The sequence below is a fragment of the Butyricicoccus faecihominis genome (assembly GCF_014648015.1).
Classification (GTDB): Bacteria; Bacillota; Clostridia; order Oscillospirales; family Butyricicoccaceae; genus Agathobaculum; species Agathobaculum butyriciproducens.
Map to the genome: position 1 here is coordinate 56264 of NZ_BMQH01000011.1, position 51022 is coordinate 107285.

The 51022-nt window shown below is 53.2% G+C and carries 47 protein-coding genes, 3 tRNA genes and 2 pseudogenes (1 of these 52 only partly in view); 12 read left to right on the forward strand and 40 right to left on the reverse strand.

Going from position 1 to position 51022, the window contains the following annotated elements; all coding sequences use genetic code 11:
• The 4 genes in view from folD to yfmF are tightly spaced (at most 27 nt apart) and all read right to left on the reverse strand, a layout consistent with a single transcriptional unit that may run on beyond the window.
• Positions 1-92, reverse strand: partial view of a bifunctional methylenetetrahydrofolate dehydrogenase/methenyltetrahydrofolate cyclohydrolase FolD gene (gene folD / locus IEY11_RS11480; protein WP_188886595.1) — the start only. It extends 763 nt beyond the left edge of the window; only the first 92 of its 855 coding nucleotides appear in the window; the start codon lies at positions 90-92; its stop codon lies beyond the left edge, outside the window.
• Positions 93-119: 27 nt separating this feature from the next.
• Positions 120-953 (reverse strand): prolipoprotein diacylglyceryl transferase, encoded by an 834-nt coding sequence (gene lgt, locus IEY11_RS11485; protein WP_188886596.1) that lies wholly within the window; start codon positions 951-953, stop codon positions 120-122.
• Between the two features lie 20 nt (positions 954-973).
• Positions 974-2236 (reverse strand): EF-P 5-aminopentanol modification-associated protein YfmH, encoded by a 1263-nt coding sequence (gene yfmH / locus IEY11_RS11490; protein ID WP_188886597.1) that lies wholly within the window; start codon positions 2234-2236, stop codon positions 974-976.
• Positions 2233-3516, reverse strand: a complete 1284-nt coding sequence (gene yfmF, locus IEY11_RS11495; protein WP_188886598.1) for an EF-P 5-aminopentanol modification-associated protein YfmF — start codon at positions 3514-3516, stop codon at positions 2233-2235. Before yfmF ends, yfmH begins: the two co-directional genes overlap by 4 nt.
• 80 nt (positions 3517-3596) lie before the next feature.
• Here yfmF and IEY11_RS11500 point away from each other — a divergent pair, with 80 nt between their 5' ends.
• Positions 3597-3749 (forward strand): hypothetical protein, encoded by a 153-nt coding sequence (locus IEY11_RS11500; RefSeq protein ID WP_188886599.1) that lies wholly within the window; start codon positions 3597-3599, stop codon positions 3747-3749.
• A gap of 873 nt (positions 3750-4622) precedes the next feature.
• Here IEY11_RS11500 and IEY11_RS11505 read toward each other — a convergent pair.
• The 13 genes from IEY11_RS11505 to IEY11_RS11565 form a co-directional block, all read right to left on the reverse strand.
• Positions 4623-4698, reverse strand: a tRNA-Val gene (locus IEY11_RS11505).
• A 3-nt stretch (positions 4699-4701) separates the two neighbouring features.
• Positions 4702-4776: transfer RNA gene (locus IEY11_RS11510), tRNA-Glu, on the reverse strand.
• A 9-nt stretch (positions 4777-4785) separates the two neighbouring features.
• A tRNA-Met gene (locus IEY11_RS11515) sits at positions 4786-4862 on the reverse strand.
• Between the two features lie 121 nt (positions 4863-4983).
• Entirely contained in the window at positions 4984-5760 is a 777-nt protein-coding gene (locus IEY11_RS11520; RefSeq protein ID WP_118729660.1) for a transglutaminase domain-containing protein, read from the reverse strand.
• A gap of 95 nt (positions 5761-5855) precedes the next feature.
• Positions 5856-6638, reverse strand: a complete 783-nt coding sequence (locus tag IEY11_RS11525; protein ID WP_188886600.1) for a hypothetical protein — start codon at positions 6636-6638, stop codon at positions 5856-5858.
• 25 nt (positions 6639-6663) lie between these two features.
• The gene (locus tag IEY11_RS11530) at positions 6664-7389 is read right to left on the reverse strand and encodes a 16S rRNA (uracil(1498)-N(3))-methyltransferase (RefSeq protein ID WP_118285948.1); all 726 of its coding nucleotides are present in this window, start codon (positions 7387-7389) and stop codon (positions 6664-6666) included.
• 78 nt (positions 7390-7467) lie between these two features.
• Positions 7468-8430 carry a 50S ribosomal protein L11 methyltransferase gene (prmA, locus tag IEY11_RS11535; protein ID WP_188886601.1) on the reverse strand — a complete coding sequence of 321 codons (963 nt, stop codon included), beginning with the start codon at positions 8428-8430 and terminating at the stop codon, positions 7468-7470.
• 304 nt (positions 8431-8734) lie between these two features.
• Entirely contained in the window at positions 8735-9766 is a 1032-nt protein-coding gene (locus IEY11_RS11540) for a hypothetical protein (protein ID WP_188886602.1), read from the reverse strand.
• 54 nt (positions 9767-9820) lie between these two features.
• Positions 9821-11305, reverse strand: a complete 1485-nt coding sequence (locus IEY11_RS11545) for a S41 family peptidase (protein ID WP_188886603.1) — start codon at positions 11303-11305, stop codon at positions 9821-9823.
• 291 nt (positions 11306-11596) lie between these two features.
• A complete protein-coding gene (gene argS / locus IEY11_RS11550) occupies positions 11597-13294 on the reverse strand; it encodes an arginine--tRNA ligase (protein WP_188886604.1) in 1698 nt (565 codons plus the stop codon).
• Between the two features lie 39 nt (positions 13295-13333).
• Positions 13334-13777 (reverse strand): DUF1934 domain-containing protein, encoded by a 444-nt coding sequence (locus tag IEY11_RS11555; protein WP_118361062.1) that lies wholly within the window; start codon positions 13775-13777, stop codon positions 13334-13336.
• 13 nt (positions 13778-13790) lie between these two features.
• A complete protein-coding gene (gene murI / locus IEY11_RS11560) occupies positions 13791-14588 on the reverse strand; it encodes a glutamate racemase (RefSeq protein ID WP_118361064.1) in 798 nt (265 codons plus the stop codon).
• A complete protein-coding gene (locus tag IEY11_RS11565; protein ID WP_188886605.1) occupies positions 14581-15651 on the reverse strand; it encodes a D-alanine--D-alanine ligase family protein in 1071 nt (356 codons plus the stop codon). Before IEY11_RS11565 ends, murI begins: the two co-directional genes overlap by 8 nt.
• Before the next feature lie 217 nt (positions 15652-15868).
• On the opposite strand from IEY11_RS11565, the gene IEY11_RS11570 reads away from it, so the two are divergent.
• The 5 genes from IEY11_RS11570 to IEY11_RS11590 are packed head-to-tail and all read left to right on the forward strand — an operon-like array spanning position 15869 to position 18490.
• On the forward strand, positions 15869-16186 hold the full coding sequence (locus IEY11_RS11570) for a PadR family transcriptional regulator (RefSeq protein WP_110435989.1): 318 nt from the start codon (positions 15869-15871) through the stop codon (positions 16184-16186).
• Entirely contained in the window at positions 16183-16842 is a 660-nt protein-coding gene (locus IEY11_RS11575) for a DUF1700 domain-containing protein (RefSeq protein WP_188886606.1), read from the forward strand. The genes IEY11_RS11570 and IEY11_RS11575 overlap by 4 nt, the downstream gene beginning before the upstream one ends.
• Positions 16839-17744 (forward strand): DUF4097 family beta strand repeat-containing protein, encoded by a 906-nt coding sequence (locus IEY11_RS11580; RefSeq protein ID WP_188886607.1) that lies wholly within the window; start codon positions 16839-16841, stop codon positions 17742-17744. The genes IEY11_RS11575 and IEY11_RS11580 overlap by 4 nt, the downstream gene beginning before the upstream one ends.
• Positions 17745-17790: 46 nt before the next feature.
• A complete protein-coding gene (locus IEY11_RS11585) occupies positions 17791-18000 on the forward strand; it encodes a PspC domain-containing protein (RefSeq protein ID WP_110435986.1) in 210 nt (69 codons plus the stop codon).
• Between the two features lie 40 nt (positions 18001-18040).
• Positions 18041-18490, forward strand: a complete 450-nt coding sequence (locus IEY11_RS11590; RefSeq protein WP_188886608.1) for a hypothetical protein — start codon at positions 18041-18043, stop codon at positions 18488-18490.
• Between the two features lie 92 nt (positions 18491-18582).
• On the opposite strand, the gene trmD is transcribed toward IEY11_RS11590, so the two are convergent.
• The 8 genes from trmD to IEY11_RS11630 all read right to left on the reverse strand — a co-directional run bounded on the left by trmD (position 18583) and on the right by IEY11_RS11630 (position 27321).
• Entirely contained in the window at positions 18583-19317 is a 735-nt protein-coding gene (trmD, locus tag IEY11_RS11595) for a tRNA (guanosine(37)-N1)-methyltransferase TrmD (protein WP_188886609.1), read from the reverse strand.
• Positions 19314-19820 (reverse strand): ribosome maturation factor RimM, encoded by a 507-nt coding sequence (gene rimM, locus IEY11_RS11600; RefSeq protein ID WP_116705292.1) that lies wholly within the window; start codon positions 19818-19820, stop codon positions 19314-19316. Before rimM ends, trmD begins: the two co-directional genes overlap by 4 nt.
• Positions 19821-20543: 723 nt before the next feature.
• A complete protein-coding gene (locus IEY11_RS11605) occupies positions 20544-20774 on the reverse strand; it encodes a KH domain-containing protein (RefSeq protein WP_110435982.1) in 231 nt (76 codons plus the stop codon).
• 14 nt (positions 20775-20788) lie between these two features.
• On the reverse strand, positions 20789-21031 hold the full coding sequence (gene rpsP / locus IEY11_RS11610; RefSeq protein ID WP_110435981.1) for a 30S ribosomal protein S16: 243 nt from the start codon (positions 21029-21031) through the stop codon (positions 20789-20791).
• A gap of 64 nt (positions 21032-21095) precedes the next feature.
• Positions 21096-22454 (reverse strand): signal recognition particle protein, encoded by a 1359-nt coding sequence (gene ffh / locus IEY11_RS11615; protein ID WP_110435980.1) that lies wholly within the window; start codon positions 22452-22454, stop codon positions 21096-21098.
• 1 nt (position 22455) lies between these two features.
• Positions 22456-22827 (reverse strand): YlxM family DNA-binding protein, encoded by a 372-nt coding sequence (ylxM, locus tag IEY11_RS11620; protein WP_110435979.1) that lies wholly within the window; start codon positions 22825-22827, stop codon positions 22456-22458.
• A gap of 180 nt (positions 22828-23007) precedes the next feature.
• The gene (locus IEY11_RS11625; RefSeq protein ID WP_188886610.1) at positions 23008-26001 is read right to left on the reverse strand and encodes an EAL domain-containing protein; all 2994 of its coding nucleotides are present in this window, start codon (positions 25999-26001) and stop codon (positions 23008-23010) included.
• Between the two features lie 42 nt (positions 26002-26043).
• Positions 26044-27321 carry an extracellular solute-binding protein gene (locus IEY11_RS11630; protein WP_243184001.1) on the reverse strand — a complete coding sequence of 426 codons (1278 nt, stop codon included), beginning with the start codon at positions 27319-27321 and terminating at the stop codon, positions 26044-26046.
• A 515-nt stretch (positions 27322-27836) separates the two neighbouring features.
• On the opposite strand from IEY11_RS11630, the gene IEY11_RS11635 reads away from it, so the two are divergent.
• Positions 27837-28367 carry a DUF5662 family protein gene (locus IEY11_RS11635; RefSeq protein WP_110435976.1) on the forward strand — a complete coding sequence of 177 codons (531 nt, stop codon included), beginning with the start codon at positions 27837-27839 and terminating at the stop codon, positions 28365-28367.
• Between the two features lie 281 nt (positions 28368-28648).
• On the opposite strand, the gene IEY11_RS11640 is transcribed toward IEY11_RS11635, so the two are convergent.
• From IEY11_RS11640 to IEY11_RS11670, 7 genes are all read right to left on the reverse strand, one after another.
• Positions 28649-29662 (reverse strand): sugar ABC transporter substrate-binding protein, encoded by a 1014-nt coding sequence (locus tag IEY11_RS11640; RefSeq protein ID WP_188886611.1) that lies wholly within the window; start codon positions 29660-29662, stop codon positions 28649-28651.
• A gap of 85 nt (positions 29663-29747) precedes the next feature.
• Positions 29748-30692 (reverse strand): sugar phosphate isomerase/epimerase family protein, encoded by a 945-nt coding sequence (locus IEY11_RS11645; protein ID WP_188886612.1) that lies wholly within the window; start codon positions 30690-30692, stop codon positions 29748-29750.
• Positions 30693-30789: 97 nt separating this feature from the next.
• The gene (locus tag IEY11_RS11650) at positions 30790-31797 is read right to left on the reverse strand and encodes a Gfo/Idh/MocA family protein (RefSeq protein ID WP_118761740.1); all 1008 of its coding nucleotides are present in this window, start codon (positions 31795-31797) and stop codon (positions 30790-30792) included.
• Between the two features lie 218 nt (positions 31798-32015).
• Positions 32016-33050: a LacI family DNA-binding transcriptional regulator gene (locus tag IEY11_RS11655; RefSeq protein ID WP_118361088.1), complete on the reverse strand. Its 1035-nt coding sequence runs from the start codon at positions 33048-33050 to the stop codon at positions 32016-32018.
• 502 nt (positions 33051-33552) lie between these two features.
• Positions 33553-34926 carry a YARHG domain-containing protein gene (locus IEY11_RS11660; protein WP_118729701.1) on the reverse strand — a complete coding sequence of 458 codons (1374 nt, stop codon included), beginning with the start codon at positions 34924-34926 and terminating at the stop codon, positions 33553-33555.
• Between the two features lie 3 nt (positions 34927-34929).
• The gene (locus IEY11_RS15255; protein ID WP_188886613.1) at positions 34930-35289 is read right to left on the reverse strand and encodes a DUF2085 domain-containing protein; all 360 of its coding nucleotides are present in this window, start codon (positions 35287-35289) and stop codon (positions 34930-34932) included.
• Positions 35270-35959, reverse strand: coding sequence for a hypothetical protein (locus tag IEY11_RS11670; protein ID WP_110435973.1), 690 nt, complete (start codon positions 35957-35959; stop codon positions 35270-35272). The genes IEY11_RS15255 and IEY11_RS11670 overlap by 20 nt, the downstream gene beginning before the upstream one ends.
• A 146-nt stretch (positions 35960-36105) precedes the next feature.
• Here IEY11_RS11670 and IEY11_RS11675 point away from each other — a divergent pair, with 146 nt between their 5' ends.
• Together IEY11_RS11675 and cas9 are read left to right on the forward strand one after the other, a co-directional pair.
• On the forward strand, positions 36106-36471 hold the full coding sequence (locus IEY11_RS11675; RefSeq protein ID WP_110435972.1) for a helix-turn-helix domain-containing protein: 366 nt from the start codon (positions 36106-36108) through the stop codon (positions 36469-36471).
• Positions 36472-36777: 306 nt separating this feature from the next.
• Positions 36778-38700 carry a type II CRISPR RNA-guided endonuclease Cas9 gene (gene cas9 / locus IEY11_RS14940; protein ID WP_243184002.1) on the forward strand — a complete coding sequence of 641 codons (1923 nt, stop codon included), beginning with the start codon at positions 36778-36780 and terminating at the stop codon, positions 38698-38700.
• On the opposite strand, the pseudogene IEY11_RS15085 reads toward cas9, so the two are convergent.
• From IEY11_RS15085 to IEY11_RS11705, 6 genes and pseudogenes are all read right to left on the reverse strand, one after another.
• Positions 38700-39164, reverse strand: a pseudogene (locus tag IEY11_RS15085) (N-terminal phage integrase SAM-like domain-containing protein); the annotation flags it as partial. The gene cas9 and the pseudogene IEY11_RS15085 sit on opposite strands and share 1 nt — an antisense overlap.
• Positions 39165-39869: 705 nt before the next feature.
• A complete protein-coding gene (locus IEY11_RS11685; RefSeq protein ID WP_110435970.1) occupies positions 39870-40880 on the reverse strand; it encodes a succinylglutamate desuccinylase/aspartoacylase family protein in 1011 nt (336 codons plus the stop codon).
• Positions 40881-40901: 21 nt separating this feature from the next.
• Positions 40902-42572, reverse strand: a complete 1671-nt coding sequence (locus IEY11_RS11690; protein ID WP_116705284.1) for a M28 family peptidase — start codon at positions 42570-42572, stop codon at positions 40902-40904.
• Between the two features lie 3 nt (positions 42573-42575).
• Positions 42576-43772: an amidohydrolase gene (locus tag IEY11_RS11695; protein WP_158574692.1), complete on the reverse strand. Its 1197-nt coding sequence runs from the start codon at positions 43770-43772 to the stop codon at positions 42576-42578.
• Positions 43773-43853: 81 nt separating this feature from the next.
• Entirely contained in the window at positions 43854-45257 is a 1404-nt protein-coding gene (locus tag IEY11_RS11700; protein ID WP_116705282.1) for a YfcC family protein, read from the reverse strand.
• Positions 45258-45644: 387 nt separating this feature from the next.
• Positions 45645-46706 (reverse strand): annotated as a pseudogene (locus tag IEY11_RS11705) (DinB/UmuC family translesion DNA polymerase); the annotation flags it as partial.
• A gap of 83 nt (positions 46707-46789) precedes the next feature.
• On the opposite strand from IEY11_RS11705, the gene IEY11_RS11710 reads away from it, so the two are divergent.
• Entirely contained in the window at positions 46790-48469 is a 1680-nt protein-coding gene (locus IEY11_RS11710) for a hypothetical protein (protein WP_188886615.1), read from the forward strand.
• 50 nt (positions 48470-48519) lie between these two features.
• Here the strand turns inward: IEY11_RS11710 and IEY11_RS11715 are convergent, their stop codons facing one another.
• Both IEY11_RS11715 and IEY11_RS11720 read right to left on the reverse strand, forming a co-directional pair.
• Positions 48520-49326, reverse strand: a complete 807-nt coding sequence (locus IEY11_RS11715; RefSeq protein ID WP_194461872.1) for a site-specific integrase — start codon at positions 49324-49326, stop codon at positions 48520-48522.
• Positions 49283-49732: an N-terminal phage integrase SAM-like domain-containing protein gene (locus IEY11_RS11720; protein ID WP_188886617.1), complete on the reverse strand. Its 450-nt coding sequence runs from the start codon at positions 49730-49732 to the stop codon at positions 49283-49285. Before IEY11_RS11720 ends, IEY11_RS11715 begins: the two co-directional genes overlap by 44 nt.
• A 97-nt stretch (positions 49733-49829) precedes the next feature.
• Between IEY11_RS11720 and IEY11_RS11725 the strand changes: the two genes are divergently transcribed.
• Positions 49830-50273 carry a helix-turn-helix transcriptional regulator gene (locus tag IEY11_RS11725; RefSeq protein ID WP_118761730.1) on the forward strand — a complete coding sequence of 148 codons (444 nt, stop codon included), beginning with the start codon at positions 49830-49832 and terminating at the stop codon, positions 50271-50273.
• Between the two features lie 23 nt (positions 50274-50296).
• A complete protein-coding gene (locus IEY11_RS11730) occupies positions 50297-50971 on the forward strand; it encodes a hypothetical protein (RefSeq protein WP_188886618.1) in 675 nt (224 codons plus the stop codon).
• Positions 50972-51022: the final 51 nt, after the last annotated feature.

Genomic DNA, 51022 nt, shown 5'->3' on the forward strand with positions numbered 1-51022 from the left:
ACACCCTGCTTTTTCAGCGCCTCGGTCTCTGCCAGAATGCTGCCGCGCACCTTCGCGGACAGTGCCTTGCCGTCCATTCTTACTGCACTCATATTGTCGTTCTCCTTTATCGTGAAATGTTATTCGCCTTTTTTCTCGTCCACCTTGTCCTGCTCCGGCGCGTAGAATGCCTTCTCGACCTTGATGCGGTTATACTGCCGTACCAGAACAACAATCGCCGCAATGCAGCTTATGCCGGCCAGCAGCTGCGATACGCGCACCGGGCCGAGATACAGGCTGTCCGTCCGCAGGCCCTCGATCCACGCACGGCCCAGACCGTACCACGCTACATACAGCAGCGCCATTTCGCCCTTAAACTTGCGCTTCTTCGAATAGAAATGCAGCACAAGGAAACCGACAAAGTTCCACAGCGACTCATACAGGAAGGTCGGATGCACCGGAGAAGCACCGTCAATGCTCATGCCCCACGGCAGAGAGGTTGCACCGCCATGTGCCTCACCGTTGACAAAGTTGCCCCATCTTCCGATGCACTGACCGATCAGCAGACCGAACGCCGCCAGATCACATAGACTGGCAAACGACAGTTTCTTAATTCTACTGTACACCGCCAGTACAATCACAACACCGATGACCGCACCGTAAATCGCAATGCCGCCCTTCCAGATGGCGATGATCTCATTCGGATGCTGGCTGTAATAGCCCCATTCAAATGCCACATAGTAAATACGGGCGCAGATGATGCCGACCGGCACACCGATGATCAGGCAGTCCATCAGATTGTCCGACGTAACGCCGAACTCCTTCGTCCGCCGATTGATATATAGCGCTGCCAGCACAAAGCCCAGACAGATAATGATGCCATACCAGTAAATATCCTTGCCGAACAGATTGACGGCGACACGGTTGATGTTAAAATCCAGTCCGAGCGCCGGAAATGAAATTGCGTGTTCCATGATCTTTCTTCTTTCTATCGTTACTTCGGCTCTACCACCGACATGGTCGAGCGGTTCGGCTGTGCCCAACGGTGGAACATTTCCTGCACATCCTCCGCATGGATGGTGTCAAACAGCCCGGCAAAATCCAGATAATGCTCGCCCGCAAAAACAGAAGCGATCTCCTGCCGTGCATACAGATCGGGCACATCCAGCATACGCAAACGCATGCCGTACAGCGCGTTCTTCATGCGGCGGAACAGCTTCGGCTCGATGCCCTCCTGCGCCAGCCGTGCAGTCTCCCGCTCAAGTGCTTCGCGCACAGCCGCCGGATCTCGGCTCTCGCCGCCGAGGATCGCGTATGCGCCATCCGGAATGAGCGAATAATCCACATCAAAATCGCGTCCGAGCAGCCGCTTCTCGTACAGCTTTGCATATAGCGGAGAGGTATCGCCGCACAGAATACGCACCGCCAGATCACCGATCAGACTGCGGCGCAGGCGGCTTTCGCCTGCCGGAACCGGCTCGTCCTTAAAGCCGACCATGCACTGCGGCAGCGACACCTGCATTTTGCGCGTCACAACCGGCTGATGGACTTCCGCGCGGCGCTCGCCGTAATGACGCTGACCGATCTCGGGTGCGTCCTTCGGTGAAATCTCCTCTGCCATGCGGCATACCTGCTCGAAGTCCGCTGTGCCGCACACCACGAGCGCCATGTTCTTCGGACTGTAAAACGCACGGTGACAGGTGTACAGCAACTCCGGTGTAATATGCGAAATGCTCTCCTCGCTGCCCGGAATGGACACGCGCACCGGATGATTGCGGTACAGACCCTCATACGCGCCAACGAACACCTCCCAATTGGGTGTGTCCTCTACCATGCGGATCTCCTGATTGATAATGCCGCGTTCCTTCTCCACGTTTTCATCCGTGAAGTACGGCGTGAACACGAATTTAAGCAGAATCTTCAGATTCTCCTCAAACCGGTCGGTGCAGGAAAAGTGATACGCCGTCATGGTGTGGCTTGTGAAGGCGTTCGGACTTGCACCGGTGCGGGCGAATTTCTGCAGTGCATTGCCGTCCTCATCCTCGAACATCTTGTGCTCAAGGAAGTGCGCAACGCCCGCCGGTGTGTCATACCGCTTGCCCTCAAAGGTGAACGATGCGTCCACCGAACCGAAATCGGTCGCCAGAATGGCGAAGGTCTTGCTGAAGCCCTCCTTGGGCAGATAGCAGATGCGCAGACCGTTTGCCAGCGTGCGGGTCTGCATACTCTCGTGCAGAGCGGAATCATTCTTTGTCATTTTGCCGCTCCCTTCATAAAGAATACCGTGTCAAGCGCTGTGCTCTGTGCCGCGGCAATGACCTGCTCGCGCGTGATGTCGGCTACCTGCTCGATGCGCGCCTCGGGCGATACGAGCGTGCCTGCGGCCGCCTGTCCCATCCAGTAGCGCTCGAGTGTAAGCGGATCGTCGAGCATAGTGCGCCAGCCGTTGACCAGCGTTTTGCGTGCGCTTTCGAGTTCTGCGTCCGTAATTTCGCCTGCACGGCACAAATCCAGCTGGTGCAGGATTTCATCGCGTGCGACCTCGAAATTTCTGTTCTCAATGCCGGAGCCCACGATCATCAGTCCCTTAGATGCCACAAACTGTGCGCTTGCATAGTAGCACAGCGACTCTTTCTCTCGCACGTTGAGGAACAGCTTCGCGCTTGTCGAGCCGCCGTAGATGGTCTGGAACATCCAGTACGCCGCCGGTTCTCCGCCGGTCAGTGATGCACCGCCGGTACGGAAGCCGAGCGACAGCTTGCCCTGGGTTACCTCGGCATCCTCAACGACCTCACGAACATCACCGACAGGCCGCGCCTGCACGACCGTGTGCGGCTGATACAGCGTGCCCTCGCGCGGCTGGGCCAGCGGCGTTGCCATGAAGTGCGCTTCCACCTCATCCGGCATCATCGTACCGCAGTAGAACAGCTCCACCTGCGCCTCACTCAGCGCACGGCGATAGGCCGCGTACAACGTTTCCGGCGTAATGCGCTCCGCCTGCTCGATCGTACCGAGCGCGGACTTTCCGTAGTCCTCGTTTTCGCACATGATCTCGTTCAGCCGGCGCGGCGCCCACGAACGCGGATCGTTTTTAAGTGCGGCAATGCGGTCGATTAGATTGCCGCGCTCGCCCTCTACATAAGCGGCGCAGAACAGGCCGTCCTGCAGATACGGGTTGTACAGCAGATCACACAGCAGACCGATCACACCGGCGGTCAGACCGTCGGCTCCCGGTGCATAAGCCTCATCAATACAGTCGGACAGAAAGCCGATGCACAGGTTCTCGCCCTCCTTGCGCACTGCAGCTTCAATACGCGCACCGTACAGCTCGTCAAGCGCGGTGCCGAACGCCTGCATGTCGTTCAGCCTGGCCGTGCCGCGGCGCAAAACCTGCGGCAGACACGCGCGCAGCGCGGCATCCTCGCCGCCGAGCGGCAGCACCAGCATCGCACGCAGCACTGCCCGCTTAAACTTCGGTGTGGTCACGCAGGTGAGATTGATTCCCGCACCCAGCGTTTTTCGGGTCACTTGTTGCATAATTTCCCTCGATTCCGGAAAAGTTTGTCTAACGGGTTCTATTATACCGTATATGCAGGAGTAACGCAAACGTAGTTTATGTGAAGTTGCGGTGGTTTAACCGCAACGCAGGCTATTCCGGCACCGACCCGCTGGGATGTACGAACCGCGCAGGCGGTCCGCCCTATTCGGGCGGCATTTCTCAGCACTGGCTGAGCGGGGTACTCGAACTGCGCAAGCGTGTTCGTCCCTAACGGACGGAGAGTTTTTCGCTGAACCTCAGCGGGGGATTCGCCGTCTGCGGACGGCGGGAACGTGCCGCGCCCCGCGGCGGGGGCAAAAAGGAAGGGACACCTACGGTTTCCCTTCCTCTTTGAACTCCTGCCTTTCCCTTGCTTCCTAATCTGGCGCAGATTTCCTATATGTGACCGCTTCGAAAATAGGGAACGGCAGAGGATTTTTTCTACCGTAGGGGAGCACAGTGTGCTCCCATGCCGAAACCTATACGCAGTGCCGGATATCGTTCTGCTACACATGTGGGTTAGTTTACGCAGGCGCGGCATAGCAGTGCCGCGCAATTCGTGAGCACGTTATTATAGACAGCACCTGCGAAGATAAATCGACCAAACGCCTAAATTCGCAGGTGCCTTCCGTTACAACACGCAAAAAAATTGCGCGGCACTGTCATGCCGCGCCTGCGCAGATGAAACCGTCTGTGTAGCAGTACACTGTCTGTGAACCGCGAAAAGGTGGAGAAAGACACGCAACGGTAACCCGACTGCCGTTCCCTATTTCGCAGCGGTCACAGGTCGGCAATCTGCGCCAAACCCTCCCAAAAGGAAGTGGGAGTTAAGAGGGTAGAAACCTTGGTGTCTACCCTCTTGCCCCGCCGCGGGGCGCGGCGAATCCCTGCGCTCCGCAGAGCGCAACTCCTCGCTTGATTTCAAGCGAAAAACCTCCCGCCCGGAAAGGGTGAACCGCCTGCGCGGTTCAGGTCCCCCGGTCTACCCGTGCTGAAAAAACTGCCGCCCGGACAGAACGTAGCGCTGCGCGCCTCGTATGCCCCGGAAAGCCGGCGGTTTCTAAAGACAAAAAGAAAAACCACTCACTTTCGTGAGTGGTTTTCGTGGTGGAAGTTAACGGGCTCGAACCGCTGACCCTCTGCTTGTAAGGCAGATGCTCTCCCAGCTGAGCTAAACTTCCAAGTGGTGACCCGTGGGGGAATCGAACCCCCGTTACCGCCGTGAAAGGGCGGTGTCTTGACCGCTTGACCAACGGGCCAAGGGAAAATGGTAGCGGTAATTGGACTTGAACCAATGACCTTCCGGGTATGAACCGGACGCTCTAGCCAACTAAGCTATACCGCCATATCCTTTTCCGTTGTTATCGCCCGCTCGCTGACGACTTGTTTAGTATAGTCCATAATCGAGTAAATGTCAACACCTTTTTTCAAATTTTTTTGAAAAAGTTTTGGAACCGATTTTTCCGCTATTTCCCGCCCTGTTCCAGACTGTCCAGAAGCTGCTCGTAGAACGCCTCATTCCAGGTATGCGTCTGCGCCAGTTCTTCTCCGGTGAGCATAAAATACTGATCGGATACATATTCGCCTCTGTCCGGAATCGGGTCGTCAAACGTGCAGTCGATGTAATATGTTGTGCCGCCCAACCGCACAGCATTCCAGCCGTGGTTCATTTCCTCGGATGCGACATAGATGACCTGAATGCCTGCCGCCTTGCACAGCATCTCATACGCGCGGCCGTAACCGGCACACACAGCCTTATGATCGAGCAGCGCGCCATCTGCCGCGAAAGCGGGTGCCGAGCCGTCCGGAGCGTCCTCCTCTGCCGTATCCACATCGTACTCACACTGACGGATGAGGGTATCGTGCAGCGCACGCAACTTCTCCTCTGCAGTCATGGTCTGCGAAACCGAGCCTGCCGCCAGAACCCTGGCGTACTCCCACGCCTGCTCCTGCCGCGCCTGCCGAGAAACCTCGGCGTTCAGCTCGATGGTCTTGTTCGGCCGTGTTACCGCGTGCAGCGCGAATGCGTATGGATACTGCGCCTCCAGTGCTCGGTACACCTCGTCCGCGTCCACGTTGTCCTCGCGGAAGGCAACGCCGTTTCCGCCGTTCTCCGCGTCCTGCCGGAGCAGATCTGCCGCCTGATAGACATTATCCACCGGCTTCGCCTGCAGATACGGCAGCCAGAATACACCGCCGCCAAGCAGAGCCATGGTCAGCAGAAAGCCGAAAAACCGTCTCATATGTCCCCTCCTTCGGGTATGACAAAGCGGGCGGCTGCGCCGCCCGCTGTCTAACCGTCAAAACGCGCCGCGCTTCGACAGGAAAAATGCAATTATCACATCAGCTTCACGGTATAGTATACCGCAGTGATGAACAGATATGCCGCTGCCGCACCCAGTGCGATCATGACATGGCTTGCCGCAAGTACAACGACTGCCGTCAGCGCTACCATCACGATCGGCGTAATGGTGAGCATCAGGTACGCGTTCTTGCTGAACTGGGTGTCGATCTTGCGGCCGCGGAAGGTGAACTTGCCCTTCTTGCGGCGCAGAGAAGCCGTAACAGCGATCTGGATCAGCGCCAGCACCGCGGTACCTGCTGCCGCCACGGTGGACATCCATGTATGGTTAGCCGAAACCAGCGCGCGGTGAATCACCAGCATTGCCGCAACACCCACACCGGTATCTACTGCAATCAGGAAAAATTCCGGCGCATAAGAATGATACACCAGATAATACACTGCCAGAACCGGCAGAACAACATACATCGCCTTGATCGGCATGGTGCCGTAGTAGTTGATCGCGGTCAGGAACACGATGGCAACGATGCTTGCAATCAGCATATTGCGTCCGCACACGATGCGGCGCACGCTGCTGCGCTTGCCTGCATGCTCCTGTCCCAGCATGATGATGCCGGCTACCGCGCCGACAATGCCCACACCGAGCAGCACCCGCGTTACCAGCACGCCGGTCTTCCAGGTGTTGCTGTAGCCCAGCAGGCGCTCGAGAATCATCAGTACCAGCACGCCGAGCAGGCACACACTGAATACTGCGAGCACCTTGTTGGTGGTATACTCTTCCTGAGAAATTGGCTTTTTACCCACATTGTTTTTTGCCAATGTTTAACACTCCCTTTATTTCTTCTCACATGTTGCCGCCGGCATAGAGCACGGCCGCAAGCGCCGCAATCGGCGCAGTCTCACACCGCAGGATGCGTGTACCGAGCGAAACGCTCTGCAGTCCCGCGTCCACGGCTGCCCTTGCTTCAGCCGGATCGAAGCCGCCCTCCGGCCCGACCATCAGCGAAACCGTGTCCCTGACACCGCCTGCAAGCGCATCGTGCAGACCGGTCCGCCTCTCGTTTTCGTAGAAAAACAGTGCCGTTTCGCTTTCCGCCGCCTGCGCGATCGCCTGAGCGACCGGTACAACGGCTGCCACCTCCGGCAGACGTCCTCTGCCGCACTGCTTTGCTGCCTCGGCAGCAATCTTACGCCAGCGTTCCACCTTCTTTTCGGTCTTATCCGGTCGGGAAACGCAATTCTTGGACAGATACGGCACGATACGGCTGACGCCGAGCTCTACCGCCTTCTGCACGATAAATTCCATTTTGTCGCCCTTGGGCAGCGCCATAAACAGCGTGATAGACTGCTTCGGCTCGGTATCCGCCGCGTGGCAGCTTACGACCCGGCAGGTCACGGCTTCCTTCTCCACGGTTTCCACCGTGCAGTCAAAATCCATTCCGGCACCGTCACACAAGGTAACACCTTCGCCGACACGCAGACGCAGAACACGTCCCGCGTGATGCGCGTTTTCTCCGGTAAGGGTCAGCACGCCGTCCTGCGGCTGCTGATCGACAAAAAATCGAGGCATAATAATCAAATAACCTTTCCTATTTTAGCAAAAAAACAGCCGTTTGGCAAGTGAACATTCCGTGAATCCTGAAACAAATCACTTTTTCGCAGCAAAAGCGCTCCAGTCATCGCTCTTCTCGTGCGAAAGGATCGTAAATCCGCTCTTTTCCAGCGCCGCGCGCACCTCCTCGGCACGCTCGTTGAGGATGCCGGAGCAGATCAGCGTGCCGCCCTTGACCAGCTTATCCGCAAACATGGGCGACATGCCGATGATGACATCAGCCACGATATTCGCCACGATCACGTCGTAGCCGCCGCCGATGTCCTCGGCGAGCTTCGGATCGCGCAGCGCGTCGCCGCACAGACCTCTGCCGATCTCGACATGGTTTTTTTCCGCATTTTCGTGTGCAGTTTTCAGACAGTTCTCGTCGATATCGACGATGGTCTGCACATCCGCGCCGAGCATAGCCGCCGCAATGGCCAGAATACCCGAGCCAGTGCCCATATCGAGCAGCTTGTCGCCCGGCTTTACCGCATTCTCGAGCGCCATCATGCACAGCTGGGTCGTGTCGTGGCTGCCGGTGCCGAAGGACGACGCCGGGTCGATTTCAAGAATACGGCGGCCCTGCGGGTCCTCAACCGTCTCCCACGAGGGTTTGATCATAAAGCTGCGTCCCACCGGGAACGGCTTGAAATACTGCTTCCATCCCCACTCCCAGTCCTCCTGACGGGTCAGCGCGGTTTCGGTACACAGTCGGCCCCAGGCGTGCTCTTCATCGCGCGCCTTGAGGTTCTCCAGCGCGGCACGGATATCCGCGTACTGCTTTGCACCCTCGTCGCTGTCCGGCAGATAGATTTTGAGACAGGTCTCCTGTGCACGCTTCTCGCACACGAGATCCTCGTCTACATAGTCCCAGTATATTTCGGTGTCCTTGAGAAATTCTTCAAAATCCGCCGCATCCTCGAGCACATAGCCTTCTACGCCGTTGTCCTCAAGCAGTGCCTCGACCGGACCGATGCCCTCGGTCGTCGTGTAGATCGTAACTTCTCTCCAGTCCATAGGTTCCACCCTGCCTTTCCTATCCAGATAACCGCGCTCCGCGCGGTATTCAATAACAATTTGCTTGCATAATTGCAACTACAAGACCGGTTTTCGTCCAGAAAACCGAGTCTTTGGTCCCGCCCGCAGGCGACTGCCGCTCTGCGGCAGCATTCAATCCGCGGCGCATTGCGCCGCAACAAAACCCGCGACATGTGCGTGGGTTTTGTTTCCCCGCCCCAGTGCCCCTGGGGCACGTCATTCGGGTATCGAAAGGCGGTTTCTCCGGAACCGTCTTTCGTATATAGGGGACTTTTGAAGTCCCCTATAAGCGGATCATGCCGTATTTCGTCTCGAAATACGAAATGACCGCGTCTTCCTGCTCCCATGTGCCGTCATACAGTGCAAGTCCCGGAAAAACCCGCAGACCCTGCTCCAGCAGGTCGGCAGATTCCGCGCACAGGCACAGCGGACGCGAGATCATATAGCGGGATTCCTCCAGTGTGATAACATCCTCTTCGGTTTCGAGCAGCAGCTTGAACGCACCCGAATCATCCTCGGCTTCGATGAGATCCTCATCCAGATGCGGACCGCACTCGATCTCGTCCGAAATGTCGATGGTCGGAGCGATAAAATGCGCGTGCTTGCCATCCGGCGCACAGATAAAATCATCGTGATCGCGCGGCAGCGTTTTGCACGCCACCTGATTGCCGCGCAGCGCTGCGACAAATGCTTCCGTAATGTCGGGCATAATGACCTCGGTGTTGTACAGTGTGGTTTGAGACAGCCAGTCCGCGTGCATGCACACGCCGAGCGACAGCCGCGCATACGGCGCTGCGATTTCGAGCGCCTGCGTCAGCGATTCGGGATCGTGTGCGCTGATCAGCACAGTCGTAACGCCAATGCGCTGCAGCACACCGATAGCCGCCCGCACATCCGTGCCGTCTGGCAGATGGCCTTCATCGTCCTCCACCTGCAGCTCCGCAATTACCGTTCGGCCGCACAGATCGCCCAGAGCCAGCACAGCGGCACGCAGTGCCGGAAACGTCGGCGCGCCATGCAGATAATAGAACGCCGCATCATCGTGCAGCAGAGGACGGAAGACCTCCTTGCACTGCTCAATGTAGTGCATGGTGATCGGGCGTTCGCAGTGCTCCGCATCGGGTTCGGGCGGGCACTCGAGCGCCAGGCCGACCGGCAGCGGCGCCAGTTCTTCAGCCCATGCATCGCACAGTTCAGCATTCGGTGCAAGCGCGCCTGCAAACTGCTCGGGCGCGGTATGATACAGCGAAATTGCCGCCGGATCGTTCAGCAAAAGCTGCGGTTTATGCTCGGATTGACATAAAGGAATATCCAAGGTTGTTCTTCCTCCTAAGAAGATGAAAAATATTCATATTTCAGTTGATAAAGTTTACTTTTTCGTCCAGCTGCCGTCACTCTTAGCGGTATACTGCTGCGGTTTTGCCGCCGCCAGCCTGCACATTTCAAGTGCGCTCTGCAGCTGATCGTCCACCAGATAGGTCTGGCCGTTCAGCGCAGTAACCGCTTCATCCAGTGCGCTCAGCATTTCCGGAGACGCATACAGCGCCGCAGGCAGATCGTAAGCCGCCCGGAAGGACGCTACCGCGTCCGCTACGTCGCCGTCATACCTGCCGGTTGCTTCGGTGAGCAGTCCCAGCAGCGACAGGCGCTCGGTCATGGCGTAAACCACGTCCGAGCTGTCGCCAAAACGCAGGGTTGTGCTCGTATCGAGCGGTTTGAGATCCTTGGTATTGACCGTAACCTTGCGGTTTTCCAGCTGGATATCCGGCGTCAGGCCGACACCTTCCCAGCAGCCCTGCTTGGGCAGCTCGAGCTCCAGCGTGGTGATGACCAGCTTGTCGCCGTTTACCAGATCAATGTGGAACTGCCCCTGTCCCTTACCGTAGGTCTTGCTGCCGATGAGCGTCGCCGAGCCGGTGTCCTGCAGGCTGCCTGCCAGCAGCTCCGCCGCGGAAGCCGTGCCGCCGTCCACCAGAACAACAATCTTGCCCAGCGGCAGCGCGTTGCCGGTCGAATAGGTCTGCTCCAGGCCGCCCATATCGTCGCGGTAGCGCACGCCGGCAAGCTCTGCATCCTTGACCGGTGTCATAGCATTCGCCATTTTGAGCGCCGCGTCGATCAGGCCGCCGCCGTTACCGCGCAGGTCGAGAATGACCGCACGGGTGTTCTTGGACGGCAGGCTGTCCCAAATCTCCGAAAACGCCGACCAGTCGTTCTGCGAGCCGATGGCGCTGACCTTGATGTACTCCACACCGTCCGCCATGGTCTTGTTGGAAACGTACACGCGGTTGACCTGACGGCGCTCACAGGTAACGGTAATGTCCCGTCCGTAGCGGCGCACGGTCAGCTTGACCGACGTGCCTTCCTCGCCGCGCAGCTTAGATGCTACATCGGCATTTTTCAGCTTGGTTGCGTCCTCACCGTTGATTTTCACGATAAGATCGCCAATCTGCAGACCGGCTTCCTCCGCCGCTGAATAGCGCATGACCTCAGCGATCTGTACGCCGTTTTCTGTCTCCTGCAGGCCGACACCGATGCCGACAAAGCCCTCAAGCGTCGAAAAGCCCTGCGAATACTCCTCGCTCGACAGATACATGGAATGCGTATCGAGCAGCGAGAGAATGTCGTTGAGCACGTCATACATCTCATCCGGATGCTTTTCCAAATATTTATTGATATAGTTCTGCAGAACGTACGGATCATGCTCTGCCTTGAGGCCGAAAGCATCAATGAGCGCCCAAACGCCGTCAAACCACGTTTCGCTCTGTCCGTCCTGCGTGATCGCACCGGCGGAGGCGGTCATCATTGCCGCCGTCATCGCCAGTGCCGCTAATCTTTTGGCTAATTTTTTCATGTGGTTCTCCTCCGCGCTCAGCGCGGCAAAAAATCCGTTTTGCTTGCAAAACGTAACCGCATGGCAGGTTTTTTACCGAAAAACCGAGCCATTGGTCCCGTCCGCAGACGGCCGCTGTTACACGGCGGCTTTCAATCAGCGGCGCATGCGCCGCAACAAAACCCGCGACATGTGCGTGGGTTTTGTTACCCCGACCCAGCGCTCTTGGAGCGCGTCATTCGGGTATCGAAGTATGGTTTCTCCGGAACCATACTTCGTATATAGGGGACTTTTGAAGTCCCCTATACGTTGTCACATGGACTCCGGTGCGTCTACGCCGATGAGCTTCAGCACGTTCTCAATGGTCTGCTTTGCTGCCAGGCACAGGGTCAGACGCGCATCACGGACAGCCGGCTCGGCATCCTTGATGCGGCAGGCGTTGTAGAAGTGATGGAACTGCTGCGCCAGTGCAACGGCGTACTTGTTGAGGCGCGACGGATCGCGGCTGACAGCGGACTGCACGATCTCCTCGGGCAGCAGAGCAACCTGCTTGATGAGCTGACGCTCATCTGCGCCGGTCAGCACGGACAGGTCGGTCTTGCCGGTATCCGGCAGCGCGATGCCGCTCTCCTGTGCGTTCCTCAGCACGGAGCAGATACGCGCGTGCGCGTACTGCACATAGTACAGCGGGTTATCGGAATCCTGCTTGATCGCAAGGTCAAGGTCGAACTCCATCTGGGTTTCCGCTGCGCGGCTGTTGAAGAAGAAACGCGCTGCATCTACCGGAATCTCGTCGAGCAGGTCGGTCAGGGTCAAGCTCTTGCCGGTACGCTTGGACATGCGGACAACCTCGCCGCCCTGCATCATGCGGACAAGCTGCATGAGCACGATCTCCAGACGGTGCGAGCCGTCCAGACCGAGTGCATCCAGAGCGCACTGCAGACGCTTTACATGGCCGTGATGGTCAGCGCCCCAGATGTTGATAACACGGTCAAAGCCGCGCTTCTCGAACTTGTTGCGATGGTAAGCGATATCGGCCGCAAAGTAGGTATAGAAACCGTTTGCACGGCGCAGAACGTCGTCCTTGTCGCAGCCGAAGTCGGTCGAACGGAGCCACAGTGCGCCGTCCTCAGTCTCGTAAGTTGCGCCCTTGGCGGTCAGCATGTCGATGGTCTCCTTAACGTAGCCGCTCTCGTGCAGAGTGGACTCACGGAACCATACGTCGTAGTTGATCTTGTAACGCTTGAGGTCGCGCTCCATGCGGGCAATGTTGGTCGGCAGACCGTAACCCTCGATAACGGCGAAGCGCTCCTCCGGGGTCTTTTCGAGCAGGCTGTCGCCGTACTGCTCTACCAGATCATGCGCCAGCGCCTTAATGTCGTCGCCCTGATACCAGGAAGCGTCGAACTCAATCGCATCCTCGCCCTTGATCTCCTGGATATAGCGACCCTCGACCGAGTGCGCGAACTTATCTACCTGATTGCCTGCATCGTTGATGTAGAACTCACGGGTAACGTCGTTGCCGGACCAGTCCAGAACCGAGGACAGGCAGTCGCCCAGAACACCGCCGCGCGCGTTGCCCATGTGCATCGGGCCGGTCGGGTTGGCGGAAACGAACTCTACCATGACCTTTTCCGGCTTTTTGCTCTCGGTACGGCCGTAATTCTCGCCCATGGCGAATACGCCGCGGACAGCCTGCTCGTACCAGCTCTGATTCAGCGTGAAGTTCATAAAGCCCGGGCCTGCAATGGTCACGGTGTCAAAGCAGCTGCCCTCGAGGTCGAGGTTTGCCACGATGCTCTCCGCAATCTTGCGCGGCGCCATGTGCAGCGGCTTTGCACACTGCATAGCAAAGGTGGATGCCCAGTCGCCGTTGGAAGAATCCTTCGGGGTCTCTACTGCAACCGGAGGAATGGTGCCCTCAGGCAGCTCGCCTGCGGCTACAGCCTTGCGGTACGCCGCTTCTACAACGCGGGTTGCTTCGGCGCGTGCGATTTCGTATGCGTTCATGTGTACACTCCTATATCTAAATCTCTTATTTTTACTTTATTAAACGACCTGAATGTTCGGTTTGGTCGATACCGTCATCTCAAAGTGGTGTTCTCCCATGAGAGAGTTGTCCACCTCGACCGTGTAGTCGATGATAAGGTGTCCGCCGTTCTCGCCGATGGTGTTATGCACCCGCGAGGTGTGGGTGGCGATAGCCATTTCACTGCCGACCGGCGTCTGATACAGACCGACATGGCGCTCGTCCTCGGCGAACAGCATGTGCGAGGGAAACGTACCCGTGCGGATGAGGGCAACCGTTTTGCCGTCCAGCTTGACGGTGGTCTTGGTGCCTTCGAGTCCGGTCAGTTCACTTTCCTCGTATGCGATGTAATATTTTCCGCCGCGCTCGTACAGCGTGGCAGCGGTTTGCAGGTCGATGTTCTCCTCGTCACAGCCCGCAAACTGCTGCTGAGAGGAAATCGTCAGCCAAACGTCCTTCTTCATATTTCTATGCTCCTTAATAGCGGGAAATATCCACAAGCTCCGCACCGACATCGACCTTTTCCTGCAGGAACAGCTCGGCGAGCTGGTCAAAGCCCTGCGGATCGTCCGAAACGAAATACTGCGTTGTACCCGTACCCTCGTTCGGGTCAAACTGCGTGGAAGCGAGGTTTGCCGCCTCGGCGCCCGAGTCAATGAGCGTCACATCCGGACCCATAAAGTCGCCGATGACCTCCTCGAGCAGCGGATAGTGCGTGCAGCCGAGAATCAGCGTATCCACACCTGCGTCCTTCAGCGGCGTGAGATATTCCTTCACCACAGTTTCGATGACCACATCGCCGCGGTGCACGCGGCCGTTCTCGACCAGCGGCACGAACAGCGGACACGCCTGCGTGAACAGGTCGAGCGTGCCGTCCTTTTTGTGCAGATACTTCTCGTATGCACCCGAACGGATGGTGGCCGCCGTGCCGATCACGCCGACTCTGCCGGTCTGCGTCATGGTCATGGCGCGGCGGCAGGCAGGCTCGACCGTGCCGATGATTGGGATGTCGTTCTCCTCGGAAAGCAGGTCAAGCGCGATTGCGGACACGGTGTTGCAGGCAATGATGATGGATTTCAGGTCATACTGGCGCAGAAACGCCACATCCTGCCGGGCATACTTGGTGATGATATCGCGGCCGCGCGTACCGTACGGCACACGGCCGGTATCGCCGAAATAGATGATATTTTCCTGCGGCATCAGGGCGTGCAGACGGCGCACGGCGGTCAGACCGCCCAAGCCGGAGTCAAATACGCCGATCGCACGCTTATCCATGATGCTCCTCCAGTGCCAGAGAGATCAGGCGGTCGAGCAGTTCGGCATAGCCAATGCCCTCGTAATCAAACAGCTTGGGGTACATGCTGATCGAGGTAAAGCCCGGAATCGCATTCAGCTCGTTGAAAACGACCTCGCCGCTGTCGTGGGTGACAAAGAAGTCTACGCGCGACAGGCCGCGGCAGCCGAGTGCGGTGTAAACGCGGACAGCGTCCCGACGGACGGTCGCAATCTGCTCCTCGGTGATATGTGCCGGAATGTACAGACGCGAGCTTTCGTCCTTGTACTTGGCGTCAAAGGTGTAGAACTCCTGCGTCGGAGCGATCTCGCCGACCGTGGAGGCCTGCGGTTCGAGGTTGCCGAGCACCGCGCACTCGACCTCGTGACCGTCGATGAACTCCTCGACGAGCACCTTGGTATCCAGCTTAAATGCTTCGGTCAGGCCCTCGGCCAGTTCGAGCAGATTGTTCGCCTTGGCAACGCCCACGGACGAGCCCTGCGAGCACGGTTTGACGAATACCGGGAACGCGCCCAGCGTTTCCGCAGCCGCGGCGATTACTGCCTCGGCATTGCGCTCAAAGTCATATCTCAGCGCCAGATAGTAGCGTGCCTGACGGACGCCCGTACCCTCAACGACCTTTTTCGTCAGGGCCTTGTCCATCGTGTTCGCGCTTGCGGCTACGCCGCAGCCGACGTACGGAATGCCGGCCAGCTCGAGCAGACCCTGCATCGTGCCGTCCTCGCCGCCGACGCCGTGCAGCACCGGGAATACGCAGTCCAGACGGACAATCTCGATCTCTCCCTCACGGAGCAGCACCATGCCGTGCATGCCGCGGTCGGGTGCGAGAACGACCTTTACCTTGCCGGTCATGCGCTCCCACGCACCGCTCTCTACACGGTCCGGATCACAGTTCGGGCAGTAGAGCCACTCGCCGCTGCGGGTGATGCCGACCGGATAGATTTCATATTTATCTTTATTCAGGTTTCGCAAAATAGAAGCGGCAGACAGGCACGAGATGTCGTGCTCACTCGAAATACCGCCGAATAATACAGCCAGTTTCATTTATCAGATTCGCCCTTTCGTTCGTTTCCTCTGCCCATACTTATACAGATACCATTATACGCTATCTTTCCGGCGAATACAATGCGAAAACAGTGTTTTTCCTGCACTGATCCCACAAAATTTACAATTCCTTCATAGTTATTTTTGATATACCTGTTGACGGACTATATTATATCTCATATAATATTATTAGAAACACAGGAGAGGAGGATTCCATATGTCCTATCCCATCTCGTCCTCCCTGCTGGACGGCATCGTGCTTGCCGTAGTCGAGCGAGAAAGCACCTACGGCTACCGTATTACGCAGGACGTGCAAAAGGTACTGGATATTTCCGAATCTACGCTGTATCCGGTACTTCGGCGGCTGATGAAGGACGGCTGCCTGACCACCTACGATCAGGCCTATGCGGGCCGCAACCGCCGCTACTACCAGATCACCGAGCACGGCAGAGCCGCTCTGCGGCAGCACCGCATCGACTGGCAGAACTACCGCAGCGGGATCGACACGATCTTTTTTGGAGGGGTGAACGAATGAACAGAGCAGATTACATGGCAGCGCTGCGGCGTGCGCTCTCGGTTTTGCCGGAGGAGGAACGCGCGAACGCTCTGCGCTATTACGAAGAATATTTTGACGACGCAGGCCCGGAAAACGAGACAAAGGCCATTGAGGAACTCGGCGAGCCGGCAAAGGTTGCGGCGCAGATTCTTGCGGACTACCGCGAACTGACCGCTGTACCGCATGCACAGCCGATAAAAGAGAAGCGCCGCTGGCGCGGTATCAGTCCGCTGCTGCTGATTGTGCTGGTGCTGCTCGCCATCCCGATCGGATTGCCGCTCGTGTTTGGCGCAGGTGCCACCGTGCTTGGCGTGCTTCTGGCGATCGTTGTGACCGTGCTCGCGGTGATTTTCGCTGTACTGCTCATTCTGTACGGCATTCCGCTTGCGCTGATTTGTGGCGGAGCCGTGATTGCCCTGCTGTCCTGCACACTGTGGGCGACACCGGCGAACGCGCTCGTCACACTCGGCAACGGACTGGCTGCCTTTGCCGCCGGTATCCTGCTCGGACTGCTGTCCATCAAGCTGAGCATTCTGTTTGTGCCGCCGGTGTTCCGCGCCTTTGTCGCCGTGCTGCGTGCGCCGTTTAACTGGATTCGCAACAGATGCCGCCGTACAGGAGGTGGAAATGTATGAAAAAGCTCATTATTGCCTGCGCTGCCGTGCTGGTGCTCGGTCTGGGACTGACAACGGTCGGTCATGTGCTCGGCGGACAGTTTTACAGCGTGTACTACGATGGTGCGCTGCATCCGTTCAGCGATGCCGCACAAAATTTTTCCGATAAATTTGTGAACATCAGCGACCACATTGTCACCGCCGATGAAGATGATGACAGCGATTTTGACACCGACTGGGTGCAGGATTACCTCGACACCCGTAAGGCGTCCATGAAGGACTATAACCTGCCCATGCAGGCGCTCGACCACATCACCGATATCGAGCTGACGCTCAAAGGCAGTAACTTTTCGCTTGCGTCCGGCGGCGATTTTTCTCTAACCGATGGCGTTACCGTTACGGAAAGCACGTTCCGCAACGGTAAATGGACGGCGGAGCTTTGGGCGAATGACGATGAAGTCAGCATTATCCTGCCGAATTCCGTGCAGCGCTGGAATGATATCAAGATTTCCTGCCGTCAATCCGCCAGCCTGTCCATTCCTGACGTGCTCCGTGCGGATGACCTTACGCTTTCCACCGAAAACGGCACGCTGACCGCAAAGGAGTTGTCTGCGGAAGATATCGAGCTTTACACCAACAACGGCACACTTTCCGCGCTGCTGCCGGAAGCTGCAGACCGGTATCATGTGCAGGCGCGCACTAACGGCGGTCCGGTCAGCCTGAACGGTGCGGTTCTGGTGCAGCTCGATGAAGCCGGAAACGGCACCGCGCAGTACGACAACAGCTATGATCCCGAAACCAATAGCTACCGCGTGGATCGTCCGTACACAGCAGAGTTTACGGTATCCGGCGCCGGCAGGATCAGCGTTCTCACGCAGGTCACGCCGACCGGCGCAGACACCGCCAACCGAACTGTAACTTGACGAAATCCACAAAACAACGTATGATAAAAGAAAAGGAGACTTTACGATGAATGGCAAGAAATTGTATCGCAGTGAATCCAACCGCATGCTGTGCGGTGTCTGTGCCGGCATCGCGGAATATTTTGATCTCGACCCGACTTTGATCCGTCTGGCATGGGCGCTTGTATGCTTCCTCGGCGGTTCGGGTATCCTGGCGTATATTATCGCCGCGATCATCATTCCGTCCGAGAGCACGCGCAATAACAATATGATGTGACCCATCGCCGTTTCTCCGGAAAAGAGAGGAAGTGCTCGCTATGAGCGAAAACCAGCAGCCGCTGGACGAAGAACAGGCGGTTCCCGATGTGCAGGAGCAGGAAACCCTGCCTGCCGCAGCCGAAGATACCCTGCCCGCTGCGCAGGACGAAAATGCACCCGCCATCCTCGATGCGGAACCCGAAGAGGAAGAAGAAGATATTGATCCTGCCGATGTGAAGATCTTCGGCATGAAGCGCCATGTGTTCCAGCTGACCTGTCTGGGCGCCGCTGTCGGCTATATCCTGTGCGGACTGGTCGGTATTCTCGGTGAGAAGATGCAGGGTACCGGTCTGGGCGATATTCTGGCGAAATCCCCGAGCACAACCGTCTGGGCGGTCGTTGTGGCCGCTGTCGGCTATTTTATCGGCTCGCGTCTGGAGAAAAAGCGCGAAGCTGCTCTTGCGGACGAACAGGCCGCACTCGAGCAGCCCAATGATACAAACGCATAATTTTCCTTTTGGAGCTGTCCGGAAAGAGAGTCTGTGTAAGCAGGCTCTCTTTTCGCGTTTGCGCAACAAAAAAGAACCCCGAAGGGTTCTTTTTACCGCTCATCGCTGTGAATTTTATCGAGAATCTTTTTATCCCGCTTATCCTGCGGCTGAAACTGCGCAAACAGGTCAGGCCGATCCTTTTTCGTGCGGCGCAGGCTCATTTCGCGTCTCCATGCTTCGATGTTTGCATGGTGGCCAGAGAGCAGCACCTCCGGTACTTCCCTGCCGCGCCAGTTTTCCGGGCGGGTGTACTGCGGATGCTCGAGCAGACCGTCCCAGTGGCTTTCCGCCGTGAACGCTTCCTCGTCCGGCAGAACGCCCGGCACCATACGGCATACCGCGTCCGCGACAGCCATCGCGGGGATCTCGCCGCCGGTCAGCACAAAGTCACCGATGGAGATCTCCTCGTCCACGCACTCGTCGATAAACCGCTGGTCAATGCCCTCATAATGGCCGCAGACCAGAATAAAGTGCTCCTTTGCGAGCAGCTCACGCGCTTTCTGCTGATTAAACGGCTGTCCCTGTGCAGAGAGGAACACCGTGTGCACATGCTCGCCGGCACTCAGCGCCTGATGGCACAGATACAGCGGCTCAGCCAGCATGACCTGTCCGCGTCCACCGCCGTAGGGCGCGTCATCCGCCTTGTGGTGCTTGTCGAGCGCATAATCGCGGATGTTGGTTGCCTTGACCTCGACAACACCCTTGTCCTGGGCGCGTCCGATAATGCTTTCGCGCATAACCGCGTTGATCATCTCCGGAAACAGCGTCATAATGTCGATTTTCATTCGATCAGACCCTCGATGCTCTCAACATAGATCACGCCGGCTTCCATGTCGATCTCCTTGAGGAACGGCTTGATGGCCGGAATGTAGATTAGACGTCCGTCCTCACCGGCGATTTCGTACATATCGTGCGCCGGATTACTGGTCAGTACGTCACGGATGCGGCCGATTACACGGTCAACGCGCAGATCGAACACCTTGAAGCCCAGAATATCCTGAATGAACACGAGATCCTCGGGCAGCTCTACGTCCTCGCGGTCGAGGTGGAGCACCTTGTTGCGCATCGCCTCGGCAGCCTCGACCGTGTCAATGCCCTTGATGTGCATAAGCACAACATTCTTGTGAACCTGCGCCTTTTCGACGGTCACAGGCGTTTTTTCGTCCAGATAGAGCGTGTCAAAGTCACACAGCACCTCAGGGCTGTCGCACCAGCTCTGCACCTTCAGGTCGCCGCGCACGCCGTGCGTGCCGACGATCTTGCCGGCCTCTAAAAATTTCTTCGGCATATTCGTTCTTTCCTCCTGCCTGTGAGCGTTTTTATTCCTGCGATGTTTGATTGATGGTGATTCGTTTATCTGTCGGGGATTTCGCCGTCTGCGGACGGGTCGCGCAATTCTTTAGCCCGTTACTACGCACGGCACCTGCGAATTTAGACATTCACCACATTTAACTGCGTAGGTGCCTTCCAACACAACACGTTAAGAATTTGTGCGGCACTGTTATGCCGCACTCAGCGGGGAGCAGACCGCCTGTGTAGCAGTCCGGTATCTGGCACTGCGAAACGGTTGAGAAAGACACGGAAGAAAAATCCTTTGCCGTTCCTTTGCGAGTCTCAGCTCTGCAAATTTCGCCGTGCCCTCTAAGGGAAAGGCAGGAGTTCAAAGAGGAAGGAAAACCGTAGGTTGTCCTTCCTTTTTGCCCCGCCGCGGGCGCGGCAAACTCCCGCGCTCCACAGAGCGCAACTCCCCGCTGAATCTCAGTGAAAAACACCCGCCCGTTAGGGACGAATACGCTTACGCAGTTCGTGCCCCCCGTTGAGTCAGTGCCGAAAAGGGTGCCTCCCAGACAGAGCGTATTGCTGACGCAACTCGTGTGCCCCGCATAATCGGTGCCCGATAAAAACAAAAAATCGCCGCGCTGCGGCGATTTTCGGAAAAAGCCAGCGCCTGACGGCACCGGCTCTTCATTCAAGTTGAAGTGATTAACACTTCGGCGCGATCCGCGCAGGCTCAGTCGAGAATATCAACTGTGACGCGCTTGTTCTCGCGATTGCCTGCCGCTTTCATGAGTGTGCGGATTTCCTTTGCGATGCGGCCGTGGCGACCGATAACGCGACCCATATCTCCCGGTGCTACACGCAGCGAGTAGGTGATGTTATCGCCGTCGATCTCCTCAGTAATGGCAATCGCAGCCGGATCGGAAACCAGATTTTCGACTATATAAGTCAGTAACTCTTTCATTTCGACGACCTCACTCAATTCAGCACACCGGCCTTCTTCAGAATACCGCGAACGGTATCGGTCGGCTGAGCGCCGTTCTTGATCCACTCCTGAGCGCGGTCAGCGTTTACGTTGACAACAGCCGGCTCTGCCAGCGGATTGTAAGTGCCGATCTCCTCGATGAAACGACCGTCACGCGGGTAACGGGAATCAGCGACAACGATGCGGTAGAACGGAGTCTTCTTAGCGCCCATGCGACGCAGTCTGATCTTTACCATTGAAATTTCACCTCCTGTTATAGAAATTTATCTATTGTAAATTTACTTTACAAACGAATAGCGATTAAAACGGCAGCTTGAAGTTGCCCAGTCCCGGGAAGCCGCGGCGCTTTTTGCCCTTGCTGCGTGCCATGCTGGTAAGCTGCTTGGTCATCTTCTGCATGGCCTCAAACTGCTTGAGCAGCTTGTTGACCTGCTCGACCGACAGTCCGCAGCCGTTTGCAATGCGCTTCTTGCGGGAGTAGTTGATGATGGAGGGATTATCTCTCTCCTTCGGGGTCATAGACTGGATGATGGCTTCGGTATGCGCCATCTGCTTTTCGTCGATCTTTGCACCGGCGAGGGCTTTTGCGTCCACACCCGGCAGCATGCCGAGCATTTCCTCCATCGAGCCCATGTTTTTCATTTTCTGCAGCTGATCGTAAAAATCGGTCAGCGTCAGCTTGCCGGCCATCATCTTCTTGGCGGTTTCGGCTGCCTGCTTCTGATCAAAGGACTCCTGCGCCTTTTCAATCAGCGTCAGCACATCGCCCATGCCGAGGATGCGGCTTGCCATACGGTCCGGGTGGAACGGCTCGATATCGCCGAGCTTCTCGCCCGTGCCGATGAACTTGATCGGCTTGCCGGTAACGGCCTTGACCGAAAGCGCTGCACCGCCGCGTGCGTCGCCGTCCATCTTGCTCATGAGCACACCGTCGATGCCGAGAGCCTCGTCAAAGGTCTGTGCGACCGTTACGGCGTCCTGACCGGTCATTGCGTCCACCACGAGGATGATCTCGGTGGGCTTAACCGTTGCTTTGATGTTCTTCAGCTCGTCCATCAGCTTTTCGTCGATGTGCAGGCGGCCTGCGGTATCGAGGAAAACCAGATCATAGCCGTTCTTGCGGGCAAAGTCGATGCCGTGCTTTGCGATCTCGACCGGATCGCCCTGACCTTCGTCAAAAACGGGGATGTTAAGCTGCTTGCCAACTACCTTTAACTGTTCGATAGCCGCCGGACGGTAAACGTCACAGGCTACGAGCAGCGGTCGGCGCTGCTGCTGCTTGCGGAGCAGAGCGGCCAGCTTTGCGCAGTTGGTGGTTTTGCCGGCGCCCTGCAGACCGGCCATCATCACGATGGTGGGCGGGTTCGGCGATATGGTCAAACGAGTGGTCTGGCCGCCCAAGAGCGAAACCAGCTCCTCATTTACGATCTTGATGACCTGCTGGGTCGGAGACAGGCTTTCGAGGATCTCCGCGTCCGTTGCCTTTTCGGTAACAGTCTTGATGAAGTCCTTTGCGACCTTGAAGTTGACGTCCGCCTCGAGCAGTGCCATGCGGATTTCCTTCATTGCGTCCTTGATATCGGACTCGGTCAGCCTTCCCTTGCTGCGCAGGTGCTTAAAAGCAGATGAAATTTTTTCGGTAAGCCCTTCAAATGCCATGTTAAGCCTCCTGCCTGAGCTGTTCGAGCAGTGCCGTCATGCGGGAAACGATCTCATCCGCCTCGGCACTGTGCAGTTGTGCGGCGTTCAATTCATGCAGCTGCTCAACCTCGTGCTGAAGTTCCTCTGCGCACCGCTCGGTGTCGCCGTATCGGGCCACCAGACCGAGCTTGTCCTCCATCTCATGAAGGGCGTGCTCCGCTCGCTTGATGCTGTCGCGCACACCCTGACGGGTGATGCCGGCGTGCTCGGCGATCTCGGAAAGCGAAAGATCTTCATTGTAATACAGATCAAACAACTCGCGCTGCTTCTCGGTGAGGGTTTCTCCGTAGAAGTCAAACAGCAGGCTCATTTCAAGCGGTGTTGCCTTCATGGTGATCCTCCCTCCGAAGTGTAAAGTGTTTTGCCTTTACATCGAACGTGTTTATTCTATCCTATATCGGCTCTTTTGTCAAGAGGAAACTTTTCATATTGTAAAGATTTTTCGTTCCGGTTGAACCATCGAGAATTGCGGATGGAAACCGCAGCTTCTCCCGCTTTGCAAGCGACCCGCTCACCGATTCATCCACCGAATCACGCTCAGCGCCTGCGGCGCAATCTCACTCGGAGACGCCGCCGGCTTCGCCAGAAAATATCCCTGCAGCAGATCAACGCCCAACTCAATAACCTTGCGCAGCTCGGCTTCGGTCTCGATGCCCTCGGCAACGATCTTCATGCCGCGTCCGTGTGCGTATTCCACAATATCCTTGACCAGCTGCTGCTTATCCGCATCGGTGTCGATATCGCAGATGATGTTGATATCCACCTTGATATAGTCCGGAGACAGCTCGAGCAGACTGTTGCTGTTGCTGTAACCGCTGCCCCAGTCATCCAGCGCGAACGCGCCCTGATCGCCCAGTGCCCTGCGCTTGCGCTCCAGCGCCTCGCGGTCGATCTCCTCTTCCTCGGTGATCTCGATGACCAGATTATTCAGCAGCTCGGCAAACTGCGCCTTGAATTCCGCAACATCCTCATCCGTCAGGCTGCTGCTGGCAATCGAGTTGAGAAACAGCTTGGTGTTCCTATGCAGTCGCCCCCTGTTCTGCATCATCACAAACGTGGATGCCGCCTTGAAGGCGGTCAGCCGCTCAACCTCGTACAGCTTGTCCATCTCGCGCGCCAGCTTCATCACGGTCAGCGGCGAACTCAGGAGCGGCATTTTCACACGCAGCAGCGCCTCATACGCCTCTACCCTGCCGGTATGCGCTGAGAAGATCGGCTGAAAATGGTAGCCTGCACTGCTCTCACGCAGCATCTGCAGGAATTCCCTGCGCAGCTGTGCTGCGTAGACCTCCTGATTATAGGCACCGATATCAAATTCACCCATTTCGCCCTTGGACTCATGCTTCACCTGATACATGGCAAAATCCGCATACTTTTTGAGCGTAGCCAGATCCCTGCCGTTCTCCGGATACCACGCGATACCGCCGGAAATGCTGATGCGCATGGTGTCGCCGTTCGGCAGAAGCGCCGTGCGCTCCTTCATTGCATCGGAAAGCCTGTTCAGCACCTGACGGATTTCGTCTCGTTCATCGTAACCATAGAACAGCACAATGAATTCATCTCCCGACATACGGGCGCAAATCGTGTTTGGTGGCAGCGTCTGTGAAAAGCACTGACCCGCCAGATTGATATATCGGTCACCCCAGTCATGGCCGAACGTGTCGTTGATCTGCTTGAGGTTATCCATATCCATCATCAGCAGCGCAGCATGCCCCAGCTTTTCCGGCATACGGAACAGTTTTTTCGCCCGTGCATCAAAGGCACGGCGGTTATACAGACCGGTCAGAACATCGTAATCGCGCTCATGCTCGATGCGGCGGCGCTCAAGTGTTGTCGCAGTCACATCCTCGACCAGACCGACCTGCACCTCATCCTCACCAGTGATGCGCAGCATGACAAACCGCTCACTGCCGTCCTTTTGCGGAATGGTGAACACACAGCCGCCGTCCTGCAGACTGAAGCTCTCATTCTGCAGCACCAGCTCCTCCATCAGCATCTCAAACCGCTCCCGCGTCACATCATTCGGGTTGGCGTCCTGCATGCCGAGCATGGAGAAAAAGTTGTCGGTCACGAATACTTTATCGCTGTCCTCACGGATTTCATAGCCGCCGAGTTCAATACTTGCCATGTCCATAATACGCAGGAATTTCGTGGAGGTATCCAGAATATCCTGACTGAGCTGGGTGATTGCGGTGGAAAAGCCGTCTATCTCGCGGATGCCGGTGCGCGAGAGCTTTGGGATTTCCGTTCTCTTATCCTGTATAGCGGCTACCTCGTCGGACAGCTGCCGGATCGGATGCGCCAGTCCGCGGCTGACCAGATAGCTGCATACCAGACCAACACCCAGCGTCAGCACGACTGCCACCAGCAGCAGACTCTGCATATCGTTGGATATTTTATACAGCGTGCTGTTGGGCACAATGCCGAGCAGCAGCCAGTGCTCATTCGAAAATGGTGCGTTGCGGTCGTACAGCGTCAGCGGTTCCGCACAGGCGAAGTATTTTGTCTTATTGACGACAATGGTGCCGGCAGCACTGCTGTCCTGCATGACAATGCTCTGCGCGCTTTTCAGCGAACGATCCTGCGTAGAAAACGTCACCGGCTGCAGCGGAATGCTGCCGACCGGCTTTTCATCAGTCATTACGGCGAGCAGGTATGCGCCGGTGCCGTCATTCTGCAGCTCGGTCAGCGGCAGCTGCTCCTCCAGATAGCTGCACAGCAGCTCCACGCCGACAACGCCGTACACCGTGCCGTCCGGCAGGATGAGCGGCTGCGCGTATGCGATTGCTTCCCGCTTGTCTCCCGGCAGAACATACGGCGAGGTCGTCCAGCGGCCGTACTGCGCCATCAGCAGCTTGCCGCCGTCCTGATAGGCGGTCATGAACGGCTGATACACAAAATCATCAAGCTCTTCATAGTCCAGCGCGGGCTGCCAGCAGGAGTCCGTCGTAATACGCATGGACTTCACGATTCCTGCCGGTGCAAACGACAGCATCAGATCCTCGTTGCGCTCGGAAGCCGCCGCATTCGGGTCCAGATCGCGCAGATAAATGCCCGGCAGACGCCCATTGGTCTTGCGGGCATCCAGATCGCATGTATTGAGCACCACGAATACGCCCGTCACCGACGAGCTGCGCAGCTGCGTCACCAAATCATCCGCAATCGCTTCAAGCAGCGGCTCGCTCGAAGCGCTGCTCTGTCCCAGCGTATCCTTTGAGATTTGACCGGAGGTCAGCAGCGCTTCGGTCTTCTCGTTGATCCGATTCGGCATATCGCCGAGATTCTGCGCCTGCACGAGAAAATCCTCCAGATATCTGCTGCGGTTCTCAACCTGTTTGGCTAAAATATCCTCCGCATTCCGGTCCAGCTGCTGCGGCACGCGGCTTACCGCGATGGAGCCGATCAGCAGTGTGACCTCGACCGCCAGAATGACCAGTACCGATATAAATATAGTGGAAAAGACCGATCTTTCCCGTTTTTCTGTTGGCTTACTGCGAGCCTTCATACCGCACCGCCTGTTCAAACCTGATCTCTCGAGCTGTTTCTCTTATCCTTCGTGTGCCTGAAGCTGCGCCAGCGTATCCCGATACCAGCTGTCAAAATATGCATCTGTCAGAAATTCCGCCTCGGCCTGCTCCGCGCTCTGCCCGGCTGCAATGCGCTGCTCCACCGTGTCGCGGTCTGCCACAGCAAGATCACTCATCGCGTATTCCAGCACCTTGCGCGCGTTCTTGCTGCCCTCGAAGGCACGGGTGGTGTACAGCTTATTCTCGTTTACCGTCTTGACCGCCATCTGCAGAACGGACTTGACCTCGGGTGTCATAGCAACCTCGCTGTCAGCCAGCATTTCTTCTTTATTCGCTTCCCGGGTGACCGGCAGATAACCCGAGCTGATCGAGAACTGAATGTTGTTCTCCGGTGCAGTGAAATACTTGAGGAAGATTACGCTCGCCTTGATCTCCGCCTCATCGCCCTTGGTGACAACCATGCCCGCACCCTGCTGCACCGAAACCGGTTCACAACCCGCAAAATGCGGATTCGGCAGCACTTTCAGCTCGATCGAATGGCTGTCGTCATCACTGGTCATTACGCTGTCCGGAAAGAAGGTCGCGCTCGAGCTGGAGCCGACATAGGACAGGATCGTACCGGTTTTGATGTCATCGCTGCGGAAATGGCCGTTTGCCTCAAAATAGCCCTTGATAAACGGCACATAGTAGTTGTCCCACAGCTTACGGATAACATTTTTATCAAAATCAAGCGTCATTTTGCCGTTCTGCACGTCAAAAATCGTGCAGCCAAGCTCCTTTGCACCGATGAGCAGATAGTTTGCCATCGCATCTCTGCCAAACAGAGCACGGCCGTCATCCGGCGCTTCGGTCTGCGCGTCCGTCCAGTTATAGTATTTCTCGGCTGCTGCGGTCAATCCCTCAACCGTCGCAAGATCGTCATAGGTCGTGCCGGTCGCCTGCGAAAACGCCTGCCAGTCGGTATCGTTCAGATAGAGCACCTCGGTGGCCTTTGCGGTCGGGAAAATCTTGATGCTGCCATCACCGTCAAAGTCGCCCTCGGTGAGATAGCCTTCGATGTACTCGCTTTTTTCGCTTTCGGTCAGGTAGTCGTTCAGATCCACGACCATGCCCTGCTGATCGAGCGCATACGCGGTATCCGCATAGCCGGAGAAGATATTCGGCAGCTCTTCCGCACCGACCTTGCCTTCCGCGGCGTTCAGCACGTTAGTCTCCAGATCATTTACACTGCCCTGACTGGCGCTTTCCACCGTGATCCCCTGCGCTTTGCCGACCGTATCGTTGAAATTCTGCACCATCCGGTTGAATGCTTCGAGCTGCTACCGTTATAGTAGTTCCAGATTGTGATCGTCACCGGCTCCTTTTCCGCACCGCAGCCGCCGCATGTCAGCGCCAGCATGACCGCAGCCGCCGTTCCGGCGATCAACCGCTTGTATGCCTTCATAGTTTCCTCTTTTTCTCCTGATAGTATGTAAACAAATTCATCCGATTCTATATATTTTCCCATATACACGGAATTTTCTTTTTCCATTCATATAAATAGTGCAGCAAAAGCAGAGTACGCCGCGCGTAGAGAGCGCGGAAATTTTACGCGGGCATGCTGCCGCATGGCAAATGAAATTGATAATGGTATTTGTGTGCTGTATGCATGCACCCGCTGCAGTATCTGTCTGAACTGCTATAGTTTATCACAATGCGCAAAAAACGTAAAGCGCGAGTTCCCTGTGACACACATTGCACCTTGTTTTTTGCTTTTCTTTTTCCGCACAGCATGGTAGAATACTATCAGTCCGAAAAAAGGAGGGCGCATGCCATGAAATGGCTTTCACATCTGCGCACGGTGCAGCACCATCGTTTTCTGGTTCTCCGGCACTGCTGGCGCGTTGGATTATACTGGCAGGGACTGACGCACGATTTGAGCAAGTTCAGTCCGGTGGAGTTTTCCGCCGGTGCAAAATATTATCAGGGCAACCGCAGCCCGAACGAGATCGAACGCCGCGAAAAGGGCTACAGCGCAGCATGGCTGCATCATAAGGGCCGGAATAAGCATCATCTGGAGTACTGGATCGACTACGCCGCCGACGGCTCCGGTATGTGCGGCATGAAAATGCCCATTCAATATGTAATAGAGATGTTCTGCGACCGCGTAGCCGCCAGCAAGACCTATCGCGGTGCTGCCTACCGCGACAGCGATCCGTATGATTACTATGCGCACTCGGTCGATCACTATATCATCCACCCGGATACCGCCGCCGCACTGGAATCCCTGCTGCGTATTCTGCGCGACGAGGGCGAGGAAAGAGCGTTTGCGGCTGCACGAAAACTGCTTAAAACGGGATATTGAGCAAAAAGGAATCAGCCGGCCGGCTGATTCCTTTTTTATAATATGATGTGCGGCCGCAAAAGTATCCACAGGCTGTGGATACTTTTTGTTGATGTCCGCTTTGCAAGCAAAGAACCGAAACAGCGCACAGAACCTTCGTTCCGTGCGCTGTGTGTTTCAGCATTATCTTCCTTGGGCAATACCGCCGTCCCGAGGCGGTACGATTGGGAACGTTGGAGCGTCAGACCCGACCGTTTTTCCAAAGGAAAAAGAGATTTAACAGCGTGCAGCCGGTCTGCGAATTACTCCCACAGACCCTTAGCCTTCATGTCGTCGATGTACTCATCGCAGTTGGTGGAGTCAACGACCTTGGAGCCGGAGTCGATGAAGGAGTCAACCTGCTCGCCTTCCAGTGCCTTTACCGCAGCTTCCACTGCCTTATAGCCCATGTCGTAGCCGAGCTGGGCGATATCCATGCCGAGCGTACCGTCCTTGATGGCGGAGATAGCGGAGGTATTGCCGTCAAAGCCGCAGACGATGGTGTCAGCATACTTGACGTTGCCGGAGTCCTTGATGATCTTAACAACGCTCATTGCCATGTCATCGTTGGAGGAAAGAACAATATCAATGCCGTCCGGATACATCTGCATAACGGATTCCATTGCGGTTGCAGCCTTCTCAGCCAGACCGTCACAGTACTGCACCTCAATGACCTCGCCGCCGGCTTCCTCAACGCCTTCCTTGTAGCCGGCCAGACGTGCTTCGTGCGTCTCGTCGCCCTGTACGCCGGTAACGATAAGGACAGTCGGCTTGTCAACACCGTTCGCCTTGGCGGCTTCTACGGCTGCCGTGCCGCCGCTCTTGGCAGCGTCCTTGTTGCCGGTGCCGACAAACGCGAGCTTCTTGTCCGAGGTAAAGTCGGTATCGAGTGCGATTACAACTTTATCGGTGTTCGCAACCAGCGTGGAAGCAGAATTCGACTGCAGCGGAGCCAGTACCAGCGCGTCAATGCTCGGGTTGCCGAGCGAGGTCTCGATCATGTTGACCTGCTCATCGTAGGACGTTGCCGATGTCGGAGACTGGATATCTACGTTTACGTTGTCGTGCTCATCGGCGTATGCCTTTGCACCTGCCATAACCTTGTTGAAGTGGCCGTCGGTCAGCTTTACGATAACCGAGATGTTGTAAGCGTCGCTGCTGCCGCTGTCTGCGGAAGAACCGCCGTTGCCGCTCGCAGAGGTGCCGCCGCCGCAGCCCGCCAGCATACCTGCACACAGTGCGCTTGCCAGAGTCATCGCTAACAGTCTCTTTTTCATGATAATTATCCTTTCTTTCCTCTCGTTTTTCTCTTCAGGGGTCTCTCTTTTTTATTTTTATTCAATAGCGCCGAAGCGTTATTTTTTACAGATCGCAGGGCATTGCTTCCTTGAGTACGGTGGTGGACTTTTTCAGTCCGGTCAGTGCCGGCATGGTCAGATCCTCCATCTCCTGGCTGATCGGGCCGTCATAGCCCTCCATGCTCAGGCAGGACAGGAATTCCTTCCACCAGCTGACATCATGGCCGTGACCGAGTGCAACATAGTTCCATGTGCGCTTTGCAAACTGGTCGATGGTCTTGGTGTCGAGTACGCCGTCCGGACCGATATAGTTGCGTTCGATGCGGACGTCCTTGGCGTGTACATGGTAAATGCGGTCCGCGCCCAGCTTGTGTACTGCGGCGACCGGATCGCCGCCCATCCACATCAGATGGCTCGGATCGAGGTTCATGCCGACCATCGGGCCGACTGCGTCACGCAGACGAATGAGCGTTTCCGGATTGTAGACCATCTGGCAGCCGTGGTTCTCCAGTGCGATCTTCTCAATGCCGTTGGCCTTTGCCAACTCGACCGTCTTTTTCCAGTAGGGGATTAGTACCTCTTCCCACTGCCAGTTGAGAATCTTGGTGGTGATCGGCGGCCAGCTCGTTACGATCCAGTTCGGGGTGTGATCCTCCGCCGAACCGCCCGGGCAGCCGCTCATCATAACGATTTTTTTGACGCCGAGCAGACCTGCCAGCTTAAAGGTCTTTTCGACTACCTCCTGATGCAGCTTGCCCTCCTCGTTCGGTGCAAGCTGGTTGCCCGAGCAGTTGAGCACCTCAAGTACCAGTCCGCGCTTTGCGATAGCGTCCATAAAGCTTTTGCGGGCTTGCTCGCTCTCAAGCATGGCATCAAGGTCAATATGCGGCGCTTTGGACCAGTTGCCGCAGGCGATTTCGATGGACTCGTAGCCAAGCTTCGCAACGGTATCAAGCATTTCTTCAAACGGCATGTAGCCGAGACAGTCGGTATTTAAGCAGAATCTCATTTTGCATATCCTTTCAGAGTGTTCTTCGCTCGTGCCGCGGGTATCCGATGCACCGCGGCACGCGAAAGAGAAGTAGAAAATAAAAAGAGAAGATAAGTTATTTCTTATAGAAGTCCGGCATTGCGTCATACTTGATTTCAACAACGGACTGGGTGTCACGCGCCTTGGAAGCGGCCTTTGCAGTTACCTGTGCGGTATAGCCGTCCCACGCGGACGGACCGTCTACGCGGCCTTCCTTGCAGGCGTTGATCCAAGACTGGAATTCGATATTGTACGCTTCCGGGAAGCGCTCGGACCAGTCGTGGCAGATGGGCGTTACGCGGGAATCATTGGTACGGATCATTGCGTTTGCCGGTTCCGGCAGATTCAGACAGCCTTCCTCGCAGACGACCTCGCAGCGGACGTCATAGCCGTAGCGGCAGTTTACGAAGGATTCTACATCAATGCGCACGCCGGATTCGGTGGTCAGATACATGATCTGCGGGTCGCGCAGCTCGCCTTCCGCGTTGCGGGTGGTCTTGGGGAATACGACCTCGGCAGTCTTGTAGTTTTCACCGAGCAGCCAGCGCAGAACGTCGATTTCGTGGATCATGGAGTTCTCAACCGGCATAGAAGTGGTAAAACCCGGTGCGTCATAGTTGCGGTGTACGCAGTGCAGCATGAGCGGCAGGCCGTACTTGCCGGAATCGATAGCTTTCTTGAGCTGATTGTAGCCCGGGTCATAGCGGCGCATGAAGCCGACCTGAACCAGCTGCTTGCCGGCGGCCATCTCAGCCTCTACGATGCGCTTGCAGGCATCCGCCTCGGGTGCCAGCGGCTTTTCGCAGAATACATACTTGCCGGCCTTGATTGCCGCCATGACGTACTGCTCGTGAAACGGATCGAGCGTGGTAACAACAACGGCGTCGATTTCGTCCGAAGCGATCATCTCCTCGCCGCTCTCCCAAGCCTTGATGGCGTACTTCTCGGCAACCGACTTGCAGAAATCAACATTTGCGTCCGCGCAGCCGACTACCTTTGCACCCTGCAGGGTGTTGTTGATACGCTCAATGTGCGTGCGGCCGATTGCGCCCGTGCCTACCAGACCGATTTTCAGTTCTTCCATGATATTTCCTCCTCAAGTATGTAATTTCTTCTCATTTATGCAATTTTTTCTTTACGAGGACGTACTCGTAATTCTCTATAAAAAATATCTGCTGTTATTTAGCAAATATCTTTTGACGGGATTTTATGTTTTTATCGCTGTATCAGCCGATTTTTCGATTTACGAGTACGTACTCGTAAATCTCTACAAAAAAATATCTGCGGGATTCGCAAATATTTTTATGAAAAACATTCCTTAACCAGAATACGGATGTCGGTAAAAATACGGTCGATCACGGGTTTTCTACCGAATACGAGCTGATCCATGATCAGCTTGACCGGAAGCGCGCCCTGCTCGTCTTTTTCACCGCCGAGTGTCCAATCTACAACGCCCTGTCGCATCAGCTCTACGATTTCGGGATAATCCTCGTAGCAAAGCACACGAACATCGTTCGCACGACCGGTTTCGATCAGCGCCCTGCCGACCTGTGCTACGCCGCCGCAGGTAATGTAAATTCCGCGCAGATTCGGCTGTTCTGCTAACAGCTGCACCGTTTTTTCATAGGTGATCTGCGGATTTTCGAAGCTCTCCACGCGCGATACGATCTCAATCTGCGGATACTCCACTTTCAGAAAATCCGCAAATCCCTGTTCACGCATCTGCACATAGTAGTTGTTGTTTTCTGTCTCAATCGCACTCGAAATGATGGCAATCTTGCCGTTTCCGTTCAGAAACTGCCCCATCAGCCGACCGGCAATGCGGCTGGCTCTTGCGCTGTCAATGCTGACACAGCAGGTACGGCGCGAACCGGCGATATCCGAATCGGTGGTGATAACAGGAATACCTGCATCAGCCGCCCGGTTAATCGCTCGACGCACACAATCTGCGTTGATCGGACTGAGGATGATGCCGTCGGACTGCTCGTTGATGGCCTTGTCGATATACTCGCTCTGCCTCTTGGCTTCCTGGAACCCGGTAACTGCATAGCTGACTTCAATATCGAAACCAGTCTGCTCTTTTACACCGCGTTCGATACCTTTTTTCAGGTACGGCAGTGCATCCACCTGCACCAGAATGGCAGAAATGCGGTACACTTTGCCTTGACGCTGCAGCACACGGCCGCTCGGATTGGGCGTATAGCCCAACTCGTTAATAATGGCCTGCACTCTTGCGCGGACCTCATCGCTGACACCTACACGGTGATGTACGACCTTATCGACCGTTGACGGATGAACGCCGGCACGCTCGGCGATTTCCTTCATGGTAACTCCCATGCCGAACGACACCTCACTTTCATCGGCATAACAGTGCTTTATTGGTTAACGTGTACGTCCTCGTTATTTTACGAGTACGTCCTCGTTATCTTACGATGTTATTGTAGCGCGATAAACACGCAGCTGTCAACTGTTTTTTACGAAGTTTTTGAAGTTTCATCTTTTTCATAAAAGCCATGCTATGTTTTTGGTGTTTTACAACAAATTCTGTCACGATTGCTGTCAAGGAAAGTTAAGTCGTTCTAAAAGTTATCGTTTTCCATTTATAAATGCAGAAAAGCTGCACTTCTCATAACAAAAAGTGCAGCTTTCATGGCGGAGACAGAGAGATTTGAAAAGCAAAGTTTTGATTTTTTGCATCTTTTTCTGTGTTATTCCGTCTTATTCAGTTCATCATCCCGTTTTTTGAGTACATATAGCACATACAGTTTCGGTTGTTTTTATCGTGATTGCTGTCACGTTGCTGTCAGCCCGAGCGGTTTCCCGCTCGGGCTTTTGGCTTTTATACCGGTCTAAACACACCGCCGTCCAGACGGCCGATTACCCATGCGTCAGAGCCGTTGACCTCTACAATATATTCGGCCTCCCATTCATACTCACCAATCTTTGCACAGACCAAATATTCGTTCTCTGCATATGGTCTAACATAGTCGAAACCGGTACAGTAATCGCCTTGGCTCTCCACATAGCTGCTGACCGCACCCTGCGCCAACTTTGTCGGCGAAACATCCTGCTCGGTCCAGCCCATCTTCTGCTCATATGCAGAAATAGTATCGACATTCGCCTTTTCTACATCACTCAAATCGCTTCCATCATAGGACGAATTTGGCGTATACCACGATTTAGCCGCAAAGTAATTCTGGATTTCCTGCGTCTTGAACACATAACCATGTCGAGCATAAATCTCATTGCGGGCCAGCAGCGCCGTCTTTTGATTCCAGCCTGCCATATTGTCCTCGGTGATGTACTGCCGATCACTCGGAAAAATGTAATCAGCCGACGAAGCATCCGCAGTCGATGCCGGTTCTACTGCTGTCGTATCAGCAGTGTCCTGCTGTGCATAGTCGTTCATATCCAGATAGCCATACGCATCCAGTACCCACGGAACCGAGGTTTCCAATGCGTCCTCACCAAACAGTGTACAAAGCTGTGCGCGATCACCCGTATAGTTTGCTGCCGCACCATACAACACTGCAGAACCAGAGATCTGATCCAGCTGATCAATAAAGACTTTCATCTTCTCTGCGCTGTCGAGTTCTGTTTCATGCTTTGTGGTGTAAGCCATAAAGTATAGACTGTTTAACTCTGCCGCAAGGTCGCTTGCCTTTTCAATCTCTGTATTGGGATCATGAAAAGCAGAAATTTTGAACACCTGCTCGTCCAGCATTTTGAACTGAATCGTTGTGTCGCCCACAGTTTCATCTGTATATTTTACTTCAACAATCTGCTGACCATCATCGTTCTCTCCGCCGTCCCACTCGGCTGTGCATCCCAGCAGATCTTCATAGTAGCTGCTGAGCAATTTCTGCACCGTCATATCGGTAAATTCGCCGAGATAGCCATTTTGTACGGTTTCGATATAAGTGTCCGTGCTGGTCGAGCCTGTATTACCACCAGACGTACCAATCATCACTGCAATCAAAATCAGTACAACCGCCACAATACCGCCGATGATAAACTTCTTTTTACCGCCCTTTTTCGATGGTACTGGCGCTCCCTGTGGTGGTATTACATTCTCATGAACGTTTTCTGTGCTTGCAGCAGCTTCCACCGTCTTTGTGTCCTCTTGAACTGCCTCTACGCCCAGCGGAGAGCCGCATTTCGGACAAAATGTTTTCTTCTCCTTAATTTCCGTACCGCAATTTGGACAGAACATCTTTTACCAACTCCTTAGCATTAAATTTTTTACGAATAACAGCAACGTTATCGCCATGGAGCAGATACCATATCCCGCTAAAGCGCCTGTTGCAAATCTTCTTCGATTGGTAGACACCCGCCACTCCCATAGCTGAGTTAAACCGTCTATCACCAGTGGGATACAGCAAACGGCATACACGCTCACGTTCTTTCTACAAACCGTATACGCTGGCACAGCAAGAATATATCCCACCAGAACGCCTGTGCATCGAGCACACAGCGGAAACTTCATGCCTTTCCAGTAAAAGCTCCTATCTGCGCGTTGATGACAGCCTGCTCGATGGCCGACTGCCATCAGCCATTCATACACCGTTTTCTTCATCACGAGCCTTTTTCAGTCTATCTAAATACTCTTTATATTTCTTTGCATTTTCGACTGCTTCGTTTAACTCGGTTAAGGCTGGTGATAGCTTTATGTAATACGGCGGCATCATGCACATTACTCCAATCACCATTGCAGCAAGAAACCAGATAATTATCGTAATCAGTTCGTCCATATCAATAGCCAGAAATGCTATAAAGCCCATCAATGCAATGATGATTCCTCTCCCAATCATCCGGAATGTATTCTGTACCTTACACGCCGGGTACTCTTGCAAAAATGCCTGCTTATCCGCTTTCAGGCGAGCTTTCAAAGCCTTATAGCGGTTTTCAGCTTCTATCACTTCGTTGTCGATATTCTGGAGTATTACTGGATTCGCTGCCGACAGCAATGCTTTTCGCCTGGCTTTTGCATTAAGTTCTTGTTGAATTTTCTCCTGCCGAGCCTTTTCCGCTGCTTTCGCAGTCCCCGCTTGAAACTTTTTACCGCAGGAATGGCACACCCAGTAATCATCGGTAAATCCCGGACTTGCTCCGCACAGGCCGCACAATATGCCGATCGGCCCGAAAATCATCATACCGCAGCAGGCATCTGTAAACGATCCGCTGCTGCCAGAATGATGAACAGCCACATACTGCGTATTTTCCGAACCGCACTTTGGACACTTCACGCGATCCCCTCCCCTTTGCTTTCTTATGCACAGTATATCATTTCCAGCCTCATTTGTAAATGATATAACAATCACTATTTACAAGTGTATATATCAATTTGCCGATTGGAACAACTACCTCTATGATGGTATGAGAGGTGTTGCCAATGACTGATATTTCGGCTGCAATCGGCAAACGAATCCGGACTTTCCGCAACGCACAGGGCATCAGCTTGGAAGAATTATCTTTCAAAGCCGATCTGAACGCTGCACACTTGGGACAAATCGAACGCGGTCTGCGCAATCCGACGATTGAAACGCTGAACCGTATCGCCACTGCGTTGGACATATCGTTTTATGAACTGATCGGCTCGGTCGAGGAAGTCCCGCAGAAACAACCGGAAACCAATGAGATCAAACGGAAAATCGACGCACAGTTGTCCTCCATGACTTTGGACGAGCAGAAGGACATACTGCGCATCATTCGCATATTCCGCCGCCGTTTTGATGAAGAAAACAAAAAGACTGACTGATATACTTATGTGGTATCAGTCAGTCTTTTATATTTTGTAGTTTATACACATTGTAAAACATTGCTATTTGATGCCCATTGTGGTAATATTAAACCAATAAAAGTTAAATTGTCGCAAAATAATTGGACAAAATACAAAGAGATCTCCTAAGAGATCTCTTGTTCCACACACTGTGGAGCCGCATACACGGCGCTTGCGCTAAAAGCTTATTTGAACTTGTAGTGTAATACCTAATGGTAGTAAATCATTGGTACACTATTATTATCCACCCCAATCATCAATTTGTCAATCAGAGAGATAAAGAAAATGAAAGAAAAAACGCAGATTCCTTATTATCTCGGAATAGATGCCGGCAGCAGTTCTGTCGGCTGGGCCGTCACGGATACAATGTATCATGTTCTAAAAACTAAAGGAAAAGCCATGTGGGGTGTTCGTCTGTTCCCCGATGCATCAACTGCTGCAGAGCGCCGTACTCATCGTGCTGCAAGGCGTCGCTTGCAGCGCAGAAAACAACGTCTTGATATTTTAGAAATGCTCTTTGCTCCTGCATTAAATGAAAAGGATCCTCAATTTTTAGCCCGTATGCATGAGAGTGATTTATGGCAGGAAGATAAAAGTATAAATTCTAAATATTCTCTATTCTCCGATTCCAATTTTAATGACTGCGATTATCACGCCCAGTATCCAACCACATATCATCTTCGCAGTGAATTAGCACATTCCACAGATTCGCATGATGTCCGTCTTGTCTATCTTGCACTACATCATTTGATGAAATCACGGGGACATTTCCTCTACGAAATATCGGAAACATCGGACAATGACTCATCTTTAAGGGATAAGTTCGATGATTTTTGTACTCTTTTATCAGATGCATACGGATTGGATTTTGTTCCGCACAATACGGATAATTATCTAAACATTTTGAAAACTCCTAATATGCGAGTTACGGAAAAGGCAGCTTTACTTACCGAAGGTCTAAAGAAGCCCAGCAAAAATGAAGCCGGAATTTCTCCCTTTTACATTTCTGAATTGCTGTCAGGAAGGTCTGTTGCACTCTCCAATCTGTTCGGTGATGACCGATTTAAAGATGCCAAGAAAATTACGCTGCAAAATGATCTTGATGCAAATTACAATGAACTTTGTGAGGTATTAGATGATCATATATCCGTAGTTACTGCTGCCAAAGATGTATACGATGCCGCACGCTTTGCGGAAATTATCGGTACGCACAGATACCTTTGCGATGCCAAAATTGCTGTATATAAGCAAAATAACATTGACTTAAGAGTACTTAAAGATTATATTAAGGCGCACTGCATTGAACGATATAACTCTATTTTTTGTGACAAAGAGGACAAGATTGATAATTATGCTGTCTATAGCCAATATCATCATAAAAGCGGCGATTACACTTGCTCACAGGAGGCTTTTTGCAAATTCCTAAAAAAGTCTTTGCCTGAAATGGCGGAATCCAAATCCCCTGTCATTGCAACTATATATCAAAAAATCGTTGATGGTTCTTTTCTGCCGCGTTTGCGAAGCTCTGAAAATGGAGTTATCCCCTATCAGCTTCAACTGCGCGAACTAGATGCAATATTGAAAAACGCTTCTTTATATTTACCATTTCTAGCACAACAGCAATGCGATGGTTACACTCCCGCTGAGAAGATTAGAAAAACATTTGAATTCCGTGTTCCGTATTATGTCGGTCCACTAAATGATAAAGCAGCACATCACTGGGCTGTTCGTTCTAACACTGATAGCAAAGAAAAAATTTATCCGTGGAACTTTAATCAACTGATTGATCTTGATCATTCAGCTGAAGCATTTCTCGTCAATTTAATCGGTCGCTGTACTTACACAGGTGACCCTGTTCTGCCTAAGGATTCTTTACTATATAGCGAGTATATGTTGCTCAACGAATTAAATCCATTAAAAATTGATGGTCAACCGCTTTCTACAGAGCATAAAAAGCAGTTGATTAAAGATATGTTCATACACCCTGTTTCCAAGCAAAAAGGCAAAGTCACTAAAAAGAAAATCTATGAATATCTGAAATCAAAAGGCTGGATTTCTAAAGCTACAAATATAGATTCTATCAGCGGAATTGATGATAAGATCAAATCTGATTTGCGCTCCGCCTTCGGCAGTGCACAGCCGTCTGCCGGATTGTGGGCGATCAGCCGCTGCTCGACTGCCAGCTTCAGGGCAGAGGAAATGATTTGATGGATGTTGCGCACTGTTTTGGCGCTCAGTCCCTTGGGCTGCTTCTGTGCTTCGATTCGCTCTACCCGCCCTTCTGCCAACAATTTCTTGTAGAACTGTTGCAGATGCAGCGTCGTCAGATCATTCAACGGGATCTTGCCGAGCTGCGGCTTGATGTGGTTTTCGATGTAGCCATGATAGGTCAGGTAGGTGGATGGGCGCATTTTGATTTTGGCATAGTTCTCATACCACACTTCTAACCAGTTACCCACGGTGTAGGTCTTGGCCCGTCCGTAGTCGATGCCCACATTTTCCTCGATGGCTTTCTTCAGCTTTTCCTTGACTTCCGCTTGCGTCTTTCCAAGGACGTTTTTAATGATGGCCTTTCCTGTTTCTGGATCGTGACCGACTGTGTACCGACCCTCCCAGCGTCCGTCCTTTCGTTTGCGGATATTTCCCTCCCCGTTTGCTCGTCGCTTTGGCATATGTTAAGCAACCAGAGATTACAAGCGGGAATCCTGTCCACAAAAGAGCCAGATCTGGAATATATGTTCCATCGCCATCCACAAAGCAACAAGAGCGGTATATGAGATACAACCTTACCCTACGGAACAATCTCAGTGCAGTCGATCACCAAAAGGGGCCCAATTACCCTCGCACAGGCCCTGCTCCTTGGAAAATGAGCAGATTCATTTTTTATCATCATGCCAGGTATGACCGCCCAAAAGATCAGGCATACTGTAGCAAAGGGGGCCTGCGTATGAGAAAACCAAGCCGCGAGGCTTTGACGAAACGAATCTGGTTTGATTACTTCAATGAGGTCCTTCGCAAACAAAACCTCATTGATTGGAACACCTATCAGAAAATCAAGTTGTCTATCCAACAATAAGAAGCTGTTGATTGCATAAGCTCAAGTCAAAACCACCAGCTAAGCTGGCTGTCAGCATGTCCAGACACCCGGTCATTGTGCCCCATTTTTCCCCGTTTCAGCATCCCTCACCACTCATTTTTTCCCGTTTACAAACGAAAAAGCCCAGCTTTCGCTGGACTTTTTCGACAGACTGGAGCATCCAAAAGGGTGCCCTTTTTCATTTCTGCAGGCCATGTACAGCCCACTCTGCTTCTGCCCTGTTCGTATCTAGGATACTCAACTGGCACTTCGATTTGCAGGATGCATGGATCTGGGCGCTTTACTCCCCATCCACAGGCTTGCCAACCATGTATACCCAGCCATGAGGAGGACAGACAGAATATGTCCAGTACCCGATGACCACACCGTCAAAGGGAGCAATGACCCGATCCACTTCCTCTCCGAACAGGTTCGTAATGATGGAAAGCGTGTCGCCCTTACGCACAGAATCCATTGCCTTCTTCACAGGCACATGAATCCCGCCGTTGCGGTTATAGATATAATCAATGTCATAGTGGTGTACGCCCTCATTGGCGGGCACGCTGCCCTCCAGAATCCCCAGCAGGGTCATCACATTGCGAATTCCGGTCTCCAACATCTGCTTGTGCTCATCCCGCTGATACATGCGGGTGCACTGTCCGCCGATCTCGGGTGTAATGCAGGGAATGCCCATCTGATAGGCATACTCATCCTCAATTCCGCTGTTCTCCGCGTAGCGGGTGTTCTTCCACAAGACCTTAAAGCCAAAGCACTGGGCCATTTCACGGGATTTATACGCCACAGGAGACTCCTCTCCGCAGTACAGCACAACAGGCTCCAGATACTCGCTGTTGCCGCCGCCGTGGATGCAGATCACCGCGTCAGCCTTCTTGATGATGTTCTCACAGTACCAGCTGCACACATAAGCCGTCATGGGGCCGGTTCCGCCCGGATAGATGCGATTCAGATCCTGGGGCACAAAGTCCAGGGTATTATAGCGCTTCATTTCGGCAAAGGCCTCTGCATTCAGGGCAGGGATTCCAATGAAGCTTCCCTTCATCTTGGATACATCCAGCCCCTCAAAGGTCTTGATAATTCCCTCAGTACCCTCATACTCGTCGCCGTGGTTGCAGGCATCCACCACCAACGTGGGACCGTCCTGGGCGCCCACCGCCAGCATAATGGGAATATTCACCCATGAACCGTTGGCCCGCTGGGCCAAATGAATAAAACCATATTCCTTGGTGCCCTTCTTTTGGAGTGCCTGGGTAAGATCAAACGATTCGTCATACTCTTTGATATTGGTCTGCATAATCCATATCCCCTTTCTCTATCATACCACACTGTCCGCGTCGCTGTTCAGTGCTTGGACAATGCTTGTGCACTCAGATACAAAGCGGTTCACCTGCCGGCGGAAGGCTGTCCGCCAATACAAAAATTCCTGAGGTGGCAGGTCGTTGCGGTGCTTGCCCCTGACCAGCTGCAGACCGGGCAGCAGGCCCACTGCAAATGTGTTGTCAAAGTGATATTCATCACAGGCACTGCACAGCAGTCTCGTCAGCCGGCCTCCTGCCTCCTTCGCCTGTCTGTCACTGGAAAAGCAGATACGCCCGGCACAGGCCTTGTCCAACTCCTCCAGTGCCCGTTCTACAGGAGCGAAATCAAAGTCATCGCCGCAATGGGTCCGGATGTCTGCCACAGTATCTCTCATTTGCGCCAGACACCCTGCCGCGTCAAAGGGAAGATGCGCTTCATCGGCAAACTCTTTTACCAGCTCCACCAGCACCCGTGTATCCCTCATCAGAAGCTGGGGGTCCACCTTATCCATGGTATCCTCCACGGAATGCCACCACCAGCCTCCGCCGCTGCCTGCACAGTGCCAGCGGCCACGGTTGGGCGGCGCCTGATAAAAGTCAAAGGACACCTGGATGGGAATGCGCGGCCCGAAAAATGACAGGTCTGATCCCCGCCCCAGCGGGCGGATCACCACCTCAGCCTGCCCGGTGCACCGACGCAGGATATCCCCAAGGGTATCCCCTGCCACACCGGACGTGGAAAACCCGATCTCCTGCGCTCCCATACAGCCGGGAGAGTCCATGTTGACCAGCGCCACACAACGGGCATCCAGGTCCTCAAACTGCTCATCGCAGTACCAAGTGCTCCCGGCATACCGTCCGTTGGAGTGGGCCGGCCACCACGCGATTTTGACACCCCGCCGCAGCTGCTTCTGGGACAGTACCCGTGCCAGTTCCAACACAGCGGCATTCCCGGTGGCATTATCCGTCACACCATAATCCCAGGAGTCATAGTGGCTGCCCACCAGCACATACTCCGGCGTTTCACCGGCCAGCTCGGCTACAGGGATCTGAAGACGCACACATCCACACTGCAGTACGCTGCGCACCGTCGCGGTACGGCTGCAGGCTCCAGGCGTCAGCAAGGGCAGTATGGATTCTCTGTCACAGCTTCTCAGGCCCACCACCGGAAAATCAGGATAGGTTTTTCCGTTTTCAGGCTCCGCGGTGCCCCACACAGGGCTGACCGTCTCGTAGTGAAGCACAGGCTCCTCGCTGGTCCACAGATGGATCAGGCCCTTTACACCGTATCCCCGCAGCTTTTGAACATAGTCCTCATAAAAATTGTCCCCAATCACGATGCAGCCCCGCGCCCCCGCGTACCAATCCTGCTCCTGTCTGGGCTTCAGCTGGTCGTGGGCATGGACATCATAAAACAAGGGGGCGGTCACTCCGTCCGGACAATGGGCGGAGAAGGAACGGGGAAGGGCTTCAAAGGTCTGATCCATCCCCTCTACAGTAACTGACGCTTCTATAGGAGTGGAGACATATCCGTCACACTCATACACGCGGCATGGAATGCCCCATTCCTGCAGCTTCTTGATCAGATAGCCGCAGGCACGGTGCTCATCTTCCGAACCGCCGATGCGCTTCAGCCCGGAAAACACATCCAGTGTCTCCATCAGGCATTCTCGTGAGAGTTCTTCCATTCCTCAATTCTCCTTTTGGTGCGCAAGGAAACACTGGTACACATCCTGCCAGGCAGCCTCATCCGTCACAAGGCGGAAGGCAGCCAGTGCACAGCACACAGCACCGTCATAGATGCCCTGATGAGCCCGCGCCTCTTTCCCGGTCTTTACCCATGCGTCCGTGTGAGGAGGATCATCTGTCTCGATGGTCTTTACCCGCAGGCAGCAGCTGGGCAGCCGGTGGGTCACCGCGCCGAAATCGGTAGAACCGCAGTCCTTCCGGGGCGGAGCAATTCCGTCACACGCAAATTTTTCTGCACACTCCATCAGCAGCGCACCCATGGCATCATTGATGGTGGTGTTGTAAATATGCGCCACAGGGGTAATTTGTACCTGTGTCTGGGTAGCCATGGCAGCAGCCTGGGCAATCTCCCGGGTCCACTGCTCCACGCTCTCCAGATACGCCATGGAGGAGTGGCGGATCTCTACCTTAACCTTGGCAAAATCGGGCACGGAGTTGACTGCCGTCCCCCCAGCCAGCACAATATTGCTCACCCGGCTGGAATCCTTGAGGTGATTGCGCATGAGCCCAAGCCCTGTCTGCAGCATGGTCACCGCATCCACTGCGCTGCGCCCAGCATAAGGCGCAATACCCGCGTGGGCGGTTTTGCCGTGAAATTCCACATCCATCTCGATCAGAGCCAGAGAGGGCGTCTCCAGCTGGGTCAATGTGCTGCCGTGCACCATGAAGGCCACATCAATATGGTCAAACCCGCCGTGGGCGGCCATCTCGTTTTTGCCTCCGTCCAGCGACTCCTCGCTGGGCGTCCCGATCACATGGATCTCAAAGGGCTGGTCCGAAGACTCCAGCACTCCCCGCAGGGCCATTGCCGCGCCGATCATGGCAGGGGTCTGCATATGGTGGGCGCAGCCATGTCCCTGGCCCCGCAGCGCATCATATTCCCCTAAAAATCCTACTGCGCGCCCTCCGGCAGCCCGCCCTCCCTTGTGGCGGTACACGGCACAAAAAGCCGTATCCAGCCCGGCGTAGGGAATGGTTACTTCAAAATCGTGGGCTCGCAGCCACTTTGTCAGCGCAGCTGAGGAGCGGTACTCCTCATAGCCCGGCTCGGCGTAATCAAAAATTTCGTCGCTCAGCGCGCACAGCTGCGGCATCAGCTCTGAAACGATATTCGCAATTTGCTTCTGAATTTCTTCCATGGCATGTCCCATCCTATATCTTTGAAATTTATAATATCCTGCCGTCGCGCCATGCAGTTGCGGCGGCCAGCTCTAAACGGATCAGTAACCGATCACCACAGCCAAAGCCAGGAAGGCCATAGAAACCAGGCTGAGCAAAATCACCAGCTTAATGACGTACTTCAGCCACACGGAATAGGGAATCTTGGACGCAGCCAAAAATCCCAGCATGGTGGACGAAGTGGGGTAGATGGCATTGGTCAGGCCGTCACCCAGCTGGAAGGCCAGCACAGTGCTCTGGCGGGTCAGGCCCACCAGATCGCCCACAGGCGCCATGATCGGCATGGTGGCTGCCGCCTGGCCCGTACCAGAGTTGATGGGCAGGTTGATGATGTTCTGCACCAGGAACATACCGATGATCTTTACCGAGCTGGGCAGTGCCACAATCGCATTGGCCAAGGCATTGATAATGGTATCAATGATCATGCCGTCCACCATAACGGTATTGATCGTACCGGCCACTCCCACAATCATCGCACCGAAGGTGATATTGGCCATGCCCTGCACATACAGATCGCAGATCTTGTTGCCGCTGAACCCGGCCAGAATACCGCATACCACACCCAGCACCAAAAACAAAGTAGCCATTTCGGTGATAAACCATCCCAAGTAGGCCACGCCGTAAATCAAAACGGCAAGCGCGATGACAACGGCCAGAAGGATCAGCTTGTGCCGTCCGGTCACTTCAATCGCAGATACATCCACATCCTCCAGGTTGGAATCCTCGTTCCCCATCAGGTTCTTGGAGGGATTCTTCTTTACCTTCTCCGCGTAATGAATAATATACAGGCTGGTCACAACAATAAACGCCACCAGGATAATCCAGCGATACCAGGCTCCGGAGAACATGGGAGTCACACCCGCGATGGACTGAGCCACACCCACATTAAAGGGATTATAGATGCCCGCCGTAAAGCCCACGATGGAGCCCATGGCGATCATGGCTGTACCTGTGATGGTATCATAGCCCACTGCCTTGGCCACTGCAATCCCAATAGGCACAAACACCAGAACCTCCACAGACATTCCCATGGTGAAGCCGCCTACGGCAAAGACCGTAATGAAGATGGGGATGAGCAGCTTTTCTTTTCCCGCAAACATCTTGCCCAGCTTGGCACAAAAGGCGGTGATCATCCCTGTCTGCATAATCAGCTCAAAGGCGCCGCCGATGATGAAAATAAAGAAGATGATCTCGTTTACGCTGGAGCTGCCCAGAGTTCTCACAAAAGCCATGGGGATTTCCAGCGGTGAAACCGGTGACGATTCCACCTGAGTGTATGTACCCGGTACAATCAGCATACGGCCGCTGGCATCCTCCTGGCGCTCAAACTGGCCGGCAGGAATCACGTAGGTCAGCAGGCAGACAACCAACACGATCAGAAACAGAATAATGTACGTGTGGGGCATCTGGATGCCTTTTTTCTTTTTCGACGTTTCAATGGACATTCTTCTCTGCACTCCTCACAATCAAGTGTCTAATAATTATACATTTATTTTTTTCTTTATGCAAGGGCAAATCGAGATTTATCGAGGAATCTGAATTTATCGTAAAAAACTCCCTTGAGCCGCCAGCGGCTCAAGGGAGTCTATGGATGTTTTGACCACTGTATCCACAAAAACTGATTAAAGTTCCAGCCCATTCCACGCTTCTGTCAGCCGACACAGCCGTTACAGAAGCGTGTGTGCTGCTGAAGTTTCCACTGGGCAGGCTGACACGGGCATAGCGGCCATCCCAAATTCAGTGTAAACTCCTCAGCTTGGAAGCGCGCAAAGTTTATCTGCAGCCACAGCAGATTCATCCCGCTGCCGCCTTCTCCTATACGATGTTCCCCCTCACAGACTGAGGGTACAGATGTAACGGATGGGTCGAATATGTCCTGCAACCGTGCGGTCTATGCGCCGATAATTCATAGTTCGTATGGGCACCATCTTCTTAATAGTGAGCATAACCTCCTGCATTTTTCGCTCCCGATCCAGTTCTGCTTGCTCTTGTTTTCGACGAGCCTCAACGGCAGCATAATCGGTGAACAGATCCATCTGCTCAAATTCGCCCTCTCTGGTCATCGCCTCACTCTCTGAAATCACCCGACCCGCAACGATGTTAAGTCGCCGCACCATGAGGTCGGTATTCACAATACGATCAAAGAGCGCTGTAGCTGCCCCCATGATTTTCTTTGTAGAGGAGGTATAATCGTTCAGGCGCTCGGTTCCATGGGCGTGCTTTGGAACCTCGCGGCCATAGTGATCCTTGACTATTGGGCCATGATAACGATTTCGCCGTGCCGGATCAGTTAGGTTCTCAATGTCATAGCCGACCGTCAGAACAATCTGGTCGGTCATCAGCTTCTTACTCACCAAATCCAGTGCCAGTTGCTCTGCCATTTCTCTCAGCACCAACCGAGCCCTTTCTGCGGAATACGGGCAATGCAGGACCTGACCGGAACCAAGGCTGTTTTCACTGGGATGATATGCCTTAACCGCTTGGATGGTACAGGGTTCCCAGCCCCACGAATGGTCAATCAACAACTCAGCGTTTTTCCCAAAGAGCTGGTAAAGAAGATCCTCATTGCATACCGACATTCGCGCAACATCGCCCATGGTAAACATTCCGTGTGCCTCTAACTTCTTGGCGTATCCACGTCCAACCCGCCAGAAATCGGTGAGTGGCTGGTGCGACCACATGGTTTGACGGTAGGTCATCTCATCCAGCTCTGCGATGCGCACGCCGTTCTCATCCGCAGGGATATGTTTTGCCAAGATATCCATTGCGACTTTACATAAATAAAGATTCGTACCAATACCTGCGGTGGCTGTAATTCCGGTATTCTCGATCACATCCAGGATAATTTTCATTGCAAGTTCTCTGGGGGTAAGTTTGTAGGTGGATAGATAATCGCCAAGCTGGACTAGAGCATATTATAGAGAATTCTACGGGCAATAACAATAAAATTTTCGCTGATTTAAGTTATGAAATGCGATTGAATTGTGAAGATTTGAACCGAATTGCTGATGTTCGTGTATATGTCAATGATGTGCTTGAGTCCTCTGTTTACAATAATGGACGAATTTATTTTCCTAGTCGAGGGATAAGCAATAGACGAATTTTTCTAGATTGTTATGGGTTTGCGGAGTTGTCTATTACGCTTATATTAGTAGATGGACAAGAATGTACGCTGAATTCAGAGTATTTACCGATTTTGGTGCGACGAGAGGAACTTAATAATTCGGTAGAAGCAATGGCTAGATTTGTTTATAATAATCAAGAATGGCTTTTGTTAAATGGAGAACTCAAACCGAAAAAACCATCTGGGCTTAAAGAGAATGGGTACCGTAGTCTTGCGACACAGATTTTGTTAGCAGAAGAGATTGCAGCTATATATGAGAGTAGTTATGGATATTTCAAAGCTAATAGCAGATTCAAGTTGAAAAAGATGTCTGTAATTGAGAGACTAGAGCGAATACAATATGTGACGCAGGGAACGCTGTCATATACAGCAACGCATCCAGAGTACTTGCGGCAAGTAGATAGTACGCAAGGTATATTTATTGGAAATCGTGTGTATCAACCACAGAAAACAGAAACTGTTCAAAATACACGCTCATATGATATATATGAGAATAGAGTGATTTTAGCATTTCTAAGGAATATGATTGATTCGGTACAATCTTTGCAAGGATATTGCTGTAATCTATTAAGTAAAATCCCCAATGATGAAGATTATAGCTCAGAGTACATTTATTCATCATTTTTTATGTTTTCTGAAACAAGAAAAATGATAGAAGATGGAAAGACTCAGTTGGAGAAATTGTCTGAAAAATTTACATATTTATGGGGAATGTATAGTGATATTCTTCGTATCCCCCTAGATCAACATATAGTACCCCCTAGACCGACTGCAATTTTTCTCTCCGTTCCACAATATAATCGAATATTCGTTAGAATTCATCAATGGTTTAGTTTTGGAATATATAATTTTTCTAAAGAACATTTTATGCTCTCCTTTATTAAAATTTCAGCTTTGTATGAAAGTTATCTTTTGGCGAAATTCCTTTGCTATTTCAGAGATAGAGGGTATTCATTGGAGTCTTCTAGACGTTGCGTATATCCGGTATCAAAACGATGGAAATACAAAAATACTTCTGTACGAAATACATTTGTATTAAAAAATGGTCAGAAAAGGATTACTTTATATTATCAGCCTGTAATTTTTGATACAGATCAGCGCTCTGTAAATGGTATCTGGTTGTATAGAAATAATTCTATATCTGTGTATGCGGGTAATGAAGATGACTGTAGGCAAGGCGGTCATTACTATGTGCCAGATTTTCTGATTAAAATTGAAGAAAATGGCGATTCCCAATATATGATCGTAGATGCAAAATTTAGTGATTATAGTAGTGTACGACGCTATTATGTAAAAGATTTGGTGTTTAAGTATTTATTTTCAATTAGTCCAATCGAGGAAAATGAATTAGTATGCGGTCTTTGTATTATGTATGGTAAATGCAAGTCTAAGGAACGACTGCAAACAGCATATGATAAGCAAATATTAGGCACTGAAATCTATCCATTTATAGAAATATTCCCCTTAATAGAAGGAATAGATTCTGCAGGACAGTATGAAAAGATGGATCGATTGCTGAAGAAATTACTATAAGATTTAGGCAAAAAAATAAAGCTGCCCGCTCGGGCAGCTTTATTTCTCTCTCAAAAGAACTGGATCGGCTGACGCAGCGGCGGCTCCATATTATACATATTCGCCATCGTTTGCATCGCAGTCCATTTCTGGTCAGTCAGCACATGAGCATAAGTATCCAGCGTAAATCCAACAGAATAATGTCCCAGCAGGATCGAAAGCGTTTTCGCATCCATGCCCTGCTCCATTGCACGGGTAGCAAAGGTATGCCGCAGTGCATGAAAGTTGTAGTTCGGCAGATTGGCCGCCGCCAGCATCTTCTGATAATATTCGCGCATGAGGCGCGGCTCGACATAGAGGCCGTTCTCCTGCGTAGCAATCAGATCGCTGTCGAAGTAGGCAGTGCCTTGCGCGGCGGCATCCTGCATCTGCACGGTTCGCCAGTTCTGGAGGTCCATCACTAGCTCGGGCAGCATAGGGATACTGCGGATACTGTTCTGCGATTTCGGTGTCTGCGTAACGATCTCGGTTTTGCTGTCGGCCTCGTCATCATCATAGCGCTGTAAGCGATTGAGCGTCTGGTTGACATGAAGCATATTCGTATAGAAATCAATATCGCACCAGCGCAGGCCGACGACCTCACCCAATCGCAAGCCAGTTACCAAAGTCATTCGTACAAATACGCCATACCGGAACTGATAGCTTGCCTGCACCAAGCGGGCCTGCTGTTCACGGGTCAAAACCTCAATATGCGGTTTGGTGAGTGGCGGCAGGCTTACACTGCCGGACGGATTGGAGAGAATCAGTCCCTCGGACTGTGCCTGTGCAAGAGCTTTATGTAAGCACATATTCAGATTGGAAATCGTTTTGGGTGACAATTTTTCCTGCTCCTGCTTGTAGTTGTAGAATATCTGGAGCGTACGCGGAGTCTAATTCTTTCAGCTTGATCGAGCCGAGCGACGGTTTGAAATGCTTGCGGACATAGGTTTCATAGCTCTTATAGGTGGACTGCTTGAGCGTGTGCTGCATATACGTCGTCAGCCAATTGTCCAGCCATTCGCCTACGGTCGTATTGTTCTGTAAATACTGCGGTGTCTGTACCATAGCGACACTCAAAGCGTGCTGTATATCAACAGCTTCATCAAGTGTATCGGCGTACTTGGAAATACGAGTCGATTTACCGGCTCGGCCGGAGATACGGACTTCATAGCGTCCATTCGGTTTCTGGCGGATACTGCCCTCACCGTTGTGACGCTTTTTCTTAGTCTTCTTATTGTTGTTCATCTGTAATGCCTCCGATGCGGTTTTACTGATGAGTTCGGATCGGGTTAGAATTTGATTTTAAGGTGAAATGGTTCTGTGCTATAATGGAAATCAATAGATGACAGAAACGGTGATACAGATGGAAAAGACCACAGGCGAATTGATGGATATTCTGCGCAGCAAGCCAGATGCAGCAGCCTTTGTTCAGGAGAACGCTGACGAGTTGCAGAATAAAACCGTACCGGAGCTATTAGCGGACCTGCTGGAACGTAAACAGCTGACAAGGGCGGCAGTAATCCGTGCGGCAGGCTTGGCGCGTACCTATGGCTACCAGCTTTTCGACGGTACTTATACACCGACACGGGACAAGCTGATACAGCTTGCGTTTGGCTTTCAGCTTACGGTAGAGGAAACGCAGGCGCTTCTCAAAGCCGCAGGCCATGCTGTGCTGTACCCGCGAAACGCGCGTGATGTGGTCATTATAGAGTGTCTGTACCAGCGATGCGGCATCATTGCGTGCAATACCAAATTGGAGGCACAGAACCAGCCGCTGTTAGAGTAATTTAGGGAAAAGGAGAGTGCTTTATGAATACTAAGGATGTAATTAATCAGAAAATTGCGGATCTTGATAAATTGATTGAAAATCTGCGGCATCAAATAGATGATGCAGAGAAACAGCAAATTGAGCTGTATCAGCAATTAAATAATATTCAACGGCAGGAGATTGCTGATTCGTGTGTTTCTTGCATTTATGAGGTGAATACAGATAATTCTATGTATGCATTTTTAGATGCAAGGACCAAAACTACACCGATTATGGATAAGTTCTATTATTCTAAAAAGAAGTTTTTAGTATTTAGAAAATTTGGTATTACATCTAATTGGAAGAGTTTATCGCTGGTTGTCATGAGAAGTCCTTATCAGGTAATAAAGACGAAAGATATTCTTACCATGACAGGTTTAAAGAAGCTCTCCGGAGCATATATCTCCAGTACTTATTTACGACGCCCTTCTTTTGCTGCCGAACTATTCAAGGAATTATCTCGTATTCCGGAAGGGAAGATTAAAGAGGGGGCAAGGATACCCTTCACAATGCCTTGTCACTTAGGCGGTCAGACTTTTATGAACCAAACGGGATATGGTTCTGAATATGAAGGAGATATGTTGGTTCATGAAGGTACATTATATGGTGAAGTCACAGATTTTCAGGCTCTATCCCGAATTCTGTGTAAACTCCGCATTGGATGTAAAACAGAGTAAAATATTCACAAGGCGGCATTGTAATTCGAGACCGCCTTTGTAACAAGATAA

Excerpts from the sequence above, each read along its gene's own strand:
- IEY11_RS11570 (WP_110435989.1), top strand. The coding sequence starts at position 15,869 with ATGTCCTATCCCATCTCGTCCTCCCTGCTGGACGGCATCGTGCTTGCC.
- IEY11_RS15255 (WP_188886613.1), bottom strand. The coding sequence starts at position 35,289 with ATGAAGAAAACGGTGTATGAATGGCTGATGGCAGTCGGCCATCGAGCA.
- IEY11_RS11530 (WP_118285948.1), bottom strand. The coding sequence starts at position 7,389 with ATGCCTCGATTTTTTGTCGATCAGCAGCCGCAGGACGGCGTGCTGACC.
- ffh (WP_110435980.1), bottom strand. The coding sequence starts at position 22,454 with ATGGCATTTGAAGGGCTTACCGAAAAAATTTCATCTGCTTTTAAGCAC.
- IEY11_RS11625 (WP_188886610.1), bottom strand. The coding sequence starts at position 26,001 with ATGAAGGCTCGCAGTAAGCCAACAGAAAAACGGGAAAGATCGGTCTTT.
- IEY11_RS11635 (WP_110435976.1), top strand. The coding sequence starts at position 27,837 with ATGAAATGGCTTTCACATCTGCGCACGGTGCAGCACCATCGTTTTCTG.
- IEY11_RS11590 (WP_188886608.1), top strand. The coding sequence starts at position 18,041 with ATGAGCGAAAACCAGCAGCCGCTGGACGAAGAACAGGCGGTTCCCGAT.
- IEY11_RS11660 (WP_118729701.1), bottom strand. The coding sequence starts at position 34,926 with ATGTTCTGTCCAAATTGCGGTACGGAAATTAAGGAGAAGAAAACATTT.
- IEY11_RS11575 (WP_188886606.1), top strand. The coding sequence starts at position 16,183 with ATGAACAGAGCAGATTACATGGCAGCGCTGCGGCGTGCGCTCTCGGTT.
- prmA (WP_188886601.1), bottom strand. The coding sequence starts at position 8,430 with ATGGACTGGAGAGAAGTTACGATCTACACGACGACCGAGGGCATCGGT.
- IEY11_RS11690 (WP_116705284.1), bottom strand. The coding sequence starts at position 42,572 with ATGGAAGAACTCTCACGAGAATGCCTGATGGAGACACTGGATGTGTTT.
- IEY11_RS11520 (WP_118729660.1), bottom strand. The coding sequence starts at position 5,760 with ATGAGACGGTTTTTCGGCTTTCTGCTGACCATGGCTCTGCTTGGCGGC.
- cas9 (WP_243184002.1), top strand. The coding sequence starts at position 36,778 with ATGAAAGAAAAAACGCAGATTCCTTATTATCTCGGAATAGATGCCGGC.
- ylxM (WP_110435979.1), bottom strand. The coding sequence starts at position 22,827 with ATGAAGGCAACACCGCTTGAAATGAGCCTGCTGTTTGACTTCTACGGA.
- IEY11_RS11685 (WP_110435970.1), bottom strand. The coding sequence starts at position 40,880 with ATGCAGACCAATATCAAAGAGTATGACGAATCGTTTGATCTTACCCAG.
- IEY11_RS11565 (WP_188886605.1), bottom strand. The coding sequence starts at position 15,651 with ATGAAACTGGCTGTATTATTCGGCGGTATTTCGAGTGAGCACGACATC.
- IEY11_RS11545 (WP_188886603.1), bottom strand. The coding sequence starts at position 11,305 with ATGAAAAAATTAGCCAAAAGATTAGCGGCACTGGCGATGACGGCGGCA.
- IEY11_RS11700 (WP_116705282.1), bottom strand. The coding sequence starts at position 45,257 with ATGTCCATTGAAACGTCGAAAAAGAAAAAAGGCATCCAGATGCCCCAC.
- yfmF (WP_188886598.1), bottom strand. The coding sequence starts at position 3,516 with ATGCAACAAGTGACCCGAAAAACGCTGGGTGCGGGAATCAATCTCACC.
- murI (WP_118361064.1), bottom strand. The coding sequence starts at position 14,588 with ATGGATAAGCGTGCGATCGGCGTATTTGACTCCGGCTTGGGCGGTCTG.
- yfmH (WP_188886597.1), bottom strand. The coding sequence starts at position 2,236 with ATGACAAAGAATGATTCCGCTCTGCACGAGAGTATGCAGACCCGCACG.
- argS (WP_188886604.1), bottom strand. The coding sequence starts at position 13,294 with ATGAACGCATACGAAATCGCACGCGCCGAAGCAACCCGCGTTGTAGAA.
- IEY11_RS11675 (WP_110435972.1), top strand. The coding sequence starts at position 36,106 with ATGACTGATATTTCGGCTGCAATCGGCAAACGAATCCGGACTTTCCGC.
- IEY11_RS11730 (WP_188886618.1), top strand. The coding sequence starts at position 50,297 with ATGAATACTAAGGATGTAATTAATCAGAAAATTGCGGATCTTGATAAA.
- IEY11_RS11640 (WP_188886611.1), bottom strand. The coding sequence starts at position 29,662 with ATGAAAAAGAGACTGTTAGCGATGACTCTGGCAAGCGCACTGTGTGCA.
- trmD (WP_188886609.1), bottom strand. The coding sequence starts at position 19,317 with ATGAAAATCGACATTATGACGCTGTTTCCGGAGATGATCAACGCGGTT.
- IEY11_RS11645 (WP_188886612.1), bottom strand. The coding sequence starts at position 30,692 with ATGAGATTCTGCTTAAATACCGACTGTCTCGGCTACATGCCGTTTGAA.
- IEY11_RS11580 (WP_188886607.1), top strand. The coding sequence starts at position 16,839 with ATGAAAAAGCTCATTATTGCCTGCGCTGCCGTGCTGGTGCTCGGTCTG.
- IEY11_RS11655 (WP_118361088.1), bottom strand. The coding sequence starts at position 33,050 with ATGGGAGTTACCATGAAGGAAATCGCCGAGCGTGCCGGCGTTCATCCG.
- IEY11_RS11650 (WP_118761740.1), bottom strand. The coding sequence starts at position 31,797 with ATGGAAGAACTGAAAATCGGTCTGGTAGGCACGGGCGCAATCGGCCGC.
- IEY11_RS11555 (WP_118361062.1), bottom strand. The coding sequence starts at position 13,777 with ATGAAGAAGGACGTTTGGCTGACGATTTCCTCTCAGCAGCAGTTTGCG.
- IEY11_RS11720 (WP_188886617.1), bottom strand. The coding sequence starts at position 49,732 with ATGAACAACAATAAGAAGACTAAGAAAAAGCGTCACAACGGTGAGGGC.
- IEY11_RS11725 (WP_118761730.1), top strand. The coding sequence starts at position 49,830 with ATGACAGAAACGGTGATACAGATGGAAAAGACCACAGGCGAATTGATG.
- rpsP (WP_110435981.1), bottom strand. The coding sequence starts at position 21,031 with ATGGTAAAGATCAGACTGCGTCGCATGGGCGCTAAGAAGACTCCGTTC.
- IEY11_RS11695 (WP_158574692.1), bottom strand. The coding sequence starts at position 43,772 with ATGGAAGAAATTCAGAAGCAAATTGCGAATATCGTTTCAGAGCTGATG.
- lgt (WP_188886596.1), bottom strand. The coding sequence starts at position 953 with ATGGAACACGCAATTTCATTTCCGGCGCTCGGACTGGATTTTAACATC.
- IEY11_RS11630 (WP_243184001.1), bottom strand. The coding sequence starts at position 27,321 with ATGGTGCAGAATTTCAACGATACGGTCGGCAAAGCGCAGGGGATCACG.
- rimM (WP_116705292.1), bottom strand. The coding sequence starts at position 19,820 with ATGCCGAAGAAATTTTTAGAGGCCGGCAAGATCGTCGGCACGCACGGC.
- IEY11_RS11605 (WP_110435982.1), bottom strand. The coding sequence starts at position 20,774 with ATGAAAGAGTTACTGACTTATATAGTCGAAAATCTGGTTTCCGATCCG.
- IEY11_RS11585 (WP_110435986.1), top strand. The coding sequence starts at position 17,791 with ATGAATGGCAAGAAATTGTATCGCAGTGAATCCAACCGCATGCTGTGC.